Annotated in this window: 58 protein-coding genes (2 of these 58 only partly in view); 29 read left to right on the top strand and 29 right to left on the bottom strand. The window is 44.4% G+C overall.

Features of this window, described 5'->3' with window-relative positions:
- On the bottom strand, window positions 1-1004 hold the 5' portion of the coding sequence (locus L1286_RS04230; RefSeq protein ID WP_235405663.1) for a serine hydrolase domain-containing protein. Its footprint begins 430 nt before the window's first position; the window shows 1004 of its 1434 coding nt (coding positions 1-1004); the start codon lies at window positions 1002-1004; its stop codon lies off the left edge, out of view.
- Between the two features lie 565 nt (window positions 1005-1569).
- Between L1286_RS04230 and L1286_RS04235 the strand changes: the two genes are divergently transcribed.
- The 3 genes from L1286_RS04235 (at window position 1570) to L1286_RS04245 (ending at window position 5590) form a co-directional block, all read left to right on the top strand.
- Window positions 1570-3627: an NHL repeat-containing protein gene (locus L1286_RS04235; RefSeq protein WP_235405664.1), complete on the top strand. Its 2058-nt coding sequence runs from the start codon at window positions 1570-1572 to the stop codon at window positions 3625-3627.
- A gap of 66 nt (window positions 3628-3693) precedes the next feature.
- Window positions 3694-3939 (top strand): hypothetical protein, encoded by a 246-nt coding sequence (locus L1286_RS04240; RefSeq protein WP_235405665.1) that lies wholly within the window; start codon window positions 3694-3696, stop codon window positions 3937-3939.
- A gap of 13 nt (window positions 3940-3952) precedes the next feature.
- Window positions 3953-5590, top strand: a complete 1638-nt coding sequence (locus L1286_RS04245; protein WP_235405666.1) for a methyl-accepting chemotaxis protein — start codon at window positions 3953-3955, stop codon at window positions 5588-5590.
- Between the two features lie 265 nt (window positions 5591-5855).
- On the opposite strand, the gene L1286_RS04250 is transcribed toward L1286_RS04245, so the two are convergent.
- Window positions 5856-6164 carry a hypothetical protein gene (locus L1286_RS04250; protein ID WP_235405667.1) on the bottom strand — a complete coding sequence of 103 codons (309 nt, stop codon included), beginning with the start codon at window positions 6162-6164 and terminating at the stop codon, window positions 5856-5858.
- Between the two features lie 284 nt (window positions 6165-6448).
- On the opposite strand from L1286_RS04250, the gene L1286_RS04255 reads away from it, so the two are divergent.
- Complete coding sequence (locus L1286_RS04255) at window positions 6449-7828, top strand: L-cystine transporter (RefSeq protein WP_235405668.1); 1380 nt, start codon at window positions 6449-6451, stop codon at window positions 7826-7828.
- A gap of 315 nt (window positions 7829-8143) precedes the next feature.
- Window positions 8144-8653 (top strand): DUF3859 domain-containing protein, encoded by a 510-nt coding sequence (locus L1286_RS04260; RefSeq protein WP_235405669.1) that lies wholly within the window; start codon window positions 8144-8146, stop codon window positions 8651-8653.
- Window positions 8654-8724: 71 nt separating this feature from the next.
- Here L1286_RS04260 and L1286_RS04265 read toward each other — a convergent pair whose 3' ends face one another.
- Complete coding sequence (locus L1286_RS04265) at window positions 8725-9267, bottom strand: cytochrome b (protein WP_235405670.1); 543 nt, start codon at window positions 9265-9267, stop codon at window positions 8725-8727.
- Between the two features lie 101 nt (window positions 9268-9368).
- Between L1286_RS04265 and L1286_RS04270 the strand changes: the two genes are divergently transcribed.
- A complete protein-coding gene (locus L1286_RS04270) occupies window positions 9369-10286 on the top strand; it encodes a LysR family transcriptional regulator (RefSeq protein ID WP_235405671.1) in 918 nt (305 codons plus the stop codon).
- A gap of 153 nt (window positions 10287-10439) precedes the next feature.
- Here L1286_RS04270 and L1286_RS04275 read toward each other — a convergent pair whose 3' ends face one another.
- The 4 genes from L1286_RS04275 to L1286_RS04290 all read right to left on the bottom strand — a co-directional run bounded on the left by L1286_RS04275 (window position 10440) and on the right by L1286_RS04290 (window position 13628).
- Entirely contained in the window at window positions 10440-10784 is a 345-nt protein-coding gene (locus L1286_RS04275; RefSeq protein WP_235405672.1) for a low molecular weight protein tyrosine phosphatase family protein, read from the bottom strand.
- A complete protein-coding gene (gene prfH / locus L1286_RS04280; RefSeq protein ID WP_235405673.1) occupies window positions 10777-11430 on the bottom strand; it encodes a peptide chain release factor H in 654 nt (217 codons plus the stop codon). The genes L1286_RS04275 and prfH overlap by 8 nt, the downstream gene beginning before the upstream one ends.
- The gene (locus L1286_RS04285) at window positions 11427-12587 is read right to left on the bottom strand and encodes an RNA ligase RtcB family protein (protein ID WP_235405674.1); all 1161 of its coding nucleotides are present in this window, start codon (window positions 12585-12587) and stop codon (window positions 11427-11429) included. Before L1286_RS04285 ends, prfH begins: the two co-directional genes overlap by 4 nt.
- A gap of 372 nt (window positions 12588-12959) precedes the next feature.
- A complete protein-coding gene (locus L1286_RS04290) occupies window positions 12960-13628 on the bottom strand; it encodes a VC0807 family protein (protein ID WP_235405926.1) in 669 nt (222 codons plus the stop codon).
- 355 nt (window positions 13629-13983) lie between these two features.
- On the opposite strand from L1286_RS04290, the gene argA reads away from it, so the two are divergent.
- The 5 genes from argA to sdhD all read left to right on the top strand — a co-directional run bounded on the left by argA (window position 13984) and on the right by sdhD (window position 18547).
- The gene (gene argA / locus L1286_RS04295; RefSeq protein WP_235405675.1) at window positions 13984-15330 is read left to right on the top strand and encodes an amino-acid N-acetyltransferase; all 1347 of its coding nucleotides are present in this window, start codon (window positions 13984-13986) and stop codon (window positions 15328-15330) included.
- A 366-nt stretch (window positions 15331-15696) separates the two neighbouring features.
- Window positions 15697-15945 (top strand): hypothetical protein, encoded by a 249-nt coding sequence (locus L1286_RS04300; protein ID WP_235405676.1) that lies wholly within the window; start codon window positions 15697-15699, stop codon window positions 15943-15945.
- Between the two features lie 201 nt (window positions 15946-16146).
- Window positions 16147-17703, top strand: coding sequence for an AbgT family transporter (locus L1286_RS04305; RefSeq protein WP_235405677.1), 1557 nt, complete (start codon window positions 16147-16149; stop codon window positions 17701-17703).
- Between the two features lie 134 nt (window positions 17704-17837).
- Window positions 17838-18218, top strand: coding sequence for a succinate dehydrogenase, cytochrome b556 subunit (sdhC, locus tag L1286_RS04310; RefSeq protein ID WP_235405678.1), 381 nt, complete (start codon window positions 17838-17840; stop codon window positions 18216-18218).
- On the top strand, window positions 18209-18547 hold the full coding sequence (gene sdhD / locus L1286_RS04315; RefSeq protein WP_235405679.1) for a succinate dehydrogenase, hydrophobic membrane anchor protein: 339 nt from the start codon (window positions 18209-18211) through the stop codon (window positions 18545-18547). The genes sdhC and sdhD overlap by 10 nt, the downstream gene beginning before the upstream one ends.
- A 4-nt stretch (window positions 18548-18551) precedes the next feature.
- Here sdhD and L1286_RS04320 read toward each other — a convergent pair whose 3' ends face one another.
- Both L1286_RS04320 and chrA read right to left on the bottom strand, forming a co-directional pair.
- On the bottom strand, window positions 18552-18689 hold the full coding sequence (locus tag L1286_RS04320; RefSeq protein WP_235405680.1) for a hypothetical protein: 138 nt from the start codon (window positions 18687-18689) through the stop codon (window positions 18552-18554).
- Between the two features lie 308 nt (window positions 18690-18997).
- Window positions 18998-20143 carry a chromate efflux transporter gene (gene chrA / locus L1286_RS04325; protein WP_235405681.1) on the bottom strand — a complete coding sequence of 382 codons (1146 nt, stop codon included), beginning with the start codon at window positions 20141-20143 and terminating at the stop codon, window positions 18998-19000.
- Window positions 20144-20254: 111 nt separating this feature from the next.
- Between chrA and L1286_RS04330 the strand changes: the two genes are divergently transcribed.
- Window positions 20255-21169, top strand: a complete 915-nt coding sequence (locus L1286_RS04330; protein ID WP_235405682.1) for a LysR family transcriptional regulator — start codon at window positions 20255-20257, stop codon at window positions 21167-21169.
- Between the two features lie 50 nt (window positions 21170-21219).
- Here the strand turns inward: L1286_RS04330 and L1286_RS04335 are convergent, their stop codons facing one another.
- Window positions 21220-21972 carry a spondin domain-containing protein gene (locus L1286_RS04335; RefSeq protein WP_235405683.1) on the bottom strand — a complete coding sequence of 251 codons (753 nt, stop codon included), beginning with the start codon at window positions 21970-21972 and terminating at the stop codon, window positions 21220-21222.
- A 101-nt stretch (window positions 21973-22073) separates the two neighbouring features.
- Window positions 22074-23006, bottom strand: a complete 933-nt coding sequence (locus L1286_RS04340; protein WP_235405684.1) for a LysR family transcriptional regulator — start codon at window positions 23004-23006, stop codon at window positions 22074-22076.
- 112 nt (window positions 23007-23118) lie between these two features.
- Between L1286_RS04340 and L1286_RS04345 the strand changes: the two genes are divergently transcribed.
- From L1286_RS04345 to nth, 3 genes are all read left to right on the top strand, one after another.
- A complete protein-coding gene (locus tag L1286_RS04345) occupies window positions 23119-23322 on the top strand; it encodes a hypothetical protein (protein ID WP_235405685.1) in 204 nt (67 codons plus the stop codon).
- Complete coding sequence (locus tag L1286_RS04350) at window positions 23323-24252, top strand: sodium-dependent bicarbonate transport family permease (protein ID WP_235405686.1); 930 nt, start codon at window positions 23323-23325, stop codon at window positions 24250-24252. It abuts the gene before it with no gap.
- Window positions 24253-24350: 98 nt separating this feature from the next.
- Window positions 24351-25019: an endonuclease III gene (nth, locus tag L1286_RS04355; protein ID WP_235405687.1), complete on the top strand. Its 669-nt coding sequence runs from the start codon at window positions 24351-24353 to the stop codon at window positions 25017-25019.
- A 50-nt stretch (window positions 25020-25069) separates the two neighbouring features.
- On the opposite strand, the gene L1286_RS04360 is transcribed toward nth, so the two are convergent.
- The 3 genes from L1286_RS04360 to L1286_RS04370 form a co-directional block, all read right to left on the bottom strand.
- Window positions 25070-25234, bottom strand: a complete 165-nt coding sequence (locus tag L1286_RS04360; RefSeq protein ID WP_235405688.1) for a hypothetical protein — start codon at window positions 25232-25234, stop codon at window positions 25070-25072.
- A gap of 293 nt (window positions 25235-25527) precedes the next feature.
- Window positions 25528-26220, bottom strand: coding sequence for a tellurite resistance TerB family protein (locus L1286_RS04365; RefSeq protein ID WP_235405689.1), 693 nt, complete (start codon window positions 26218-26220; stop codon window positions 25528-25530).
- A 208-nt stretch (window positions 26221-26428) separates the two neighbouring features.
- Window positions 26429-26866, bottom strand: a complete 438-nt coding sequence (locus L1286_RS04370) for a helix-turn-helix domain-containing protein (protein WP_235405690.1) — start codon at window positions 26864-26866, stop codon at window positions 26429-26431.
- Between the two features lie 59 nt (window positions 26867-26925).
- On the opposite strand from L1286_RS04370, the gene L1286_RS04375 reads away from it, so the two are divergent.
- The gene (locus L1286_RS04375) at window positions 26926-27495 is read left to right on the top strand and encodes a hypothetical protein (protein WP_235405691.1); all 570 of its coding nucleotides are present in this window, start codon (window positions 26926-26928) and stop codon (window positions 27493-27495) included.
- Window positions 27496-27545: 50 nt separating this feature from the next.
- Here the strand turns inward: L1286_RS04375 and L1286_RS04380 are convergent, their stop codons facing one another.
- Window positions 27546-27944, bottom strand: coding sequence for an ExbD/TolR family protein (locus L1286_RS04380; RefSeq protein WP_235405692.1), 399 nt, complete (start codon window positions 27942-27944; stop codon window positions 27546-27548).
- Between the two features lie 316 nt (window positions 27945-28260).
- On the opposite strand from L1286_RS04380, the gene L1286_RS04385 reads away from it, so the two are divergent.
- Window positions 28261-29628: a serine hydrolase domain-containing protein gene (locus L1286_RS04385; protein ID WP_235405693.1), complete on the top strand. Its 1368-nt coding sequence runs from the start codon at window positions 28261-28263 to the stop codon at window positions 29626-29628.
- A 71-nt stretch (window positions 29629-29699) separates the two neighbouring features.
- Here the strand turns inward: L1286_RS04385 and L1286_RS04390 are convergent, their stop codons facing one another.
- Window positions 29700-31886: a DUF6359 domain-containing protein gene (locus L1286_RS04390; protein ID WP_235405694.1), complete on the bottom strand. Its 2187-nt coding sequence runs from the start codon at window positions 31884-31886 to the stop codon at window positions 29700-29702.
- A gap of 124 nt (window positions 31887-32010) precedes the next feature.
- Window positions 32011-34116 (bottom strand): bifunctional 2',3'-cyclic-nucleotide 2'-phosphodiesterase/3'-nucleotidase, encoded by a 2106-nt coding sequence (locus L1286_RS04395; protein ID WP_235405695.1) that lies wholly within the window; start codon window positions 34114-34116, stop codon window positions 32011-32013.
- A 323-nt stretch (window positions 34117-34439) separates the two neighbouring features.
- On the opposite strand from L1286_RS04395, the gene L1286_RS04400 reads away from it, so the two are divergent.
- The gene (locus L1286_RS04400) at window positions 34440-35525 is read left to right on the top strand and encodes a hypothetical protein (protein WP_235405696.1); all 1086 of its coding nucleotides are present in this window, start codon (window positions 34440-34442) and stop codon (window positions 35523-35525) included.
- Window positions 35526-35544: 19 nt separating this feature from the next.
- Here the strand turns inward: L1286_RS04400 and L1286_RS04405 are convergent, their stop codons facing one another.
- Window positions 35545-36624 (bottom strand): helix-turn-helix domain-containing protein, encoded by a 1080-nt coding sequence (locus L1286_RS04405; protein ID WP_235405697.1) that lies wholly within the window; start codon window positions 36622-36624, stop codon window positions 35545-35547.
- Between the two features lie 176 nt (window positions 36625-36800).
- On the opposite strand from L1286_RS04405, the gene L1286_RS04410 reads away from it, so the two are divergent.
- Window positions 36801-37649: a DUF2306 domain-containing protein gene (locus tag L1286_RS04410; protein ID WP_235405698.1), complete on the top strand. Its 849-nt coding sequence runs from the start codon at window positions 36801-36803 to the stop codon at window positions 37647-37649.
- 46 nt (window positions 37650-37695) lie between these two features.
- Here the strand turns inward: L1286_RS04410 and L1286_RS04415 are convergent, their stop codons facing one another.
- Together L1286_RS04415 and L1286_RS04420 are read right to left on the bottom strand one after the other, a co-directional pair.
- Complete coding sequence (locus tag L1286_RS04415; protein ID WP_235405699.1) at window positions 37696-38391, bottom strand: LipL32 family surface lipoprotein; 696 nt, start codon at window positions 38389-38391, stop codon at window positions 37696-37698.
- Window positions 38392-38510: 119 nt separating this feature from the next.
- Window positions 38511-38855 carry a winged helix-turn-helix transcriptional regulator gene (locus L1286_RS04420; protein ID WP_235405700.1) on the bottom strand — a complete coding sequence of 115 codons (345 nt, stop codon included), beginning with the start codon at window positions 38853-38855 and terminating at the stop codon, window positions 38511-38513.
- A gap of 105 nt (window positions 38856-38960) precedes the next feature.
- Between L1286_RS04420 and L1286_RS04425 the strand changes: the two genes are divergently transcribed.
- The 5 genes from L1286_RS04425 to L1286_RS04445 all read left to right on the top strand — a co-directional run bounded on the left by L1286_RS04425 (window position 38961) and on the right by L1286_RS04445 (window position 42974).
- Window positions 38961-39728 carry an SDR family NAD(P)-dependent oxidoreductase gene (locus L1286_RS04425; RefSeq protein WP_235405701.1) on the top strand — a complete coding sequence of 256 codons (768 nt, stop codon included), beginning with the start codon at window positions 38961-38963 and terminating at the stop codon, window positions 39726-39728.
- A 161-nt stretch (window positions 39729-39889) separates the two neighbouring features.
- Window positions 39890-41014 (top strand): saccharopine dehydrogenase family protein, encoded by a 1125-nt coding sequence (locus tag L1286_RS04430; protein WP_235405702.1) that lies wholly within the window; start codon window positions 39890-39892, stop codon window positions 41012-41014.
- The gene (locus L1286_RS04435) at window positions 41008-41484 is read left to right on the top strand and encodes a DUF2269 family protein (RefSeq protein ID WP_235405703.1); all 477 of its coding nucleotides are present in this window, start codon (window positions 41008-41010) and stop codon (window positions 41482-41484) included. Before L1286_RS04430 ends, L1286_RS04435 begins: the two co-directional genes overlap by 7 nt.
- Before the next feature lie 15 nt (window positions 41485-41499).
- Window positions 41500-41874 carry a DoxX-like family protein gene (locus L1286_RS04440; protein WP_235405704.1) on the top strand — a complete coding sequence of 125 codons (375 nt, stop codon included), beginning with the start codon at window positions 41500-41502 and terminating at the stop codon, window positions 41872-41874.
- Window positions 41838-42974, top strand: a complete 1137-nt coding sequence (locus L1286_RS04445) for a tetratricopeptide repeat protein (protein WP_235405705.1) — start codon at window positions 41838-41840, stop codon at window positions 42972-42974. Before L1286_RS04440 ends, L1286_RS04445 begins: the two co-directional genes overlap by 37 nt.
- Window positions 42975-43032: 58 nt before the next feature.
- Here L1286_RS04445 and L1286_RS04450 read toward each other — a convergent pair whose 3' ends face one another.
- Window positions 43033-44631 carry a DKNYY domain-containing protein gene (locus L1286_RS04450; protein WP_235405706.1) on the bottom strand — a complete coding sequence of 533 codons (1599 nt, stop codon included), beginning with the start codon at window positions 44629-44631 and terminating at the stop codon, window positions 43033-43035.
- Between the two features lie 226 nt (window positions 44632-44857).
- Window positions 44858-45061, bottom strand: a complete 204-nt coding sequence (locus L1286_RS04455; protein WP_235405707.1) for a hypothetical protein — start codon at window positions 45059-45061, stop codon at window positions 44858-44860.
- A 365-nt stretch (window positions 45062-45426) separates the two neighbouring features.
- On the opposite strand from L1286_RS04455, the gene L1286_RS04460 reads away from it, so the two are divergent.
- Window positions 45427-47568, top strand: coding sequence for a S9 family peptidase (locus tag L1286_RS04460; protein WP_235405708.1), 2142 nt, complete (start codon window positions 45427-45429; stop codon window positions 47566-47568).
- Between the two features lie 37 nt (window positions 47569-47605).
- On the opposite strand, the gene L1286_RS04465 is transcribed toward L1286_RS04460, so the two are convergent.
- From L1286_RS04465 to L1286_RS04485, 5 genes are all read right to left on the bottom strand, one after another.
- Window positions 47606-48391 (bottom strand): ABC transporter permease, encoded by a 786-nt coding sequence (locus L1286_RS04465; protein ID WP_235405709.1) that lies wholly within the window; start codon window positions 48389-48391, stop codon window positions 47606-47608.
- 161 nt (window positions 48392-48552) lie between these two features.
- Window positions 48553-49242, bottom strand: coding sequence for a hypothetical protein (locus L1286_RS04470; protein ID WP_235405710.1), 690 nt, complete (start codon window positions 49240-49242; stop codon window positions 48553-48555).
- 352 nt (window positions 49243-49594) lie between these two features.
- Complete coding sequence (locus L1286_RS04475) at window positions 49595-50362, bottom strand: lipoate--protein ligase family protein (protein WP_235405711.1); 768 nt, start codon at window positions 50360-50362, stop codon at window positions 49595-49597.
- A gap of 81 nt (window positions 50363-50443) precedes the next feature.
- The gene (locus tag L1286_RS04480) at window positions 50444-51361 is read right to left on the bottom strand and encodes a LysR family transcriptional regulator (RefSeq protein WP_235405712.1); all 918 of its coding nucleotides are present in this window, start codon (window positions 51359-51361) and stop codon (window positions 50444-50446) included.
- A gap of 370 nt (window positions 51362-51731) precedes the next feature.
- Entirely contained in the window at window positions 51732-52691 is a 960-nt protein-coding gene (locus L1286_RS04485; protein ID WP_442961676.1) for an alpha/beta fold hydrolase, read from the bottom strand.
- 220 nt (window positions 52692-52911) lie between these two features.
- Between L1286_RS04485 and L1286_RS04490 the strand changes: the two genes are divergently transcribed.
- Together L1286_RS04490 and L1286_RS04495 are read left to right on the top strand one after the other, a co-directional pair.
- A complete protein-coding gene (locus tag L1286_RS04490) occupies window positions 52912-53088 on the top strand; it encodes an alternative ribosome-rescue factor A (protein WP_235405714.1) in 177 nt (58 codons plus the stop codon).
- 86 nt (window positions 53089-53174) lie between these two features.
- Entirely contained in the window at window positions 53175-53609 is a 435-nt protein-coding gene (locus L1286_RS04495; RefSeq protein ID WP_235405715.1) for a hypothetical protein, read from the top strand.
- 8 nt (window positions 53610-53617) lie between these two features.
- Here the strand turns inward: L1286_RS04495 and L1286_RS04500 are convergent, their stop codons facing one another.
- Window positions 53618-54577 carry a bile acid:sodium symporter family protein gene (locus L1286_RS04500; RefSeq protein ID WP_235405716.1) on the bottom strand — a complete coding sequence of 320 codons (960 nt, stop codon included), beginning with the start codon at window positions 54575-54577 and terminating at the stop codon, window positions 53618-53620.
- A 199-nt stretch (window positions 54578-54776) separates the two neighbouring features.
- Between L1286_RS04500 and L1286_RS04505 the strand changes: the two genes are divergently transcribed.
- A complete protein-coding gene (locus L1286_RS04505; RefSeq protein WP_235405717.1) occupies window positions 54777-56186 on the top strand; it encodes an alanine/glycine:cation symporter family protein in 1410 nt (469 codons plus the stop codon).
- A complete protein-coding gene (locus L1286_RS04510) occupies window positions 56187-56894 on the top strand; it encodes a hypothetical protein (protein ID WP_235405718.1) in 708 nt (235 codons plus the stop codon). It begins immediately after the preceding gene.
- Here the strand turns inward: L1286_RS04510 and L1286_RS04515 are convergent.
- Window positions 56891-57280, bottom strand: the 3' end of a protein-coding gene (locus L1286_RS04515) for a PLP-dependent cysteine synthase family protein (RefSeq protein ID WP_235405719.1). It continues 657 nt past the right edge of the window; the window shows 390 of its 1047 coding nt (coding positions 658-1047); its start codon lies beyond the right edge, outside the window; the stop codon is at window positions 56891-56893. The genes L1286_RS04510 and L1286_RS04515 overlap by 4 nt on opposite strands.

A 57280-nucleotide genomic window follows, 5' to 3' on the forward strand; every position in this document is an offset into this window, starting at 1 on the left:
CTTTTACCAGAGTGATGAAAGACCAATCCTTGTTTTTCATTTTTTAGCATCGGGCCAAGGCCCATGCCTCCCAAGTGTAAAGAGAGCATGTTCTCCACCAACTTGGGGGTAATCGGGCCCGTTGTTGTGCCTTTCTTCGCTTTTTGTACGGCAATGATATATTTAGCTAAATCAAGGGGGGTTGTCCATAATCCAGCGGCCGATTGTTTGGGGTAGTTGCGCCAATCTCCCTGTATTTGATTGCCCTGAGCATCGAATGCGGCGCTAGCCTGTTGCCATAGTGCCTTAGGTAACGGCTGTGCAAAGGTACTCTGATTCATGCTAAGAGGTTCTAAAATCGTTTTATCAACATACTCAGAGAAAGTGCGACCGGTAATATCCTCAATGAGTACGTCAAGAATAGCGTAGCCATCGGTTGAATATCGAAACTGTGATCCGGCTTTAAAATTGGCAGCCACTTTATTGGTATTGCCTTCACCATTTAACGATGCCACATCTGAGGGAATTGGTGCGCCGCGTAGATATCCGGGAGAGGGCTGGTGCGCCAGTCCCGATGAATGGGTGAGTAGATGTCGTAATGTGACAATACCAAATTCACTGCTTGGCATTTTCCATGATTTTAGATAGGTGTTTATGTCAGTGTCTAAGTTAACTTTGCCCTGCTCAGCAAGGTTAAGCACGGCTAATGCCGCAATAGGTTTACTGATTGAGGCGGCCTGAAATAAAGTGTCTGTGGTCACCGGGCGGCCAGTCTTTTTATTGGCTACACCATAGCCTTTAGCCCAGACTACTTCAGCGTTTTTTATCACTGCGACACTTAAACCGGGTAGGTTGAATGTTGCCATCGCAGCGTCAACGGTGTGCGGCTTATACTGCTCTCCGGTGATACGCACTTGGGGTAAAAGCGTCGAGTGTATCTTTTCAATATCATGGGGAAGTGCGAGCACAGCGTTAGAGAAGAAAGCCATTGCGCACAGTGCCGTTGTAGAGAAAAAGTGTGTCATGAGAACATCCAATGTTTTTGATGATACTAAAATGCTAAGGCCAGATTTATTTAATGATTTATTGTAACAATATGTTTTTGATGATGTTTGTAACATGGCGTTTTACGAAAAACAACTTGATTGCACATCACCATGGAGGAGCGATTAAGTTGAAATATGGGGTCTACTACGTCGCGTAATACGCGAGTATGGAGCCTTAAGATAATAACGACACAGTCAAAAAGCGAGAGATGGCCGTCAACCTGAAAAAAGCTAATAATTAAACCTTGCAATGTACCGAACAATCAAACTGTTTCCACGCTGTCATATATCTTAAAAACGCTATGCTAGAGCCCGTTCCAACTGTGTTTACTGATCTCAATTTGAGGTGAGCAAGGTAAATACAAATGTGAATTTTTTAATAAATGCGGGTTTTTCAATATTCCATACTGGCGAGTCATTTTCTTCCTGCTACTTTTTTGTATGAAACCGCATTAATGAAATGATTATTAGTTACATCACCAAGGATCTGTCCGTTGTATCGGCAGAAGCTTGACTAAACGGACTCTTTTACAGGCTAGGTACTATGGGGATCTCATACCACAGTTATATTGGTAAGACAGTTGATCAATTACCAGCATTACCGTGCTCGACAAGTGGGCACTTATCTCTTAACACACCGGTTGGTAGTTGTGTCGACAACTATGGCCGGATTTGGCTCGCTGATACTGCACATAACCGCATTTTGGTATTTGATGCCGCAATGGGTCAGATACTGGCATGTTTTGGCACTGTAGGCGCCTTGCCCGGGCAATTTAACATGCCATTTAGATTACTTGCGCACCCTGAAAAAAACAGGGTCTATGTGACAGACATCGGTAATTGCAGAGTGCATATACTGGAATACACCGAGCAGTTAGATATTCAATCCATTAAAGTGTTTGGTGATGAGCCTGAAGTGGCGCTAAAAGGCCCCAACGGTATCGTGATATACAATGGTAAAGTGTGTGTGGCCGATGAATTTTATGAAGGGCCTAGTAGTCAATCTCGATTGGTCATTTTTAGTGAAGAGGGCAAATTTGAACGAGCCATTGAGGAAATCATCCCAGATAACGAGGGGGATCCTGTACATTTGCTGTGGCCGCAGGGACTGAGCTTAGACAATAGTGGCAATATTTATATCGCAAATACGGGATTTGCGACCGTTGTGCGCTGCGATTGGCAAGGGAGAGGCATCACGTTTAAAGCGTCTGGCAAATGTTACATTGACGGGTTGGCACTTTCTCGCGGTGTGTCTGTTATTCAAAATCGAATATTAATCCCAGGTGGGGAGGCAAATGCGATTGCTGTCTATGATCTACAGGGTCAATTTATGGGGCGTTTAGAGGGTTTTTTTGCCCCAGTTCAAGTGACCGCCGCGAGCGAACCAAACACCTTACTTATTACGGAGCCTTTTTTGGCGTCTTTGCAAAAGCACACGGTGAATTTGTCGACCCTCAAAGGGGGCAAATCACGTGCGACTAAGGTGCTAAAAGCGGTGGGAGATGAACGTGATAACCCTGGGCAACTGCACTTTGTGACATCCGTTGTGGGAGATGTGACGAATACTCAGTCAGGTTATTCAAGCAATGCCCCGATATTCGAACATTGGGTTGATCATCAACTTGCACTACAAGAGCAGCTATTTAAGGTGATGCAACCACCAGGTTTGCCCTCTTGGTTAAGTATTGCGTTGTCAGCGCAAACCGAGTGGGTGCAAAGGTGGCAGCAAACGATGGTGCGTATTTTTTTGAATGATAAATTTGATGATCCTGAAGACTTACTCTGGATGATGGACTCAGGTAATTACCAACTACAGGCCAGTGAAGATGGGAAAAGTGACTCAGCTAGGCCTATAAGCTTACCAATGTTACCAGGATCTTTAGGGATTGCGGCGTTAACGCCTGCAAACTCGCTACCGGGTCAACTGGACCCCCAAGTGCCTCTGTTGGTGGTTAGCAACTACCTCAGTGGCATTGTCACTGTTTTACAGTACAACGATACGCTGGGAGAGATGGTGCCATACACTGTTTTTGGCGGACTGGGGACCAGTGATGAGCAACTCAATAAGCCCCAAGGAATTGCCGTTGACCCCACAAACAACGATATTTTAATTGCTGACTCAGGCAATAATCGAATTTGCCGCTGGCGCCTCTCTGAAGCTGGGAGACCATTTTTAGTCCACACATTTGGCCGATTAGGGTCTGAACATGGCGAGTTTCATACGCCTTCAGATATTACCGTTGATGCACGAGGAACCTGCTTTATTACCGACCAAAATAACAATCGTATAGAGGTCTACGACCAATTAGGCCAGTGGGTGCGAAGTATTGGGCAAGAAGGGTATGGTACCGATAGTAGTAACTTCTTATTGCCAACCAGTATTGACCATGAAAATGGGTATTTATTCGTTTCTGATCTCGTGAATCGTGCCATTAAAGTATTCACCTGTTCAGGCGAGTACCTGGAGTCGTTTAGTGGTTTTGGTGCAGATACAGAGCAAGGTCAACTTTGGCTGCCTTACCTGCTACACGTTAAAAATAGTAAGGTTTATTTACCAGACTGTGCACTAAACAGAGTCAATATTTATCAATTTAATATTTAACAAGGACTGTGCATGGGAGGGCTTTGGAGTTAGCCACAGCGTGCACAGACGACGCCAGGGGGGGTTATGGAAAGTGTATTTAAACGTGCTCAGGGAAAAAAACTGTCGCATCGTAAAACACAGCAAGAGAAGGGGGTTTGCCAAAAATCTGAAGCGGATGCTAAGCAGTTATTGCAGCAATTTCAGACGGTGATCCAACATGTTGAAAATAACACCAAGGATGAAAGCACGTGTCGAGAAGCGTTGCGTGGTCTCTACACCAGCCATGAATCTTGTTTTTCATCTCAAAAAGTGACAGAACCGCACGAGTAGCTAGGAGGCTAATATGAACTATTCATTTCATCATGCGCCAATAAGCGCACGTGCTTGGATGATAGTGGTGCTATTTGCCATCGGGTTGTTTGCCAATTCTTTGCTCGATGCACACAACACCAACAAGCATATGCGAGCCAATTATGAGTATGGTGTACAGCTCATCATTGAGAGTGCGCTCGGCGTTATCAACCATTATTACGCGCAAAGTGCCAGTGGGGCACTCAGTGAAGAAGAAGCTAAACGCCTCGCGTTGGTGTCTATTTCGGCCATGCGTTTTGATAATGGGAATTATATTTTTGTTTCGGATAAGAATGGGATCCAGTTGGCATCGGGGTTAAAGCACCTGCTGGGAACTAACATTCTTCCGCTCAAAGACGGCAACGGTAAGCTATTTGTGGAGGAGCTATATGCGACAGGTAAAAGTGGCGGTGGGTTTGTGGAGTACTTATGGAAGACCTCGCCAGATGCCACAGAGCTTACGCCCAAAACCAGTTACGCTGACTATTTTCATCCGTGGGATTGGATGATTGGGACAGGGATCAACATCACGGCTTTGGAAGAAGATATTGAGCAATCTCAGATGATTTCTCTGATGAACGTGGTGATGGTCTTAGCGGTGTTATCTACCTTGGTGATTTACTTTATTAGAAGCATTACTAAGCCAATCAAAAATACGGTATCAGCGATGCGAGATTTGGCCAGCGGTGAAGGAGATTTAACACAGCGTTTAAAAGAAGAGGGCAGTAAAGAGCTAATTGATTTAGCTCAGTATTTCAACCGCTTTGTGGGCTCGATTCAAGATATTATGCTCAGTGTCAGCGCTGCGGGCACACAGTTGTCCGACTCAGCCAATCGCCTCACTTCTTCTGTGTCAAGTGTGGATATGAACTTAAATCAACAAAGAAATGACACTGAGGAGCTCGCAGGGGCGATGAATGAGATGCTCAGCGCAGTGACCGAAGTGTCAGGGAGAACCGTTGATGCCTCCGAATTTAGTGTAAAAGCCGCCAAGCAAACTGAACAAAGTCTTGAGATTATTGAGTGCAACATTCAAAAGTCACAGCTGTTAGCGCAAGATATTGGTGAGGCAAGCGAAGTCATTGCGCAATTGGCATCGGATAGCCGAAATGTTGATACTGTACTGGAGGTGATCCGAGGCATCGCTGAGCAAACCAACTTGTTGGCACTGAATGCAGCCATTGAGGCCGCTCGGGCTGGAGAGGCAGGTCGAGGCTTTGCTGTGGTTGCTGATGAAGTACGTACTTTATCACTGCGCACGCAAGAATCTACCATTGAAATCCAAACCATCATTGAGAAGCTGCAAGCAGGGGCTGAGCAGGCGGTAGAGGTGATGAGCAAAGGTGCAGAAAAAGCATCTAACACGTCAGAAATATCCTCATCTGCTGGTGAAGCATTGAATGAAATTGCGCAGGAAGTTCACGCTATTCAAGGGATGAATCAGCAGATCTCCGCAGCCACTGAACAGCAAACCATGACGGTGAATGGCATTAATCAAAATGTGGCGAACCTGAATGATGGCTCTTCGTCACTGGCGAATGAGTCAACCTTGATGGCTACGGCCAGTGAGGAGTTAAGTCAGGTCTCTGACAATATGATGAAGATGATCAATCGGTTTAAGTTGGCTTGATTTGCGTTGGCAATGTCTCGCAAAAGTACATTGAGTAACGCACGGTGCTAGCCATACTCAATGTGCTGAATACGATCGAAAAGGCTGTGCAATCACATGCTCATAATTCAGAGGAGAATAGTTCTATCGCTTTGTGTAGCTTGCATGTATTGCTGAGAGGTGACAGCAGAAGCTGAATTCAAACGACACCACTGAAATTGGGGTAACTTGTTAGCGGCTTTGTTGGGGTCACTTCATGATAGTTGAGGTGACCTCGTTACTACATTCAGTCTTCAGGCCCTTTCATGGTGAACACCAAGTGCTTGCGCATATCTTTTAAAATCACCCCTTTTTTGACCATGGCTGCGCTTAAACGTTTTTGCCATTTGAGGAGATCAGGTTTGGCAGCCTCTAATGCTTGCTCGCTTTCAAATTGAAAGCAAAGCAGCAAAGAGCTTGGAAATAAATGAAATTCCATATCAAACCAACATTGCAACATGCCTGGTATTTCTTCGCGCGCTTGGGCTTCGAGTTTATCTGCGACGTCAAGTACAAGTGTTTGTTGTTTTTCTTGTACTTTTGAGAGTTTTTTCATGATGGGCTCCAATTCTCAGGCTTTACATCTAACCTGTTAGGTAGAGTATAACCAAGCCCGCTGCGTGCTAACAACTTGAATGACTTAGTGACAGTGCACTTTTTAATGCGTTGAATTGGTATTTTACTAGCCAATAAATCATCACTTCAATAACTCTAGAATATATCTCATTCCCAATCATTCTTTTCCATTGGGCAATAATTTATTACTGTGCACAGTAGATAAAAATTCGACTTATCTTCGTAGTTAAATTTTCTCCCTTACAATCATTTAAAGGTAAATTTATGTCCTTCATTGCAATGATGAGCCTTGCGGTGTTTGCTGCAATTCTCGTTGTTTTATTTCAATCTCAGAAAAAAGGCGCAACGCTTTCTCGGCTCGTGCTTATTGGCCTTTCTTTGGGAAGTGTATTTGGTTTTGCGTTGCAGTTTTTACTTGGAGAAGGTCATCACGCCATCGCTGAAACCTTAAACTGGACGAATGTGGTCGGCAGTGGTTACGTAAGTTTACTAAAAATGATCATTATGCCGCTGGTCTTGGTTTCTATGGTTGCCGCGGTGGTGAAACTCGATAAGTCGGGGGCTCTTGGCAAAATTAGTGGCGTGACAATCTCAGTGCTGGTGGTGACGACTATGATTGCAGCACTGATTGGCATATTTATCACGCAGTTATTTGGGTTGAGTGCGGAAGGCTTAACGGAAGGTGCGCGTGAAATGTCACGCATTGCGGTACTGGAGTCTCGCAGTGAAACGGTAAGTGACTTGTCTATCCCGCAAATGTTGGTGAGCTTTATTCCGACGAATATCTTCCAAGATTTAGCGTGGGAACGCTCAACGTCCATTATTGCGGTTGTGATATTTGGTATTTTAACGGGGGTTGCTGCGCGCAAAGTAATGAACGAGCGTGAAGAATTAGAAGCGCCCATTCGTACTTTTGTTGAAACGCTTCAAGCCGTGGTCATGCGACTTGTTAAAATGGTGATTTCTCTCACACCGTATGGTGTGGCGGCATTAATGGCAAAAGTGGTCGCAACGTCTAGTTTGGCTGATATCACGAATTTACTTGGATTTATTGTCGCATCATATTTGGCGATATTTTTAATGTTTGTCGTTCATGGTTTATTAGTTGGGCTCGTAGGTGTAAGTCCAAAACAGTTCTTCCAAAAAATTTGGCCAGTACTGACATTTGCGTTTACTTCGCGCAGCAGTGCGGCAACGATTCCATTGAATGTAGATACACAAATTAACAAGCTTAACGTGCCACCTGCCATTGCAAACTTATCTGCATCATTTGGTGCAACTATTGGCCAAAATGGTTGTGCAGGTATTTATCCTGCGATGTTGGCAGTTATGGTGGCACCCAGCGTGGGCATTAATCCGATGGATATCTCTTTCATTATGTCTCTTGTTGCGATTGTGGCTATCAGTTCGTTCGGTATTGCAGGTGTGGGCGGTGGTGCGACATTTGCCGCTTTAATCGTGCTTCCAGCTATGGGCTTACCGGTGACGATCGCGGCACTTTTGATTTCAATTGAGCCTTTGATAGATATGGCGCGTACGGCACTGAATGTATCCGGGTCGATGACCGCAGGCACAATTACTCACCGTCTTTTAGGTGACAAAGCGCAGGCTTCTGCTCCCGCAGAATCTGTTGCTCAATCTTAATTATATAAACAACAGGGGTCTGCATTGACCCCTGAGCCTACCCCTAATAGATCTTTATTCTCCTCCCAACAATCGCGCATTGATAACTGTTTTAACCAATGATAAATGACCAGTGCATTTACTGCTTTGTGACTCAAGATGTGTGCGCAATGAAAAATGGTGTATGCTGCAAAGTTGACATCATCACTCAGCTGAAAGAAAGTGACGTAGTGGACGGGGTAGTGTCACTAAAAAGCGTAGGTTGAGTGCGAACAAGCTTAACGAAAGCACCGCAACCTATGGGTTAAAACGTGAATAAATAATAGAAAGGTAGCGATGATTCGGCATATATATTTTCTAGTAGTCAGCTTATTTTGTACCGTTGCCTATGCTGCACCAGCAGCAAAGAGCGATATTGAGTCCATTGTATTCATGCACTCGTATATTGAAAAAGTGGGTGGTGAGGTTATTCACGAAGCCGCCGCAGTTAACGATGTGATCAGCATAGGTGAGCGTACAAAAACGTTAAAAGAGCGGACCTGGGTGATTCCCAATAAATTGGGAACTGGCTTTGAAATTGGTGTGGCATTTCTTTCAATTCCTCAGCAGATACAACATTTTGATTTGCGGATAACTTATCCAAAGACAACGTTACCCTCAGGGGAAACAAGGTCACAATTAGAACGCAAAATCGATATTTCAGGGCACCAGGGGGAGTACGTTTGGGGGTTTGCATATTACTTTGACTTTCCGTATGAAACGACACCTGGCGATTGGCATATAGAGATACGTGCTAAAGGCAGCTTAATACATCACTCTAAATTTACTGTCGTGGCAGAAAACTAGGCCAAACGGGTTGGGTAATGTAGGTAGGGCTGCCATGCACGCATCACTCAACCAGTGAATTTAAGCAGACATCATGATCTTGGCTTTTTGGTTATAAACCAAGGTCGCATGCTATATAGCACTTTGTCCTTCAGAACAAACTTGTGTCCTAGGGCCGCGATGATGTGACCCACCACGACGATGATCAGCGATTGAATACACACGACGTGAATTGAGCGAAAGGTATCAAAAAGCGCACTGTCGTGATGATTGTTGAGAGCAATTTGACCCAAAACTTGCACGGGCAAGTGATGAAAGTTTGCGGTGATGAAGCCTGTTAGAGGAACCAGTACCATAAGCATGTACATTGTAAGCTGAGTGAGCTTGGCTAAGGTTGTCAGTCCTGAGGGAAGTGCATGTTGTGGCTGTGGGTGCTTCAATACAAATCTTTTGCCTATTCGTATTAATATGAGGACACATAGAAGGGCGCCTATGCTTGAATGCCCTACGAGCATTATGATGCGATCGGCATCGCTCATCTGAGGGTCGAAGCCGATAAATGCAAAACACATGAGTGTAAACAACACGGCAGATAACCAGTGCAGCAATTTATAAGACCAACTATACGAGTTCATGGGTGCCTCCAATTAAAAACAGTAAACGGTTTCAGGTTGAGAGCTTAATTGGTATCTTTAATTAGATAATCACCCAAAATTACAAAAGATTGTTTTTATATATGAACAATGATTTGAATCAGATTCGCATTTTTTGCAAAGTGGCCCAACTGCAGAGTTTTACACAAGCTGCTATTGCACTGGACGTTGAAAAGTCGACGGTGAGCAATAAAGTCAGTCAGTTAGAGTCCCGCTTAGGTGTCAAACTGTTACATCGAACGACTCGCTCGGTAAAGCTAACTGAAGAAGGCGCGCAGTATCTACACTTTTGTGAGCAGGCAATGTCTCAACTTGAGCAAGGGGAAGCCTTGCTGAGTGATATGCGTCAACAGGCCTCTGGCCATTTACGCGTTGCTGTGCCGCAGAATTTTGCTGACTTTATGGCGGCTACGATCGTGATACCATTTTTACAGGCTTATCCGCAGGTCACGTTAGAAGTTCAGCAAGGCACACAAAATGTCGATCTAATCAAGGAAGGGTTTGATGTGGCGATTAGAGCGAGTTTCAATGATATTGAAGATTCTAGCCTAATTTATCGTAAAATATATCAATCGCAACGGGTTTTCGTCGCTTCGTCTAATTACACCGCAAAGTATGGTGTCGCAAGCACCATTGAACAACTCCGTTCGCAGCCTTATATTGCGAGCTTTGCCGGTGAACGCAGTGATGCGTCCTTTAATCAAGTATATGCGCAAGGTAAGTGGCATACTCTCAATGCACGCTTGACTGTCAATTCTACTGCCGCCGTGCTAAGTGCTGTTGAAGCGGGGTTAGGTTTCGCCATTATGCCTATTGGCATGGTACGAGATAAAATTGCAAGCGGTGAATTTGTCAAAGTTGCTGCTGATATCACCTTGACAGACTCCGTCATTTTTTTAGTGTATCCGTGCAGGCTTGGACAACCTGCAAAGCTTAAAGTATTTATCGACACTCTGGTGCGTTGGGGAGAGCGTATGATGCAGTCGAATAAGGCAAGGTAGGCTGTCTTTAATTGCATTTGAGTCAAGCTGACAAAAGGAGGTATGCCAGTGCTAAACATTGTGGCTACATTAAAGGCCCCGCCAGTGATGTCGCGCTGGCGGGGCTTGGTGCTAAATTAAAATGACCTTATTCTATGCTCCGTGTCGTTCAAGTCAGATTCTGAAGTCCCAACTTATGCCTAGATGCATACCGACGACTTCTTTGAAGATTTGAATAAGTGCGTGATCCATAAACTGGTATTCATCGGGTACATCAAGTACTCGAATGTCTTTGTGTGTTGTTACGCGAGTAAATTGACTTTTTAATCGACGCTTGTGCTTTTCTTCCATGACAAAAATAATCTCAGCCCATTGAATATCATGTACTTTCACCGTCTTTTTGGCCTTTTGGCTGGTACCTGCAGAGCGGACATTCAACGCAGGATGATGCTTCCATACTTGCTCACCTGTCGGACTACGCCATTGATTACGGCTGCAAATAAATAAAATATTACGCATAATGTCCCCCTTTAGTGCGTGCTTCCTTGTCGATAAACTTGGGTCCTTTAAAAGTTTTTACTGGATTACCTCGTTCGATTTCCTTATGTTGTTGCCAGCGTGATTTCTCTTGTGCGTTGAGTTGCATTTTCTGCATGTCTGCAAGTTTTTGCAGTACCAAAATACGCGCCTGCTTTTTATTGGCATGTTGACTACGCGCACTTTCTACACGCACCGAAATCCCCGTTTTTGTGTGCGTTGCTCTGACTGCTGAGTCGGTTTTATTAACATGCTGACCGCCAGCTCCCGAAGCTCGACAGGTTTGAAAGGTGATTTCAGAGTCGAATTTATTGTCGTCTAGTTCATAAATATGGCCACTGAAAAACCAGTTTTTACGCCGATGCTTTGGACGAAATTGGCTTTCACATACCCACAACATAGCCCCTTGCCATTGACGCGCAAACTGCCTCGCTGCATTCATATCAGGAGACGATAGTTTCACGATAACCGACTTGTAACAACCTGATATTTCGGCTGGTATCAACTCAATAGGGTCGCACGTAACCCCTTGCGCTTCGCTCTGTTTTTGTAACTGAATCAGCGCGAGACCCACGGCTTTGCAGCATTCAATCGGACCTTGCCCAGAGGATAATTGCAATATCATCATCCAATGCAACCTCCATTGGTTTTAAAGGTTAAGACTGGACGAAGTTTGGCGACGACCTCCACTAAATTGGCGTCCACTAAGTCACTGATGATGGTTTCGCACTTTTTATAGGCCTGTGGCGCTTCATCATAGAGCAGTTCCTTATTACCGCAAATGACTCGGCTCCCCAAAGCGGTGTGATATAAATCAACGCGTTTGTATTTGTGGCTCAATCGCCCCTGACACTCACCGCGTTTCCACTTTCTGCCAGCGCCATGGGCCAGTGAGTATAAACTTGCAGGTGCACTGGTGTTGACCAGGGGTCGCACTAAATAGCTGTAGTCACCGCGAGAACCAGGAATAACAACATAGCCTTTGTCACTTGGGGTCGCGCCTTTGCGGTGCAGCCAGCCACTTGTATTATCAATGCATTTTGGGGATACCAGGTTGTGGTTTATATCAAGGGTGCAGTGCCCTGTAGTACGGATTGCATCTAAAAAGCGCAGTGCAATTACTTCACGATTGAGTTCAGCCCACCTCACTGCTTCATTGTGCGCCGTTATATAGGCATGAAAGTCAGATGTATCGAGGTATAACCCATCATGATTATGTTGTGCGATATGTTTCACTAAAATGGATTGACCAAGGCCCCTCGAGCCTGAGTGAACCAATAGTTGAAGGTGCTTTTTATTGAGTCCGAGCTTGTCCAAGGCACGGTATTCGTATACCTCATCAATGGCTTGAAACTCGGCAAAGTGATTGCCGCCTCCTATGGTGCCCAGTGCGTGATCAAAGTGATGTGTAACAATGTCTTTTTCTGCTTTTCGTGTTTGAATGAAACTGTCCCAGCTCTCATCAAGTGGTTGTTCTACATGCGTAAATTTCTTAGCAAGTTTATCTAGATTGACCTTCGAAATTTTTGCTGAGGTTTGCCATAATGACATGCCGCACCCAATGTCATTCCCCACAAGTGCTGGGTAAATTTTAGATGTTGTAAAAAACGCCGCACCAATAGGGTAACCTCTACCCGGGTGCAGATCTGGCATGCCAGCGACACGGTGCATGCCCGCGAGCTCTGAGGTTTTAATAAGTTGCTGGATAGCAAGCCCTTCAATCCACGTATCTTTAGACGCAATAAGGGTTGTATTTTCTGTTATTTTTTGGACGCAGTTGCCCATAGTACCAATACCTTAAAATAGTATTTAAAACAAAAATGTATTGGCAGGTCGTGTTCACTGAGCGTGACCGGGGTAGCTTTACAAAAAGCTAAAGTGTGATTTTAGCTGATGGCTACTTAACGGGTAAGACCTGCAAAGGGTAATAATGTCTTTGTCATAATTGATACGCCTCCACAGTTAATTGAAAATTAAAAATTCGGGGCAATGTTAGTCCCTTTTTTGTGTCAATGCAAACGCTTAATTGCAAACAGTGTGCTTTTTAGAGGGCGTTTTGGGACAGTGAAGTGCAGGTGTTAACACGTTTTTTTGTAAGATTTTTTAGCCAACATCACTGCTTTAGAGGAAGTCCCCCCTAAGGCAGTGACAAATGCGTTATTCGGGCTCGTGGAACATTTCTTCGACAGTTAATCCTGTCAGCTTTTTAAGTGATGTGAGTAGATAGTACAACGCGATAAAGAAAATAATCATTGTCGGAAGTACGATGACTGGGTAGCTCAGGGCGGTCATGCGACCCAATTCACTATTGTAGGCTTCCGTGCCTGCTGGGCTGACAACGATCATTTTTGCTAGCACGTAGTTGAGCAGGGAAGATAAAAAAAATGAACCAGCCAAAATGTTTGACGCAATGACCTGCACTTTGGGGAGTTTCTCCGTGTTACCTGCTTGTGCGAGAGCGGATTCTATCTTTTTAATATCCATGATTTTTTCATTAAACATCATCGTTTTAAGTAACGGGTACTTGGTATATTGACTCACGATAATAGCGATGCCGATTATGCCCGGAATAAGGGCTTCTTTGATGGCAATATACTTCGCATCGAGCTCTAATAAACTAATCCCGCCGGTTAAGAGCACGGACACGATGCCTAAGCCAGAAATAAAGTTGAATTTTCCTGTCTTGTTGCGTTCCCAAAGACCAAACCCAATTGGGAATGCCAAAGCCACAATAATACCTAGTGTTGGGCCGAGTGCATCTTCACCAGAAAACCGTGTGAGCACAATCACAGGAATAATAATGTTAAAAAGTAACTGGCTAAACATGCCGGATTGTTTTTTGTCAGTTTTAGGCACAAACACCTCTTTGTAATTGAACTGAGATTGATAGGAGTGTACGGCAAATTAGGGTACTGCGGCAATCACCGTTGGTCGCTAATGGGGCAGTTGACCTGTTTTCGGGGATGAGCGATTCCTGCGTCAAACCGTTATTTTTAGTTGATGAATGCTTATTCATTAAAATTAAATGAAAATGATATTTAATGTACTGGTTTTAAAAAATGTACCGAAATATAAAAAAGCATAATTTGCGAATTTTAATTCTTTAATTGTGCATAATAATTCTTTACTATGTTTGTTAACTTGTTGTGTTCAATCATTCTGTGTGAAAAAGGTAAATACTGTGCGTACAACTGAATTGGTAGATGGCTTTCGCCAATCGACTCCCTATGTGAATGCCCACAGAGGGAAAACATTTGTCGTGATGTTGGGTGGGGAAGCTGTCGATCAGCCTGGTTACCGCAGCATTATCAATGATGTCGCTTTATTGACGAGTCTAGGTATTAAAATAGTATTGGTTTTTGGGGCACGTCCTCAATTTGACAGTGCACTTGCGCAAGCCGATATCTATAGCCAGTTTCACAATGAAATTAGGGTGACTGATTGCGCTTCTTTGCAGATCATTAAACAAGTGAGTGGTGCAATGCAATTGGATATAACGGCCATGTTGTCAATGTCCTTGAGCAGCACGCCTATGTCAGGTACTTCGTTGAATGTGGTCAGTGGCAATTTTGTCATTGCACAGCCATTAGGGGTCGACAACGGTGTCGACTATCACCACTCGGGGCGTGTGCGTCGTATAGATGCTGAGGGGATCCGGCATCAACTTGATAACAATAGTATTGTCTTACTGGGTCCCATTTGTGCTTCGGTAACCGGGGAAAGTTTTAACTTAACTGCTGAAGAGATTGCTACTCAGGTCGCGCTGAAACTGGGGGCCGATAAAATGCTGGGCTTTAGCCACGAGGCAGGCATACTGGATGAAAAAGGCGAAGCGGTTGCAGAATTGATGCCCAATGAAGTGGCGCAATGGTTAGCGCAAAATAGCGGAGCTGCTTCGATCTGTAAAAGTACATCCGCGTTTTTGCATGCAGCGATTGAAGCATGCCGAGGAGGAATACATCGTTGCCACTTAGTCAGTTATCGAGAGGATGGCGCGTTACTACAAGAGCTATTTTCACTCGATGGTATTGGCACGCAAATCGCGCCTCAGAGTTCAGAGCAATTGCGCAGCGCAACCATCGGTGACATTAATGGGGTGTTGAATCTCATCCGACCGCTGGAGGAACTGGGGTATTTAGTTCGTCGCTCAAGAGAGCAGTTAGAAATGGAAATTGAGCAGTTTATGGTGATTGAACGTGATGGGTTAATCATTGCGTGTGCTGCGTTATATACCTTCCCCGAAGATGAAGTGGGTGAGTTTGCCAGTCTTGCTGTACATCCTCAGTATCGAGATGCCGACAGGGGAAGCTTTTTACTTAGGTCGGTGATCAATAAAGCCAGAAAACGAGGGTATAAGTCATTATTTGCACTGACAACTCGTAGTATTCATTGGTTTTTAGAGCAAGGGTTTGACTGCGTGAGTGTGGACGACTTACCCGCAAAGAAAAAGTCACTGTATAACTATCAACGCCGCTCCAAAATACTCAGGCTTGATTTGACTCGCCTGCCCAAAAATCGCATGTCGTAATCAAGCTTATTGCTTACACACGTTTGGCGTGCAGACTTTTTTATATTTTAATACCATTAGGTGGGCGCATTTTGATTGCGCTCATCTAGCTTGCTCATTACTTAGTGGCGGGTATTTACATGGATTGGTTTTGATTGAAGCGATGTTAAATTGATAAGGGCAGTGAGTGTGAATACAAAAAGGCGATAACGTCAAACACACGGCTTGATTCACCATGTCGTGGTCGCGGCTTTTACACGCGGTGATCTCCATTCATGGGGGAGTGTTTTTTCAACCGCGTTGCCTGCCTATCTAGCCTGCTTTTATTTATCCCGCATTTTAGAACTGCTATCCTATTGGCTTTGTATATCCGCAGAGCCAGTTAGCATGATTGATGATAAAGAAGAGATACGTACTTTAGATGAATTAGAGTCATTTTTGACCTTAGTCGAAAACGGTGGGATGGGATTAGAAAACGTGGCAGGCATTGCGCTGGCAACGAATAACAGCAATGGCAGACCTTTTGTGGCGGTACTGGACGATAATCACCAATTACTGCTTGGACGTTGGGTGACGCAAGAAGTGTTTGAAAATGGTAAAGAAATAGTAAGAGTTGGACCTAAAAAACGCCATTAAACAAGCTGTGTGTATTGGGTGAGAACTGTCAAAGGTACTTAAAACCAATACACTTACCTCCCTTATTTCATCTTGCCGCTACTTTTACTCACCTCAAATTTTTTCTCATTTGCATAGGCGGGTGTTAAAACTACCCACAGCATACTGTTCTGGCCGATAGGTAGGAATAGTTAAAGTTTAACTCGTCGTAGGAAAAAAATAGTGTCTGCAACAGAAACGGTCAAACAGAGTGAGGGAGGGGTTATCTCATTCATAGAGAAGGCCGGTAAAAAAATCCCTGATCCAATTATCATTTTTATCTGGTTTATCCTTGGAGCGTTTGTTTTAACGGCGCTTATTGGAGGACTGACATTTGAAACACAGGGCGCTGATGGCAACCCGGTGCTCCATACCATCAAAAATATGACAGACGCTGAACATGTTGTTTGGTTTTTTGACAATGCGCTCTTACAAAACTGGTTAGGGTTTGGTAATGGCATATTGGGGGTCATTTTAATTGTCATGCTTGGTGTGGGTATTGCCGAGAGCTCTGGATTATTTAATGCCATAATTAAAAAGCTCGGAACGCGATTGAAGGATAGATACCTTGCACCAGCGTTGATTTTTTTGGGCATTATGAGCTCGATCGCGACGGATGCCGGCTACCTTATTCTGATCCCGTTAGCGGGTTTACTTTACGCTGGGTTGGGCAAAAACCCATTGATTGGTATGGCTGCTGCATTTGCTGGTGTATCAGCCGGTTTCAGCGCCAACTTACTTCCTGCAACTCCAGTCGATGTGGTGATTGGTTTAAATGCTCAGATTTTTGCACAGTCACAGGGAGTGCCATTTACGGACGCGAGTGGGCGTGAGCTTACGCCTGCGACCATGCACTATTATTTTATTTTTGTTTCTACTTTTATGCTGGTAGGGATTGGCGCATGGGTGACAAAAAAGTTTGTGGAACCTCGCTTAGAAAAAATGTCATACAACCTGCCTGAGGGATTGGACCTTGCCGACTTTGCCCTCACCGCGCAAGAGCAAAAAGGGTTAAAAGCGGCATGTTGGGGACTTTTATTGTCACTGGCATTAGTGATTCTACTCGCGATGGGTCCGTTAGCTCCTTATGTGGATGCATCGGGCAAAACTATCACGCCGTATCTTAACAATGTCATTCTGTTGATTACGTTTGTGTTCGCAGCCGTTGGTGCCGCATTTGGCATTGCGACGGGCAAGTTTAAAAGTTTACTAGATATTGTGCAGGCAATGGTCGCACAAATGAATACAATGGGATATGTGCTAGTCCTCACCTTCTTCTGTTATAACTTTTTAGGAATTTTGGGTTATTCGGGGCTTGGTACGTATATCACGTATGTGGGTGCCAGTGGGTTATCGGCACTGGGGCTACAAGAGTTTCCAATTTTATTAATTATTGGGTTTGTAATCACAACGGGGTTGATAAACCTATTCGTTGGGGGGCTGACGTCAAAGTGGATGCTACTTGGGCCTATTTTTGTTCCCATGCTTTATCAAGTCAACCCAGCTATGACCCCAGACCTTGTGGCTGCAGCTTACCGTGTGGCAGATTCATCCACCAATATCATCACGCCAATGATGACTTATGCGGGAGTTATATTGGCATTTATGCGTAAATACAAACCAGATCTCAGCTTTGGCGAGGTAATCGCCATGATGATCCCATATTCAGTGGCTTTTCTGGTTTTTTGGACATCACTGCTCATTGGCTTTTTTACTTTTAACTTGCCCTTTGGTTTTTAACATCGCATTTTGATGTATTTTGAGCCATAAACTAACGCCGTGCATGTCGCGGTGTTATTGTGTGTTAGATTGAATTTGTAAGTGGTAATGATTTGCGTTAGCATTTATCTAAAGTAAACCTCTAGGTAATCAACATGAGAAAAGAGCGGCCAACTAACTTGGCAATTCAAACCATGGCACTACCCATTACCGCTTATGCTTCTATTTTGCACCGTGTGAGTGGTGTCATTGTTTGGGCAGCTGCGGTGGTATTATTGCCATTACTGATCTTTGCGATGCAATCAGCGCAAAACTTCGACACTTTAAACGCAATCGTGAGTGAACACTTTTTTGCTCAATTTGTCGTCTGGGGGCTGTTAACAGCACTTGGGTATTACTGTTTGGGTACCATTAAGCATATCGTTCAGGAATTTGGCTATTTTGAAGAATTAGCCAGTGGATGCATGATTTCTCGCGTTGCAATTGGGTTAGGCGTGGTACTTAGTCTCGTAATAGGAGTATTGATATGGCGATAGTAAACATTGCGCGTTCCGGTACCAAGCAGTGGGTTCTTCAGCGTATTAGCAATACCTTTATTGTCGGATATAGTATGATCGTTGCTGCCTTGTTGCTGTTAGAACCGGTGACAACCCATCAAGCATTAGTCGATTTTTTCTCGCCAACTTGGTTTAAAGTGTTAACGACCATCTGTGTCTGCGTGTTTTCATTTAATGGCATGATTGCAGGCTGGCAAATCGCGGGTGACTATGTGCAGGGGGCTGCGATTAACAAAGTCTTTAACCTTGTTTGCGTGTTGCTCAGCTTATCGATGATTTTGACTATGTTAAAACTGATTTGGTTATAGTGTGCTAGTCATACAGCTCTTCCTCTAGTGGGAAGAGCAAATCAAATACAGGTTCGATAACACTGACGGCGATTAACGCGGCTGATAAAGCCCACACATAGTTAAGCTCGGTGTTTGCTTCTATGACCCAAGATACACTCATGCTCAACCAAAAAACATTAAACAGCATAATATAAAAATTTGGCTTTAATGGTTTGGCACAATGTTTACAACGGACGCTCTCTCGATTAAGCAATGGTAGTCGCTCGCTAAGCGTCAGCGGCTTTTTGCAGCAAGGACATGGCCGGGTAACGAAATCTCTCAACATAAGTATATTTGAATGATAATTGTTATCATTCAAATATACTGCTTTTAAGCACGAATGAAAAGCAGTTGTGTTGATAAAATTAAATTCAGTGAACTTTACTGAGTAGGGGGCACAGACATCCTTGCCTGTGAGGTGTCTGTGGGCTAGATAAAGCCCATTCCCAAGCCTGCCAACATAAATGTCAACACTAACCAAATAATAGGCAGTTTGAGTTGCTTCATAAGGAAAAAGCCAGCCAAGACAAGGGCAATGTCCATTGGCTGTATGACGGCACTGATAAAGACCGGTTGATACAAAGCCGCGACGAGTAGACCCACCACTGCGGCATTGACGCCACTTAGAGCTCCTGCAATGCGAGGCTTTTGTGCTAGCGCTTGCCAATTCTTCAATACTGCCAAAAGCAGTAAAAACCCCGGCATAAATACGGCAATGGTCGCAATCACTGCGCCGACCAATGGCGTTGCAGGCATCAGTTCATAGCCAATGTAGGTCGCAAAAGTAAACATGGGCCCTGGCACAGCTTGTGCAGCGGCGTATCCGGTTAAAAAGGCATCTTCACTGAGATTATCACCCACGATATTTTGTAACAGTGGCAGTACCACATGACCCCCCCCAAATACCAAGCTACCAGCCTGATAGAAGTCATTGAATAAACGCAATGACGGTGACATATAGGCGATAATGGGTAATCCGATCAGCAAGACCACAAACACAATAAGTGGCATATAGTTCGGCTTGAAAGCGGGCAAATCGACAGGTGTGGATTGTGGTTTGAGGTGATGGGCACCCACGATGGCCGCGAATGTCAGTACGCCAATTTGCATCCAGATACTTGGCAAGAGCAGCAAAGCAATGGCCGTGGTGAAGCATAACCCAACGGTGAGCGTGCTTTTACAGAAATTCTTATACATGCCCCACGCAGCATCCGCTACTACGACCACGGCAAGGAGTTTCAGCCCATGGACGACACTTTGAAAAGCCGTGGTGTCAGTGGCTTGACTGGCAAGCAGTGCCAGTCCAATCATGATCAGCACAGAGGGTAAGGTAAACCCTAAAAATGCCGCACACGCACCTGCTAATCCTCCACGTTTGTAGCCAAGTGCGAAGCCCACTTGGCTTGATCCAGGGCCTGGTAAAAACTGACTGAGCGCGACAATTTGTCCATACTCGTGGTCATCTAACCATTTGAGTTTTTCTACAAACGTTTGTCTGAAGTACCCAATATGCGCCGCAGGCCCACCGAAGCTGAGCCAACCAAGGATAAAAAATAGTTTAAATATTGCAAACATAATGAACGTTTTTTGAGATTCGTTTTTAAGCATGTGTATAGGTTAAAAAATGAATTATAATTACTCAAATTAATAGTATTGATTGTAACTATGAATAAAATAGGATTGTGAATGAGCTTTGCGGACGTGCAGTGGAGAAACATAGATTTAAATTTGCTGGTTGCTTTCGCGTATTTATATCGCTATGAAAGTGTCAGTATCGCCGCAGAAAAAAACTGCGTCAGTCAATCGGCAATGAGTCATAGTTTAGCGCGCCTACGTATTTTATTTGACGATCCGCTGTTTGAGCGACAAGGTCATAAAATGGTGCCAACGGAGCGTGCACAAGCACTCTCACCTTCCGTCACGCAAATTTTAGAGTTGGTCACTCACGATCTTTTGACTACCGCCACTTTTGAACCAAGCCAGTATCAAGGGGTGTGTCGTATTGGGTTAACGGATTATGCCGAGTTTATCTTTGCACCACTCATTTACGATGCGATTCGCCAACAAGCATCCCATGCGCAAATCAGTTTTATCAATGTCAATCGCAGCAATTACATGGTGTTGGCGGAGCAAGAGAAATTAGATGTTGTGATTGGCAGTGTCCCTGTACCCGATAAGGCCTTTGAGTGCGAGCACCTCTATACAGAGCGCCATGTTTGTCTTGCCGATCTCGAGATGGTAGATATTAACAATGGACTCACGCCGTCTCAGTTTGCAGAGGTTGATCATGCTTTGGTGAGCCCAGACGGACAACTATCTACCCCGATAGATAAAACGTTACAAAATGAGGGGTTAACACGCCAAGTCACGGTGGCGACCCGTAACTTTTTAACAGTACAAAGCTTGTTGAAGCAGCGACGCTTGGTGGCTATTGTGCCTCAAAAAATGGCTGATATTGCCAGTCAAAGCAATGGGCTTGGTTGCTTTCAACCACCCATACCCGTGGCGGATTTTGATATTTCAATGCTGTGGTTTAGTCGCAAACAACGAGATGATAAGAATCGGTGGTTACGCCAATTATTAAAAACGGTAATAACTTAGCGCTTTAAAACGACGTAGGCCGTTAAAAAGCGCATTCACCTTCGCGACAACTATTGCATTAGTTTAATGGTGATCACACCAATGTTTGCCTCACTTTGAAAATGTACACCTTGCGCAAAATCTGTATCGCTGCGGGTACTATCTAAAAGTGTGATGGTGCTTTGAGGATCTGTCACAAGGTTTGCGGAATCAAAAGTGACGCCGCTGTCACTACCTGCATCATAAACCTTTAACTGAATTGTCTGTTGAGTGAGCCATTGTTCGTCGTTGAACAGTGCGAGGCTATCAATGCCAATAAACCAGTCTGGGCTTGGGGCGACCATAGATACTACGCTCAAAAGCGGAAAGTCTTGACTCGCTTCAAAAGTCATGCTGACACTTTGGCTATTCCCAGATATACCAGATTCATCAATGAGGTAGTTAGAGTGGCCGAGATTTTGAATGTTGCTGATTTCAGTTTTCAGTGCCGCCTTAGAGCCCGTTTCCGCCATGCTAACAATGCCCGCAGACGCCATTTCTCCGCGCTGGAAAATACGCCCTTGCGCATTGTGTGTCAGCCCAATCACAGGAGAGAAGTGGGTTCCACTTGGATAATTGGTCGGAAATGTTTGTGCATCCCAAGTGCGTGTGAATGTCAGTTCATAAGTTGCAGTGGCGGAGGCGGCAGGCGGTGTGTTTGGCGTTGTTGGGGGGGTGGTGTCTTCAGACGGTGTCGGGGTTGGGGTATCACTGCTACTGCTGCCTCCACAGGCTGTTAAAGAAAGCACTGCACTGAGCGTCACTAATTTGAATATACCATTCATATCTAACCTCTAAACGTAAATAAAGGGGGCTTGTCAAACACAGACCTCGGTGACGTCAATTATCTTTCAAAAAAAGTGTGTTTTTTAGCCTGTATTGTCACCTACAGCTCAATGGCGTTTTTCATAATCTCTCTGCCTTCTGTTTCAACGTAATCAAGAAATACAGTGGCGATGGGAGATAGCACCTTTTTTTTAGTCCATGAGAATGACCACTTTGAGCGAATAGGTAATGACTCAACATTGATCACCTTCACGTCGTGAATTTCGCCAAATGCGAGGGTGTGAGATGAGAGGATCGATACACCTAACTTCGACAGCACCGAATGAATAATGGCTTCATTACTCGCAATGGTCATTCTGATATTGGGTTTAACGTTTTGACTATTAAAAAAGGCTTCGGTGGCGTAGCGTGTACCTGAGCCTGATTCTCGAATTAAAAAGTCTTCTTGGCAAAATGCCTCAAGGGACACTTGTTGTTGGTGACTGAAAGGGTGTGATGCGGGCGCAATGGCAACCAAGTCGTTTGACATAAATTCAATCACTTCTAGGTCTAGCCCTTCAGGTAAGTGACTAAAAACATAGAAATCATCAAGCCCTTGCTCTAAACGTTCGATGACCTGTTGACGGTTTGCGACTGTGAATTGAATATCGATCCCTGGGTAGCGTTCGCAAAATGGACCAAGTAAATGCGGTATAAAGTATTTGGCAGTGGTGACGCTCGACAGCCTTAAGGTCCCAGATTTTAGGCCCCGTAAGTTGGATAAATGCATATCCAACGCTTCGCAACTTTGCAATATTTGCTTTGCTGTGGCGACGGTGGCAAGCCCCGCATCAGTGAATTTAAGCTGTTTGCCTACTTGTTGATATAAGGGAAAATCGATGGCTTCGGCCAGTTTTTTTAGTTGCATAGAAACGGTTGGTTGAGTCAAAAACAGCTTTTCTGCTGCAGCTTTAACGCTGCCTCCTTCATACAGCGCCAGTAAAATTTCGAGCTGTCTAAATGTCCCAATGTGTGCATGTAATCTGGACGCCATAATGCCTCTTTTTTATTTGGTTAGATTTTTATCTATGTATTTATTAGTTACTATCTATTTTTATCTATATTTGTTTTTTTGTAAAATTCTTAAAAATACAGAGGAGCAGTTTATGATGACGTGTAAGAGTTTGGCCCTGCCTTTAATAACCAGTTTGTGTCTATTCGCCTTTTCGTATTTCAGCGTCGTTATTGGGGCAAGCGCAGTTGGGTTCGTCGTTTTGGCATTATCTTTATTTGGTGGCGCAGTGCTATTTGGCTACAAATCGTCGCTGAGTAAACACACGGCAACATACACTTCAGAGGCTAAATCATAGATGGTCGACGCGGTTGTTGCTTTTTTTGTACTTGGCATCATTGCTCAACTACTCGGTGCGAAAATTCCGTTTACCGATGGCTTATATAAATCCCTAAGCATGTTTTTGATGATTGCCATTGGTCTAAAAGGCGGAATGGCATTGCAACAGCATGTTGATCCCGCGTTATTGTTGATGTCTGTGGCGGTGATAGGGTTTGGTCTTTTGCTTCCGTTGATTGCCTATCCACTGCTGCGCTATTTTGGTCAACTAGATAAAATAAATGCCGGTGCCATTGCGGCACATTATGGCTCAGTGAGTGTGGCAACCTATGCGGTAGCCGTTGCTTTACTTGAGGCAAACAGCATCGCATATGAAGCGTATTTCCCGCTGTTTGTTGTATTGCTCGAAATGCCAGCAATTGTGGTGGGTCTTGTATTAGCCAAAGGTAATTTCAAAATCATTAACAGAGAATTTATCAAAAAAGAGCTCGTGGCAAACCAGAGCATTCTGTTAATGGTTGGTAGTTTGATCATTGGCTTTATCGGGGGCGAGAGCGTCCAAAAGTTAACGCCATTCTTCGTGGATCTGTTCCCTGGTATACTGGCGTTGTTCCTCTTAAAAATGGGCTTAGTTGCGGGTGAGCAGCTAGGCACGTTGAAAAAGAACAGTGTTTTTTTAATCAGCTTTGCTGTCTTGATGCCCATGTTAGGCGGTTTGGCTGGCACAGGTTTGGCCCTGTTATTAGGGTTGAGTGCTGGCGGCATTGCATTAATGGCAGTACTGGGTGCCAGCGCATCTTACATCGCCGTGCCGGCTGCGATGAAAGAAAGTTTACCAGAGGCCAATGCGGGTATGTCCATTACCGCGTCATTGGGGATCACATTTCCATTTAATGTGTTAATCAATGTGCCTTTTTTCATTGCACTTGGGCAATTCCTAGGCGTGTAATCCGTGCCTTAGCTGACAAATTAAATGCTGACGTCCTGAGGGCGTCAGTGTACATTAAACGGCATTGCCCAAAGATATTCAGATATAGGTAAACATTCGTGCCGGAAAAGAATTTATTAAAAGCAGAGCGAGTCGCATATATTCTTGACTCATTGCAAGCGCGCTATCCAAACCCACCTATCCCGCTTGACCATAAAGATCCGTACACGTTATTGGTCGCGGTATTATTGTCAGCGCAATGTACTGATGAGCGCGTCAACAAGGTGACACCTTCACTGTGGCAATTGGCAGACAACCCATTTGATATGGCATTGCAATCAGTCGAGGACATTCAAGAAATTATTCGTCCGTGTGGTTTGTCTCCGCAAAAATCAAAAGCGATTAAAAAACTTTCTGAGATTTTGGTGGCTGATTATGATGGGATTGTGCCTGAAGATATCGAAGCGCTTGAGACATTACCCGGAGTTGGCCATAAAACCGCTGGCGTTGTGATGGCACAAGCGTTTGGGGTGCCTGCATTTCCGGTGGATACCCATATTCATCGATTGGCGCAGCGTTGGGGGTTAACCAATGGCAAAAATGTCGCGCAGACGGAAAAAGATTTAAAGCGCTTGTTTCCTGAAGAGTGCTGGAATGACTTGCACTTACAGATTATTTATTACGGTCGGGACTTTTGCACCGCGCGAGGCTGTGATGGCACGGTATGTCCAATTTGTACGACGTGCTACCCAAATCGAAAAAAACCAAAGTTGGTTAAAAAGCCATAGCAAATTGATTAAATGTACTTTGGGCGTGAAGCCCAAAGTACATTATAAGATTACGTACATGGCATGGAAGTACACACGATAGGCCCTTTTGAGTAACACTCCATGTAGGTACATTGCCCAGTAAGTCGTCCACCACCGATTTGTTTGGTTTGTTTAACACTTACGGTATTCAATCCTAAAACTTTAACGTGCTTTTTATTTAGTTTCATTTTCATAGCTATTTCCTTGGTGAGATCAATAATTGACCTGTGGTGTTACTCGTTCTAGGGAAGTTATCTATTGAGTTTTTTAATGGCACGTTGTGACATGGCACATAATGATGCTTTTGACGCAATTGTTGCGCGTTTTACCTGCGTAATACATTGTATATGTTAATAGAGTAAGCATGTGAGCCAACCACATCCAGGCGTGATTTCCAGATTATGTTGTTAAGCAAAGATAATTCGTGGGGAACACGCCTTTTTCACTGTTTATGGATTCAATACTCAAGTCGTTCTGCACAAGCGAGCTAATACGCGGCCAGCTCTTTATGAATGGATTGCACGAGTTCTCTTGGCAGACAAAGTTGATTTGCGAGTGTCTGCAGGTATTGCTGTGACACGCCTTGTTGCAAATCAATGGCACTGGCACTGGCGGCATAGACTTCTATGCCTGTTTGTGCATCAGGCACCGCTTGAACAAGCTCAACCAAACTCATTGGCTTCCTTAACTCGTCAAATAGCATCGCTTTTTCAGGAACTGACAGCGCCATTGTTTCGACTTGCGCGAATATCTTTTGTCGTTCAGTTTCATCGATATGCCCATCGGCATAGGCTGCAGCGATCATGGCACGCATCAATATGAGTTGGCCAGATCCGCCATCCACTTCAGCAATTTCCTCGAAACTTTGCTGGGGCATGTGTGCCGGTGTAAAATCAAATGTTTTACTGTGTTTATTACGACCAGCCATCGCTTGATCATAGGCCGCACCGTCTCTTTGTTGGTTGGTCGCCTGATTGTGCTCTGAATACTGTTTATATGCTTTCCAAGCGAGTCCGCCAACTGCTGCTAATGCGCCATACTTGACGGCCTTTTTGCCGGTTTTCTTTCCCTTTTTACCACTCAGCAAAGAGGTTAACCCACCGCCGGCAACCCCACCTAAAAAGCCATTTAATGCACCCGATTTATTCAGGTTTCCTACGAGTTTCTGTAATTCTTTCATTGCTGTCTCCTTGGGTTGCTGTCAGTCCAGAGTAGGGAAAAAGAAAGAGTTTGAAAACCACTATTTTGTTACAAATAGATTCAATTTATAGAGGCTAAAATGGGTGTATGAGCTGAGATACGTTCTGAGTTGGAAAAACCTAAGTTGATAAGCCATCATACCAAAGAATGGACTGCCCCATTGTCACATTACTTGGCTATGAGTGGATTCAATGAGTCTGCTCACTGAGCAACTCTTTAATTGGGATTTGATAAAACATTGCAAGCTGCCTTGCTGTGCGGTGGTATACACGACATCCGCACTCTGCACGCTTTAAAGTCGCAATCGAAACACACAAGGCTCGCTCCTGACATGCGCATGCTAACTTCTCCTGACTGAGCCCCAAGTCTCGGCGTAGTTGTTTCAGTCTTCTGCTATTTAGTTGTACACGGCCATCCATTTTGGTCACTCCTTTTGTGGGGGTAACTAAGCCTAGCAATGACTCTAAATCTTCGCCAATTGCGAAAAGGAATGTGGTGTTTTTGATTGTATACGGTGGTGTCACAAATGTTGCACAGTGCCCCGTACGGAAACACTCCGGGTGATACCAAACTGATACCAAACTGATACCGACAAGGACTGAGAGGATGTCTACACTTGGAACCAAATTCAAGGCACGACGATGGTCGGCGTGCTGTTCACTTAAAGAGATAAAAGGAAAACGTTATGTCTCAAGCAAATCGCATGTTAGGTGGGTATGGTCCAGTCATTTTAGCTCAGGATTTTGATAAAGAATATATCAGTGCCTTTGAGCATATTAATCAACGCACAGGGGTTGATATCAAGCCATTGGCGGGCCAGTCTCAAGTCGTAAATGGCACAAACTATGCGTTTTACTGCTTTGTTTCACCAGTGGTTGCAGCGGGTATTCCTAAGGTAAATCGCTTAGAGCTGATTGTTATCAATCAACAAGGTGATCAATACACTGAACTGAAAGATCGCGTATTCAGTGAACCTGTATTAGTACCGCCCATCGGTTCTTTTGACTCTGTTGCTTTACGCAATGAATTCAGTGACGTAGAGCGCCAAACGGCAGAGAAAATCGAGTCAATGATAGGGGTTAAATATGACATTTTGGCGGCGCAGCAGCAAGTCGTGGCGGGTTTGAACCTTGCATATTATACGATAGTTGAACCTGTGACTCCAAACGCCCAAGCATTTTTCGCGCGCCTAGATGTGTATGTCAATTTACGTGGCGAAATTGAAAACGAAGATCTGGTGCATATTCACCCATAATATATACGCCACGGTTTAGCATTTGCTAAACCGTGGCAATGTTAAGCTCCTTACAGGCTTGCCAGTGAAACGGGTGCACTGGTTTGAGACTTGATGGCATCAAGTACTTGAACTAATGTGTCATGTTCACTTAATGCATGCGCTTTTAATCCGATAGCCGTAATCTCTCCTTTAGCGGCAACTTTGGCGACATTAATTGCAATGGTGTCGACATCAATTTTCCTGCCATCCAAATAAACCTGATTCTTGTCGTCAATGCTAAATTGCGGTGTAAGCGCTGGCGTGAGCGAGTGTGCAGCTTGGTTTTGCTTGTTGACGTCTAGTACCGACTCTTTAGAAAAGCTGGCTGTTACGATAAAAAAGATAAGCAGAATAAAGACGATATCAAGCATCGGATTCATATCCACATTGGCATTTGATTGCATCGCAAGTTGATTTTTTTTGCTCATATAGGTACTCCCTAGAGATTGCTGCGCCATTTTTTGTTTTTGTATAGGTATAACGGCGCATAATTGAAAAAGGGGTGATGAACGGGATCGAATGTTTGCGAGGGGGCGTTGTCGAGTTATTGCCTTTACACACTCAATATGCAACTTAGGGATAAATTGAATACGCAAGGCTATGTTTTTATAAGGATATAGCGTGTTGCTACACAACCTCACAATAAGCAAGAATTTGTAACAGGGTTGTACACTTTTTGACTGGGCAATGTGAAGGAAGCGTGATGGAATAATCTTAGTGTTAATCAAAGCAAGGATAGAAAAAATGAAAACATCTCTTATCGCAGGGGCAGTTTCTGCCATATTGTTGTTTGGCGCTTCTAACGTTTTTGCCAGCGACTCTAATGCCCATAAAGCTCAGTACCGAATGGTACTTAAAAATGTATTATCTAAAAATGAGCCCGGCGCGGTTGCGCTAATTAGCAAAAAGGGAGAAGTGATTTTCAAAAAAGCGATAGGCAGTGCAAACCTTGAACTTAAAGTTCCGCTTAAAGCCAAAAATGTTTTTAAAATAGGTTCGATTTCAAAGCAATTTACCGCTGCTGCGATCATGATATTGCAGGAGCGAGGTAAACTCTCAGTTCAAGACGACATCCACAAATACGTACCAGATTTCCCAACTGAAGGACACGTCATCACCATCGAGCAGCTTCTGACCCATACTTCGGGGCTGGCCAATTACACGGAAGACCACGAATTGATGCTAAGAGAAGTTCAGGCACCAGCAACACTGGATGAGATTTTAGCAAGGTTTGCGGTTCATCCGATGAAGTTTCAGCCTGGTGACGCGATGGCGTATTCAAATACTGGTTATGTGTTGTTAGGCAAGATCATAGAAGTGGTCAGTGGCCAAACTTACGCAGACTTTATTGATGAGCATATATTTGACAAGTTGGATATGAAACATAGCCATTATGCTGGTCGTCAAATCATCAAGCATCATGTCTCAGGATACGAACTGAGCCCAGAAGGCTATGTCAATGCTGGCTACATTGACATGATTTGGCCTCACGCGGCAGGTGCATTGTCGTCCAATGTATTTGACTTGAATATCTGGTATACGGCGCTGGCCAATGGTGCTCTGATCAGTGAGCAAAGCTATCAGCAAATGATAGCCCCCGTAATATTGAATGATGGCAGTGTTTCTAATTATGGCTACGGGTTGGTGTCGACCACCATTGGGGAATATCAGGCAATTGGGCATGCCGGGGGTATTCACGGTTTTGTATCGGATGCAGTGTATGTGCCGGAAGAAGCGCTTTATATTACTGTACTAACCAACTCTACGAATCGTAATCCACAGGCATTAACGCAGCGCCTAGCGGCAAAGGCTCTTGGTCTGAAAAGTCCAAGTTATAAAGAAATCAATTTAACATCACAGCAGTTGCAAGCCTTCGAAGGGGAATATCAGTTTGAAAGTGGTGCAGTGCGTCGTATTGTATATTATGAAGGAGATTTATATACGCAAGAAGGAGAAGGGTATATTGCGCAGCTTTCTCCGTCTTCACCAGATACATTGTTTTTTGACCAAAGCACGACATACATGAAGTTTGTCACCAACGAACAAGGTCATTTGGTTATGAAGTTATTTGAGAATTTCTCCGAAGTGCCCCGTAGAGCGGTCAGAAAGTAGTGCATGTTCGCAAGGTAAAAATAACAGTCAAAAGGCAATGGATGCCTTTTGACTTTTAACCGTACGGTAGATTAATTTAACAGCGTTAAATTGCTCACACTACGTACACCTGGATGACTCATGTAGTCATTTTTTATACCTTGAACACGCAGGCGTTTACCTATTAGCTCAGGGTTAAGCAGTGGGCTAAAAGCATCACGTTGAGATGACTCGAGCTTAATATACAGTGTGTTACCCGAATTATTTGGATCGGTCAGCTCGAGTGCATACTTGTTGTTAATCGCCGCAGTAATGGTGCCTGTGACCACAACTGGCTGGCCGTTATTCATCGCCAATACGTCAGAGACAGACAAATCACTCCCTTGATCAGGATTGCCGCTACCACTGTCAGATGCGAGGGTAATGCTGGATACTTGGCGAACGCCAGGCTGACTCATATAGCTATCACGAACGCCTTTAATTACCAATGTGGCATTTAAAATATCAGGATTCAGCGCAGGGCTAAATTGCGTGCGTTGGCTACTTTCAAGCTTGATATTGATGGTGAAGCTAGTGTTGTTCAAATCTTCCAGTATCAATGCATAGATATTGTTTAAGCCAGACTTTACACGACCTGTTAGCTCGATTGACTCACCTTGAGCGGTCGCAAGAGCTTGTTCAACAGACATGTAAGATGGCGCTATTTGTAGATCTGTGACGTAGCGGATCCCTGGCGCGCCCATATAGCTATTGCGTTTGCCTGTAACAATAATATGTTGGTTTAGAATGGCTGGATTTAATTGCGGGTTGAAGTCCGCTCTTTGATTGCTTTCAAGCTTCACGTAAATATGAGTAGCAGGGTGATTGAGATCGCTCAGTTCTAGCCCATATATACCATTGATGGCAGCCGTAACTTTGCCTATAACCACAAATGGCGTGTTTTGTGCTGCGGCGAGTGCATCGGTGACTGAAATGGCATTACCCGGCGTTGGCGTTGGGTCTGGATCCGGATCGGGGTTGGTGTGTCCATCGCCATAAGGCGCATTAAACGCATTATTTTTATAAGTGTCCGTATCCCAAGGGTTAAAACCAGACGCAGGCGTGCCCCATGGTTGACCATTGTTCGGATCCGACATCTCCTGCGAAGCCATTGGCGTCGGTGTTACATACCCGCTGTAATGCCCATTTTGACCGTCAAAGTACTGATAGCTTTCTGGGGTCGCTAACCAGTTAATGATATTCACTGCGAGGACAGAAGCATGGCCCGGATCAGTCCAACCTGGATACGTTTTTTTGGTGTTGCCATTGTCTTGACGACGATACTTGGGCGTTGCATCCTCAATGGGTGAAGAGTCACCAATAAATGCGGCCTTGCCAGCCCCTGATTTTGCTATTGCGGCATATGGACCTTCGGCTTTTCCTCCAAAGTACAACCCTTGGTCTTTGGCATGGCGCCACTTTACAGGGGTGTCTGTTTCAGAGAAATAAACTAGGCCTTTGGCCTTTTGCGGATCAACGATTGCGAGTGTCGCGCCGGCGGCCATCAGAATTGGGTCTACACCTTGGGTGATGCCTTCTGTTTTTGAACTGGGTTCAACCCCACTGACGCCTTGTTTGTAATCAACACCGTTAAAACGAAAGCGAATACCGAAATTTTCAACTAGCCAGCCAGCGTTGGCCGATTTTGGGTTACGCCAATCGCCATAGGCGCCACCCATGTTGTATTTACTTAGATCAGAGCGGTTATAGCCATTAAAAACTTCAGTGGCATCCCATGTGTTTAAATTACGGTCCGCATCATAGTGATCCGCAATGAAGAAAATGCCTTTACCGTTGGCGATATATTGCTCAAGAGCCGCTTGCTCCGCGATTGTAAAAGGACGGTTGGTTTCAGCCAGAACAAATACGTCTGCATCTTTTATCGCATCATAGGTGATGATGGCTTCATTGGTATTGCTACCATTTGTGCGATCATCATAAAAACGAATGCGACCATCATTGTTTAAATCAACACCGCGATATTCTTTTACGGTATAGCCTTCTTGAACGAGCGCATCTGCAAAATCAGAAAATGCACCGTCGATTACCCAGTCAGCATTTCCTTCAACACCGCCATGTGAGACATCAAAGTAAATGGTTTTGCCATTATTGTTTGCTGCGGTTGGCACCTTTACAGGCGCGGTATTATTCCAATCATATGCTGCGGCGAGAGCAAAGCTACTTTGGGCAAGCAGGCCTGCACCGAGCAATACTGATAAGGTCAGTTTGTTCACAGTCATTTTTTCAATTCCCGTTGTAATGGTTTATTTTTGGCAGCCTATTTCCTAACGCACTGCCATTGGGTGGAATTGGTGTGCAAATGGGTATTTACACACCAAAATTGGGTAGAAGTATGTTGTCTTGTTAGTTTTGTGGTTGCATCAGCTTAAGCTTGTAAAGCGCAAACCCAGCCTCATTGGTTTCACCCAAAGGCGCGATGTGTTCAAATTGCTCACTGTACGCTTTGGCTTCATCGCTATTGGAGCTAGTAAATTGAATTTGTGCTGTGTCGATAGGGGCAAATGTCCAGTTCATATCAGCGGATGGATCTAGGCCTTTTCCATCGTTTTGCTCGCTTTGATAAGTAATGTAGTTTGCAACGACTTGGCGATTTTCATCAGGTGAGTCGACGACAATTTTATCTGCGCCAATACCTGGGAAGTTACCTCCCCCAGAAGCACGATAGTTATTCGTTACGACTAAAAACGACTGTTCATCAGTGACTGGTTTCCCCTGATACTGTAGCGCTAAGATGCGTTGTCCATCTGACATCTTCTCCCCTTTGCTGTTGTAGCGAGCGGGTTGGGTCACATCTATTTGATAGGTAACACCATCGATGACATCAAAGTTATATGAAGGGAAGTCGGGGTTTATCAGCGATTGCATATCGATACTATGTGGGTCAATTTGATTAAATTGCCCTGCTGACATCTCCAGCCATTCCTTCACTTGTGCACCGTTTAATTTCAGCACTTTTAAAACGTTGGGGTAAATGTATAAGTCTGCAACGTTGCGATAGGCGATATCGCCCTGTGCGATGTAAGTGTAGTCGTCAGCGCCCCCACGACCTGCTCTGAATGGTGCGCCAGCCGATAAAATGGGTAAATCAGCGAGTTCAGTACCTTGCACTATTTTTTGGGTATACCAAGTTTGCGCATCGGTGACAATTTGAATCGAAGGATCATCATTAACAAGTGCAAAAAAACTATTCACCTGACTGGTCACTTTGGCGAATGGTTTGTTGACCCACGTACGTGTTTCTTCATGGTCATGATGTGTGGCCGCTTCAATTGCTGCGTCGTTTTCGACTAATGAAATCACATTTCTGTCTTCATCTTGCTCGAAAATCGGTTTTAATGTTGATAGAGAGTCCGTCACTTGCCAGCCATTTTCTTGATAAGTGAGGGTAAGGTCGATGATACCTAAGTGATTGCCCCAAAACCCCGGCATCACCGCAGCGACACCATTAATGGTGCCTTTTTCCAAGTCGATGCCCTTGTCCTCTAAACCTGCGTAGCGTGAGCTTGGGAAATTCGCGTGTGCATGGCCGAACATGATGGCATCAATCCCTTCGACTTTTGAAAGGTGATAGCTGGCGTTTTCTTTTTTGTCTGTGTGCTCAGCAGTATCTAAGCCCGAATGTGGAATCGCGATAATGACATCGGCACCTGCTTCTTTCATTTTTGGCACGTACTTATTGGCCATGGCGATGATGTCTTTCGCAATGACCTTATTTTCAAGGTTTGCTTTGTCCCATTGCATGATTTGTGGCGGCACGAACCCGATATAACCTACTTTAATGATGTGGGCATTGCCTTCAATATCTTTAAACGTTTTTTCTTGTACTAGGTAAGGCGTAAACAACGGCACATCATTGCTTTCATCGTCGTCACCATCATATTTGAAGACATTGGCTGAAATATACGGGAAGTTTGCATCATTAATGGCTTCATGCAAAAACTCTAAACCAAAATTAAACTCGTGATTACCAATGTTCGCAACATCATAATTGAGCGTATTCATTGCTTTATACACGGGGTGCACTTCTCCATCAGCCAAGTTCTTGATTTTGGCAATGTAGTCACCCAACGGGCTACCTTGAATTAGGTCGCCATTATCAACCAATACCGAGTTAGTGGCTTCTGCACGGGCTGCATGGATCAGGGCGGCAGTCTTTACTAGGCCAACTTTGTCATCTTGCTTATCAGAGAAATAGTTAAAATTAAGTACATTGGCATGAAGATCAGTCGTTTCTAGCAAACGTAGCTGCAGTGTAGTCCCTACCGCAGGAGCCGGATCTGGGTCCGGTTCTGGTGTGGGTTCCGGTTCCGGTGTTGGAGTGGGCTTGTCAGTCCCTTGCGTGGGTGCTGGTGGCACAATGTTGACCTTATTGTCGTCGGAATCAAAACATCCTGAAAGTAAGGCTGAGGTGCCACATAAAATGGCCAGCGGTAGTAATTTTGTTTTCATAGTCCCTTCACTTTTATTGATTTTAGAGCGGCCACTATAGAAGGGAAAAAAGACAAATAAGCTAAGAAAAAGTGGCAAGTTAGTTCCAAAAATATGACACTTTCTTGAGCGCTTATCTACGCTGGTATTGGTATAAATATTCCGAGTAAATTTATTTTTTATCAGTCTATATATATGAATTTATTAATTTTGCACAGCTTCTGTGACATGAAATTATTTATCATTTTTAGCGAGTTGTTCGCTTAGCAACTAAAACTAATTGCATTTAATTTAAACTTACGTACATTTGGTTGCGTTTGAAAGTATGTCATGTGAGTAGAAATATGTCTTCGCTCGAAGAAAAGAGAATACAAGTTGAAAATAGGCTCGATAAACAAGAGTTGCTCGGTGCGACCTTCGGCAGTGTGATAGGGGCCACGATTGCCATTGCGATTTGGTTCCAAGTGTATGTATTCAACCCCAAATTGGGGGCGCTGATGCTGCCAGTCAGTGGTACCGTGATCGGCCTTTTCGTCAGGTTTTTCGGGCGAGGGTACCATGAGTGGTTTTCTGCGATCGCCTGCATGGTGTTTGCTGCACTTTCGGTGGTTGCTTGGCAGGTGGAGATCGTCGTGGGTGGTCATATTCCACTGATTGTACTGGCAGGATTGTTTTTTGCAGGTCTCTGGAGTGCCAATTATTTAGCCAAACTCAAAATGCCGATTGTGCTAGAAGAAGCGTTTGAACACCTTCAAGCTGCAGAGACATATCCGGGAAAAAGGACCTCATTAAAGGGGGGCGTGGCCGTCGTTTGTGCCACAATTTTTACGGCAGGAGCGACCTATGGTACGGCGTTCATGATGATGGTATTAAACTATCAACTTCAAGCTGATAACGCAGCTGTATCACAGCAGGTTGAGCAACAAAAAGTACGAAATAAAGAGATTGCTGTTACCGCAGAAGCTTTATCACAATATACGACCAATGAGGCGTTACTATATGCGCATGCTTACTTTAGCGGCTACAAGTTTAACCAATTAGGGAGTTATACTCGTGGATTTCCTCGTTCAATACACAAATCACAAATGATTTTAGAGTTCTTGATGAAGGAGCGGCAAGATCCAAGAGCCCAGTTCATTTTGGGGGTATTGATACAAGGCAATCGTGGTGAGCGTTTGATAAATTTGGCTGCCGCGCAAGGCGATCATTATGCTGCTCTCTATCAAGCGTTTTATGCGGGCTGCAATCAAGATACCGAGACCGGAGATGGCATATTAGACACTATCTACCCGTTAGTGGAAGAGTCCGCGATTAAATCCGAAATAGAAAGTGTCCGCTCATATGGCTATGAGCCAGTGTGCAGCGAAATATCAGAAGCCCATTTCCCACATAGCTTTGTACGTGGTTATATTGAACTTATACGGGAGTAAAAGGGGCACGCCCCTTAAATTATGCACAGTGCTGCTGGGGTAGAGCGCGTTGCCGATATTGGTTTGGTGTTGTGCCTGTATAGGTTTTGAACGCGCGTGTAAATGGGCCGACAGAAGCAAATCCACATTCTAGGCCAATAACAAGAACAGACCAATGTTGCTTATCGGGATCCGAAAGGATCTCTTTGGCGTAGTTGACCCGCAGCGTGTTGATGAACTGATTAAAGTTTTTGGCTTGTAATTGATGACGCAACACTTTACTTATCTTGTACTCGGGCACCGTCAGTTCACGGGCGATGTCAGCGACTTTGAGATTCGCTTGTAAAAAATAGTTTTGTTCAACCAGTAATGCGTGTACTTGCTTCGCAAGGTGCATGTCATCATCACGTACTGTCAGTTCATCTGGCGCACTTTTTTGAGGCTGGTGCGGTGACCTTGTGTTGGTATCCACTGCACGGTGAAAGCGCCAGTAAAGTAGGTATTGTAAGCTTGCTAAAACGCCCAGCGTGATAACAGATAGAGTGACTGTTAACATGTCGGGGTTATCTACAAAAATGCCCTTAGCACTTTTACTGGCTAACACAGCGCTGCCAAAGGTAACCATAAACAAAATACGCTGCTGTTTGTCCTGCTTTTGCACTTGCCCAAAACCTCGCATGGCTTCCCAAAACGACAGCACCAAGATGCAGGAAGAAAGCAATATGGTTGCTTCGCGCAGCATGTGACTAAAGAGAGACAACCAAGGGGCATGTAAGGCCCATTGATGCGTGGCGAATAGGTAGCCTTGTTGGATCATGATGAGCACTGCGATGGCGACTGCAACGGCAAAATGGATCAGGCTAATGGGGTTTTTTTCACGAAATAAGGTGCGGGATAAGAGCCAAATACAATTGCACGTGGCACAAGCGCCCATACCAATCAGGTATTGATATGGACCTAAGCTATTGCTCGATAGCTTTTGTAGGGCAACCATGGAAACCGAGGCGCAAAAAATTGCAAATAAGATATGTGCACTGTGTTTGTGTCGTACCGTTAACTGTGCCATCAACATCGTGATACTGACAGCCAGTAGCGTGAAATGAAGGTATGCTGGTTGCATAAAAATCCGCCCCAATGAGTTCCATCTTATAGTAGTGAAAACCCCTCGATGACTCAATTTTGCTTTGTAAGAAATCTTTACCAAAAAGTATGTGCCGAATTTCAAATTCGGTGCGACGAATTGAATTTTTAGTGGCACCTTAGCAATTAAATCAATAAATTACGAAAGGGGCTAGAATGATTTCTTTAACGGTAAATAAGCTTAGAGGATTGTCTTTTAATGCTGATAGTACCCTCAGAGGTGCAATTAAAACTTGGATGGTTGTGGCATTAGCTGGGCAGTGGGCCTTCGCAATGTATATTTTAAGCTTATATGCATTGCCACTGCTCTTAGGTGCTGTAGATAAAGCAGAGGCGGTGTCGCCCTCACAAGGTCTGAACAGTAACATCGATTTAAACTCGGCGATGTTTTTCGCGCATGTCTTACCCGCGATTTTAATGGCGATAAGTGGGTTATTTCAGTTGATCCCTAATGTGAGAACACGATATCCAAAATTCCACCGTTACAATGGACGTATGTTTTTTACTCTGGGTTTAGCAGGGGCGTTAACTGGACTTTATCTAACTTGGGTTACTGGGCATCGACTCAGTGATATAGGGTCTTTAGGGGTGACAGTGAACGGTATTTTGATCCCGATTGCGATTTATTTTGCATGGCAAGCCGCGGTGAAAAAGCGGTTTGCGCAGCACCAACGATTCGCCGTGCATAGCTTTTTACTGGTCAATGGCGTTTGGACTTTCAGACTGTATCTAATGGGGTGGTACATTGTGAATCAGGGGATGAATGGTAACACGCTTACTTTGGATGGCCCTGCAGATATCGCGCTTTCGTTCGCTTCCTTCTTATTGCCAATGGCAATCTACGAGGTTATTTTATGGGGTAAAAAGCAGCGTAAAGAAAGCATCAAGTGGGTAATTTCAGCGGTGGCTTGTTTTGGCGCACTCATTACCATCATTGGTGTAATTGCTGCTGGCATGATGATGTGGCTACCGAAAATAAGCCGCATTCTCAGCGTGTTGGTTTAAGCTTTAGTGTAAAAGGTGGCAATGTTTGGTTGCCACCAAAGTACTATTAAAGGTTACCCTTGTTTACCAGTTTATGTAACTCTTCAAGTGATGCTGCGATTTTGACACCTGGAATGTTGGTGCCAATTGTCGCTTCGAAAGACCCTTCAACTTGTGAGCGAAAAGAGGTAAATGAGATGCGGTAAACGCCTCTGACCAACGATTCAGTAGGGTTGTTGAGGTTGGTGGTTTGTCTTAGCAATGAATTGTAGTAAGCGCCACTGGGGTTAGCGGGGAGTTCGCGGGTATCATCATTGTAACCAAGCGGCTGAAGGACTTTGCCTCCTTGTGCAATCTTGTTGCTATCAATGATATTCAATCGATCAAAGACGATATAGGTGTCGAAAAACTTGGCTTGGTCTTTCTCCATTCCTTGAGCAAAGTTGGTGTGAACAAAATCTTTATCTGTCGGTTTTGACTCAACAGGTGATTGCATTGAAATGCCAATTTCGTCCACGGCAGCGGGTACCCAGGCATATAGGTAATAGGTATCTTTACCCTTATATTTACCTTCGGGTTTCACACTTGCATCGACATAGCCATAGTAGTTTACGTAGTTTGCATAAGGTGCACGTACTTCAAGTGGGCCAATACCTTCAGAAATAGAACTTTTTAAATATGGGCCTGAAGAGGTGCTCATGCATGCGGTCAGCGTTGAGAGAGAAAGAACAGCTAAAACCTTTCCCGTAGTTTTAAGCGTCATAAAATGACTCCTTGTCCTGATTAAAATCAAGGCAAGTCTAGTCGCAAACGAAACGATTGCAATGTGCACAAGCGTGATTTTTTCTAATTTTTAAACACACGATACTGACAACATGGTTGTCAGTCGGTTTGGCTGTCAATGTGCTTTTGTAATGTATCGAGTTGCGCCAATATCGCTAAAAACTGTCTGCCGAGCTCGGTGACTCGGTATTCAACTCGAGGTGGTAGTTCATTAAATACTTCTTTTTCTAAAATGCCAAATTCCACATTGCGCTTAAGACACTGGTTGAGCACTTTGGTGGTGAGGCCATCCACACAACGAACCATTTCTCCGGGGCGGTTTATGCCATCTTTGAGCAGTTGGTATATCGTCAATGACCATTTGCATCCGTAGATGGTCTCAACCATTTTCGCACTTTTGCTCGGCGCTATTTTCCGTGAAACTTTTTTTTCGTTTGAATTCATAAATATGTACCAAAAAGTACTTAGTTAACCAATTTGTACTTACTATTCAGTGAGTTCGCATAGGCCTAATATTATCACGAAACAACCAACACACTAGGTGAACATATGAACTTTACAAAATCAGGCCGTGCGTTAATCGTTGGAGGCTCCAGCGGAATGGGCCTTGAAACAGCGAAAATTTTACTCAGCCACAATGTGCCCGTGACACTACTCGCAAATAACCAAGATAAACTACACAGTGCCGTGCAAGCCTTGTCGTCACTCGGCGACGTAACAGGCGTACAGTTGGATCTATACAACCGCAAAGCCGTGCTGGACTATATCACGCAGTTGTCGCAATCAGACACACCATTTAGTTATCTGGTTAATGCCGCGGGTTACTTTTCGCCACTGCCGTTTTTAGAGCACCATGGTGAAGACTTTGACCGCTATCATGAATTGAATCGCGCTTTGTTCTTGATAACACAAGCTGTTGCACACCACATGACGGCGCTCGGTGGAGGCAGTATCGTCAATATTGGTTCTATGTGGGCTAAACAAGCGATAGGCGCCACCCCATCTTCGGCATACTCTATGGCCAAAGCCGGCTTACATGCTTTAACCCAACATTTGGCGCTGGAATTGGCTGGGCATGGTATACGCGTTAATGCCGTGTCGCCAGCTGTCGTCAAAACGCCAATTTATGGTGCTTTCATTGATCCTCAAGAGATTGATGAGACATTGAAAAGCTTTGATTGCTTTCACCCGATAGGGCGTATTGGTGAGGCAAAGGAAGTGGCCCAAACAATAGCCTATTTATTAAGTGATAGTACGCAATGGGTCACAGGAGCAAACTGGGATATCGATGGTGGTGTGATGGCGGGAAGGAACTAGTAAGTAGTGGTTTGATTAATTGTATCGAGGCGCGCCTAATGAGTTAGTCGTGGCGGCAATTAAGCAATTGTTCACTAAGCTAAAAAACACTGGAAATCGCCTTGTATTTGAAGGATATTTATCTATAAGCAAAGCCTTTTTGAAGTCAGGGAGTCAAGGCGATGAAAACAGTGGTCGTGCTCGGGGGATATGGCAATTTTGGTAAAAGGGTGGTCACAGCTTTGGCCGAAGAGGCTGGCATTCACCTTATTATTGCGGGAAGATGCATATCAAAGGCTCACGCCCTTGTGGGTAGCTTAAGGGAGAGCGCAAAAGCCACATTGGCAGTGTGGCAGGTAGACATATTCTCCCCCGAGTTTGAAAGGCAGCTACAGCAGCACATGCCATTTTTAGTGATTCATACCGGTGGACCATTTCAAGGGCAGGACTATCGTGTTCCCCAAGCCTGTATTGATGTCCAGGCGCATTACATCGACCTTGCAGACGATAGGCAATTTGTATGTGATATCAGTGCGCTAAACGCACGAGCACAAACCAATGGTGTGTTAGTGGTGAGCGGGGCGAGTTCGGTGCCCGGGCTTTCCTCTGCGGTGATTGAACATTTTCAATCGATGTTTGAGCGTATTAATACGATAGACATCGCGATTGCACCGGGTAATAAGGCGGAACGAGGACTCGCAACGATTGCTGCCATTTTGTCTTATACTGGGCATCCTTTCCAAGTGTTCAAAGGGGGACATTGGCAACCTGCATACGGTTGGATGGATGCGAAAGTGAACGACTTTGGTGATATCGCTAAAAAACGTAGTCTAGCAAATGTGGACGTGCCAGATCTGCTGATTTTCCCAGAACGTTACAAAGTGAGTGACAGGGTGTCGTTTCAAGCTGGTCTTGAATTGCCACTACTTCATTGGGGGATGGTCGCAATGGCCTACCTGACAAAACATGGCTTGGTAAGGAATTGGGCACCCTACGCAAAAAGCATCCGTACTTTAAGTGAGTATTTACTGCCTTTTGGCACAGATATAGGTGCTATGGAGGTGCGCATTGTTGGCACCTGTCACGATAATTCAGAAAAAAGTGCCGTGTGGCGTTTATATGCGCCTAGCGGGCAAGGCCCCTATATACCGACTTTATCAGCAATCATAATTGCTAAAAAGTTACTCGCAGAAGAATGCAGTGAGCGCGGTGCCATGCCATGTGTTGGGCTGTTCAAACTGAGCGATTTTGACACTTATTTTAATACTTTTGGTATTTATGCGAAGGAGGAGGTAATACCATGTTAGAGCCTTATTTTGTCGCCAAATTGATTCATATTTTAGCGGCTGTCGTCGTAACTGGTACAGGTGTTGGCATTGCCTTTTTTATGTTTATGGCGAATCGCTCGAACAACCCGCAGGCAATATATATAACAACTCAACTCGTTGTTTTAGGGGATTGGCTCTTTACAACCCCTGCGGTCATTGTTCAAGTTGCCAGCGGTTTGTATTTAATGCATATCCTTGGTTATTCATTCAGTTCTGATTGGTTTTATGCCGTCGCCGGGCTATTTACGCTGATCGGATTGTGTTGGTTACCCGTGCTTAAAATTCAATATCGCTTACGTGTATTAGCGGCAGAGTCTGCAAAAAGAAATCAAATTTCGGGGGAGTTTAAATCGCTTATGCGAGTTTGGACGCTCCTTGGTCTGCCTGCATTTGCAGCCATATTGGTGATTTTTTGGTTGATGGTTTTTAAACCTCTGCCTGTCGTTTAGGTGGAGCGTAATGAATTGAAGCCTATATATTATTTAGCGTGTTTTTCTTTGGCGTTTGTGTGGCTGTTTACCGGTCTAACGTCGATATTTTTTGCGCCAGAGGTTGGTTTTGAAATACTGGCCAAGGCACAAATCACAGGTATATATGCCGACATTGCAGTATTTGGTGGGGGACTCTGGGATATTTTTCTCGGTATTTGGCTTATCGTGCAGCGAAAACTTAGGAGCTGCTGTATAGCACAAATAGTGACTGTGCTTATCTACAGCATGTTATTGACAATCATTGATGTGTCATTTTGGTTACACCCCTTTGGCCCCGTTACTAAAAATTTACCGATCCTTGTATTAATTGTGTGGCTTTATCAAGAAAAAAGTGCGTCGTCAGTGTAGAAAGTAGAATAACGACGCTGAAGGAGACTTTTGAATATTATGCATTTGCTATCTATAGTTTAGACAGAGTCATTGGTTGGAGAGGCGGTGTGCGGTTAGCTGGGTTTATTGTGTTACTTGGGCTAATTTGTCACAGTACGTCGGCGGTGACCATTGATGAAAAAATCAAAGAGGCGGAAGATTACTTACGGATCGACCCATCCCGCTCACTCTCTATTTTACAGGCCGTTCCTCACACGCGTTCATTAACGGATACTCAGCAAGTGCGCTGGCACATTGCTGCTATGCGGGCAGCGGTGCCTACCGGCGACATGAAACTACTCATAGACTCACTTGAGGTAGTTTTTCATCATCAATCCCATCCTTATTTCATGGACAAACTGGTATCCATTGCCAGTGGTACCGGTATTTGGTTGCGCAAGCATGACTACCTGTATGATGCGCAATTGAGTTTTGAATGCTCTTATAAATACGCCATTAACGATCGACAAAGGCTCACCTTAACTAACAGCTTGGCCCTGCTCGCTCGACAATTGAATGATTTAGAAAAAGCCAAGTCCCTGTATATTAAAGCGAAGAAAATGGCGCGCCTAGCTGATAGAAAAAACCTATTGGCTATCATAGAAAATAATCAGGGGATGATTGCGCTTGAAGAAGGCAACATTACATTAGCAGAGCAGCACTTTAGAGCTGCCTTAGCGGGATATCAAAATATTGATAAGCGCTCAGGGCAAATATCTGCGGGTGTTAATTTGTTATTTGTTTTTGTGATTCAGCAGCAGTGGATTAACTTTCAGCGCTTATATCAACCCACTGAAACGTTAGCGCAAGCATTTCAAAATGTGGCTAAGCAGTCTTTGCTATTGTGGCTCAATACACGTTTCAAACACATGCAGGGGGATCCACTTAATGCAACAGAAAAAGCACAGCTCTTATCAGCTTACCAACAGCTAGACGATGACAGAATCAGGGCGTTAGTGTCACTACACTTAGCTGCCTTCATGGACCTTGACTTACCACCGCCTTCCCCGCCTAAACGAGTCCGGTTTAATCGACCTTGGTTTGAAAAGGTGAAGCAGTGTAATTGGGAAGGTGAATAAGCGCGCGTTACTGGGTGAGTAACCCCTTCAGTAACGCGCCAAGATAAGCCTACGCTTGCTATCCTTTGACCTTTCGGAACCAGAGCGTGTGCAACTTGTCTTCAAGGAATGTGGCATGGATAACAGGCATACCAAATTCATCGAATAAGAATATGTCTTTTTTGTCGCCTTCCTTAAGCGATCTGGTCCATAAGCCATCTTGATAAGAAATATTAAATTGGCTGACTTTTTGCTCCGTGGATTCACCGTCGATTTCAGCTAATGTATGACTACATATACCAAGTTGCGTGGTACATTCAAATGGCAAGTATTTGAATGTAATAAAGCTTTTTCCAATTGGTTGATTAGTGACAATTGGCTGACCAGATAGGGTGCGCTTCTCCAGCATGACCCCTTTTGTTGAACGATTAAAAATAGCGAAAATAGCTTGTTCAGATTCGATACCTTTAAAGTGGTAGCTAAGGGTTCGGCTGCCTGGGCCCGGTTTGAAAATATCAAAATGGTAATCTTGTGGCAGTTTACTGAGGTCTATTTTATCCGCATTTTCAGGTGTTAAATAAGCGTGGTTAAGCTCAGACTTTTTCGTCTCAACTAACGATGCAAAACCTTTTTGCCACTTTTCTTTGCTTGCTTTATTTTCTTTGGCGATATTTTTGAATATTTGACTGAATGCGTTAGCTTTACCCTCTTGCGTCGTCATATCGTCTAAATCAACATCTTTGGTGTACGAGAGAAGCGATAAGAGCGGGCTAGTTGGCTTTGTATCGCAACTTACCGGCTCATGTTTACTATAACAGCCGTTTTTATCGCGACCAAAATATAAGCCGGATCTGCCTTTAAATGTTTCAGGGTCCGCACCTTGTACTATTTGACCATCAAAATAGACATGGTTTTTATCATTGAAGTAGCTACCATTTTTTTGGAAGGTGGATATATCTGCATCGAGTTTTTTATCTTTGTAGTATACCGAATTTTGGTCTTTCACAATATGTAGCGACATCCTCTTCAGCTTTGCAGCGTTCAGATCGGGCAATACATGATGCTTAAAATATACATTGTTTTTATCAACGCCATGACTGTCATATTTTACCTTGAAAGTGCGCGGGTCCGCGCCGTCAATGACTTTACCTTCATAGTATACACATTGGCTGTCTTTTGCATGGTAACTTGTGTTGCGTGTAATGACTTTGAAAGTATCGATATCACAAGGAGTAAACGGTTGAAATTGAGCAATGCCATTGAACCAAATTTGACTATTCGATCTCAGGTAGGTCGCGCCAAATGGCTCATCGTTGACCTCAAGCAGTGTCAAATTTGTTGGTGATAGCCCAGGCACAATATCACCAAACCTAAAAACGTGTTGTTTATCATAGGCAAAAGGCCCTGTAACAATCGTAAATGAGGCGGGATCGGCAAATGGAATGGCGGCGCCCCAATGGTATACATAATTTTTATCTTTCGCGTAATTATCATTCAGATACGTAAATGTCGAAAAGTCGACATTTTTCATTTCTACATAGTTTGCTGGTTGGTAATGTGAATAGCTGACATTGTAGCTTACTTTCTGAATGTCAGGATTGAGACGGAAATTTCCAACAACTGAGGCACACCCGTTTAAGAGTAAAAGGTAGCCGAGGGCCATAATCGCTTTTTTCATAAATATTGACGTATCAAGTTTTGAGAGTAAAAGATTATACCATATTTACTCAAAAGGCTCGGTGTAGATTTAACCTGGTTTGGGTACGTTAGTGTGTTGATATTGACGAGCTCTAGGTCGTTATTCGACTGAGGCTAAGGGGAATTACCTGGCTGTCGCAGCGTCAGTTGACGTAAATGCCGCACTACGTTTATCGGCATCGGTGTTTGCAATGGCTCAAGGTCGATTATTGGCACCATCCTCTGTGACTATTGCATCCTTTATATGGCGTTGTGATACAAGGTCCATTTGTCCAGCAAGGCATTTGACCTGAGTGGCACCAATAGTCTTTTGATGCAATTGCACCACCAGCAACTTGATTGGTTACATCTTTATTGAGTTGCTTATTGCTCAGTTGTTTGATGCCTTTTTTATTGAGTTTCAATTTCACAGCTATATCCTTTTTGGTTGTTTTTTGCCCGCCTTAGCCTTGCAACATATGATAGCGTTGTCAATTGCAGTTTTGTGATCCCTTAACAATGTGCAGATTGATAAGCCACACGCAGTGTTCAGCTCGAATCGCACATGGATTTTGGCATCTGGTGTCGCGTTGTACTCTATGGCATAAATTGTGCTGTTTTACGCTGACACTGGCATAACGCTTGAGAGCTGAAGCGTCGTTTCCAAAGCGGCGTGACCCTGTTGGTATTAAAATGGGTCATTTATAACGCTTAAAATATATTAGATTCAGGTGGTTGGTCGCAATATGCTTTCAATAGGCCTTGCCTTTGAGGCATCTTTACATGGTGTATAGGAGTGGCGTGCGAACAGTACGTCTTAGATGATGCGTTGGACATTTATCCCGCTGACGATGACAATACCACGAGTATGGATATGAACAAAAACAGAAAATTGAAAGTAGCGGCTTGTTTAGCTCACTTGCTAGTAGCTATGCCATTGATGGCACAGGGTAGCCAAAGTTCAGAAGATGACATATGGCAGTACCAAGATGTATTTAATATAGAGTATGCGGCGTCCCCTGAGGTGCACCCTGATGGGTATAAAGTGATCTATGAGCGAAGAGCGATGGACATAATGTCTGACAGCGTGCGCTCAAACCTTTGGGAAATCGACCTCAAAACGAAGGCGCATAGCCCATTACTGTCTGATAGCAAACAATATCGTAGTGCCCGTTACTCACCTGATGGAACGCGTGTGGCGTATTTGACTAATGCCGAAGGCGACAATCAACTTTATGTCCGGTGGTTGGACAGTGGCAATACAGCGCGTGTCACGAATGTGACGCAAGGTGTGAGCAACATCAGTTGGTCGCCGGATGGTAAATGGATTGCATTTACCATGTTTAAGCCCAAAGCGCACAGCGGCATTTTTAAAGACATGCCGAAAAAACCCAAAGGGGCTAAATGGGCGGGCGAGGCGACTTATATTGATACTATGCTGTATCGCCGTGATGGAGGAGGCTTTATTAAGCATGGCTATGAACATATTTATATCGTACCTGCAGAAGGCGGCACACCGCGCCAATTGACTCATGGGGACTTCCATCACCGCTCGCACCTTGCTTGGAGTGAAGATGGGAAATTGATTTACTTTAGTGCTGATCGTCATGACGATTGGCAAAACAGGCCTCGAGAGTCAGATATTTATCGCCTTGATGTACAAGCTGGTGGGGTGACACAAGTAACCAATGAGGTAGGCCCAGAGCATCGCCCGAAGATAAATTACCAAAGAAATAAAATCGCTTATCTGGGATTTAAAGATCAAAAGCGTTCGAACCAAAACTTTGATATCTACATGATGGGCTTAGACGGTCAAGAGGTGGTCAACTTGACTGAATCATTAGATAGGCCCATCAAAGCACACCAATGGGATAAAAAAGGCCGAGGGCTCTACTTTAGCTACGATGACCATGGTCAGCAATATGTTGGTCATGTCACGCTAAAAGGAAAAGTCACTGAAAAATTAGCCTCATTAGGAGGTCAATCTCTGGGCAGGCCTTATACTTCTGGCGAGTTCGCGGTAGTGGGCAATGGCCGACTGGTTGTTACCGCCGCCAATACAGAACGTCCTGCTGACTTAGCACTGGTTGACAAACGCCGCAGTGTAACTCCTTTGACAGCGCTCAACGAAGATTTCTTAGGGCACAAGAAGAGTGCTGAAGTACACCCTCTAACAGTTAAGTCTTCCGTGGATGGTCGAGACATCGAAGCGTGGTATGCGTTGCCACCTAACTTTGACAGTCGTCAAAAGTACCCATTAATTTTAGAAATTCACGGTGGGCCTCATACCGCTTATGGACCAAATTTTAGCACCGAAGTACAACTTATGGCCGCTAAGGGGTATGTTGTAGTTTGGTCAAACCCAAGAGGCAGTACTTCCTATGGCGAAGCGTTTGCGAACTTGATCCACCATGATTACCCATCGAAAGATTATAACGACCTCATGGATGTTGTCGATGGCATGGTGACTAAAGAGTTTGTCGATAAAGACAACCTGTTTGTAACGGGCGGCTCTGGTGGTGGCGTATTAACGGCTTGGATCATTGGGAATACCGACAGATTCAAAGCGGCAGTCGTTGCCAAGCCTGTTATTAACTGGATTAGCTTTGTGCTCACAGCGGATGCCTACAATTATTATGCAAAATATTGGATGCCTGGTATGCCTTGGGAGAAAACAGAGCACCTTTGGAAACGTTCACCTTTGTCACTGGTCGGCAATGTTAAAACGCCAACCATGCTGCTCACGGGAGAGCTAGACTATCGTACACCAATGAGTGAGACTGAGCAGTATTATCAAGCGTTACAACTGCGCAATATCGATACTGCGATGGTGCGTATACCTAAAGCGGGCCATGGCATCGCTGCCAAGCCAAGCAACTTAGTACAGAAAGTGGGTAATATTTTGGCATGGTTTGAAAAGTATAAAGACCAAAAGTAAACCGCGTTAGCTGCGCATGGATTTTTGCTAATCGACATTAGGCCACAGCAAGCTGTGGCCTTCCTTCATGATTTAACGCCCGTCTGATCACTAAAAACAAGCACAATGTCGTACAAATGCTCATCATCACGAAGATGGCAATCATGATCATTAATTGATATTTAATGGCAACCATCGGTGTTGCCCCACCTAAGATCTGACCCGTCATCATACCAGGGATAGTGACTAAACCGGTTGTGGCCATGGTTGCTAACATCGGGGCTAATGCGTGTTGTAGTGCATGTTGTACGAAAGGGCGTGTTGCCTCAATTGGTGAAGCCCCCAAAGACAAGGCGGCTTGATACTCTGGCCACCGCTCTTTTAAGGAAGAGAAAAAACTCTGTAAGCACACAATGTTACTGGTCAAACTATTACCAAGCAGCATGCCCGCCAGAGGAATGGCATACTGTGCGTGGTAATATGGCTGGGGCTTTATCACTGCCAGAGTGAGAATCGCAAGCAGAGGAAATAGCCCCGCAGCAAGGCTCATTGCAACAGGTGAAAACAAGACTTTAAGCGGGAGCTTGGTTTTACTGACAATGGCAGATGTGCCTATTAAAACCATGATACTCAGCCAACTGATGTTAATCCAAAAATTATTTAATTGAAATAGAAACTCCAAGTAAAGACCAATCATAATGAGTTGTAGCGTCATCCGGCCCAAACCGACTATGGTGTCTTTGGCCATGCCTAACTGATAGTGAAAGTTAAGATAAAAAGGAATAATCAGTGTGAGGCTAAAAGCGGCCAATTGCCACCATTGAATGTCTATGACGCTGTGCATAATCAAATCTATTTTAATCTGTTTAATATGGGTTTGTTTACTATTATGAAGCGGTCATTAAGCTAGCACCTCTGCATGACACTTTTATTGACAAAAACAGTATGAAGCAATGCGTCATTGCTCGAGAAGGTCGCGGCGATAAACGCCATCCTCTCACGAACTTACTTTTGAGTACCTAAAAACTGATAATCTGAAAAGGTTGTTTTAGAGGTCTCTTCAATATCTATAAAAAAAGAAAACGTGCCATTCATTTCCATATAGCTGCTTTTGGGCAACACATGATTTTTGAGAGTTTGAAATCGCATGTTTAATTTAAAGTGGCTGATATTGGCAAGCGCAACAGGACTAAATTTGTCCGTATTAATGATGTTGATTTCTTCAATACTGGCGGTGACTTTATTTATGGTCACAGAGCCTGTTAGTTTCCCAATTGCATCTTTACCTAGATCAGCAAGTTGGACAGGATAAGTATATGTGATGCCGTGTGCGGTTTCGCTTTCTACAGACAGTGAGCGTGGGTTAATGAGTTCGCTCAGTGGTACACGGTACCCTTCATTTTCACGGCTAGAAGCAAACTCTGCTACTTGCTTTGGGGTTGGCGGCGTGCCGTTGAGTTTCAGTAAATGCCAACGTTTTCCGCGCGGTTTTTGGGGGTGATATTGGGCATAAACATCCGTTTTTTCACCTTCTTCAACTTCACTATGGTGGTAGGCGAAAGTCCAATTACCTCGTTCAGTTGCCTGAAATTTCGCAATTGCCTTTTCTACAAACTGTTGGTGTGTATGCTCTGTCGCCAATGATGGGAAAGCGGTGATTAAACAGCTGTATAAAGCGTATTTTACGGTGTTCATAAGCGCTCCTTTTTTAATGATTATGGGCGCTTTGATGTGAAATAGACGTGAAAATACGTGTGTGTAAAAATGCCTGTCAATAATTACACAACAGACTTTTTCGAGCGGTGTCTATATACAGATATCATAGCCACAAAGGTCACTGCCACAGGTTGAAATTGTGACAGGGGATTTCCCTCGGAAATCGGTTCAGATAACTGAATTGGCAGGCGTTTTTGATCTGCACTTACTGTTTTTAGTGCTTTTTCTTTTTAACTTCATGATAATTTTCGTTGTTTAACGGACGGGTGTTACTCACGTTGATATCCGCACAACATATCAATCAGGCATCCGTTTTATCATCCATTAAACGTTATTTGGCGCTAAAACTATCAACACTCAGTAATAACTCCTGTCTTAATATTTCGGTTAGTGTTCCCGGGGGGTAGGTACCCGTTAAGTGCTTGTCGACGCTCGTAGACGCTGCGGGGTCATAAAGGTTGTCAGCACCAGCCAACTTATAGAATTGATTAACGATACCGGTTGTATAATGAGGATCTGCTTCGACCATAATCATGGCTTGGGCAAGCACGCCTCGGTGCAAACCGTAAGGGTTTGAGCCTGATAATGTGATACGCTGGGCTGTGCCTGTCACTTTGAGCGCATCGATATTTAGGTTAAACCGTCCATCGCAATAGGCACCTGGCGTTTCACCATACTCGCTTTGTATCCCCAAATTACTCAGCGCACTTCTAATTGGCTCACACAGAGCAATGTAAATGGTATCGACATTAAGCGTGGCCTCTTTGGTTTGAGCTAAAATGAGCGAAAAATTCAAGATACCTGGCCCGTGAGGCACGGCGGTGCCGCCACTGTCCCTAACTGCAACTGGCCAATCAAGTTGTGCTAGGGTGTGACTTGCGAGTTCAAAGTGAGGGAGTTTGGCTTCCTTACGACTGACTATGAGTGACTGTGGGCACTCCCAAAGTCTAATCGTTGCTGGCAGTTCACCGGTGGCAACCTGTTTTAGCAACAGACTATCTTGTTCTAGTGCTTGTTTCGTATCTTGAGCAAGCGGCTCATTCAGTACGCGCCAATGATGTGCTTGGTAAAAGCGTTTCGCGAGTTCTTTTTCTGTCATGAGCCCATACTTCCTTTAATGTCGCGTTATTATTATGTTGAATACTCTGATGTAGTGTAGACGTAAATAGAGAATGTGTATTTACGTGATATTATCTAAAGCAAGTTGAGAAGTCGGCATCATCATACTTTGGTATCTGAGCTCACCTAGAAAAGCACGGGCAGCGGGCCCTAAACTATCCCCGTCGACAAAAGTAAGATGGAGCTGTGCCTTACGAGTACGTCCGGTTTGTAAATTGAGTGGCACCAGTTCACCAGAGTTGAGTTCTTGCTCGATTAAGGGGACTGGCAGCCATGCAAAGCCAAAACCTTTCTTTATCATATCGATGGATGTGCGCATATGGCTGACCGTCCAACGCTGCGAGGCTTGTAGCCATCCGGAGTCATGACTTTTTGCCACCGCCGAGTCTCGCACAACAATTTGACGATGTGACTTGAGATCTTCGAGTGTGAGTGCCCTTGTTGTTTGATGCAGAGCGTGATCTGGGCTGGCGGTGGCGATGAAATCTATCTGGCACAGCTCTTCGCTAAATAAGCCCTCTAGTGTAAACGCTGAGACTGCAATATCGACAAGGGCATTTTCAAGTTGTTCATTGGCCCCATTAAGCACCGATTCAACCAGTTCTATACGCAAAAAAGGGAACTCATTGGATACTTTGTCGAGGACTTGGTAGAGCATGGGGGCAGGGAAAATTTCATCAATGGCAATTCGCAATTTGGTTTCTATCCCCTCGGCAAGATTGACACCGATGGTTTCAACTTTGGCGGCTTCTTCGAGTAGATATTCAACCCTCCGCAACATGAGTTCACCGGCTTCTGTAAGTACCGTTTTCCTGCCTTCTATTCGAAATAACTTTACGCCAAGGACGGTTTCGATTTTATTTACGGCATTGTGAATACTGGACTGGCTTTTATGGATTTGCTGAGAAGCTTGGTTGAAGCCCCCAAAATCTACAACGGCCTTAAACATGCGCCATTGTTCTAGCGTGACTTTAAGCATGGTCGTTTTACTCCTCACATCTGAATGTAACATTATTAAATGACGTTCAATCGAATGATACAGTATACATAGCCAAGTTTTTATTCGGTATAGCCGAATTTCATGGTATGAGGACTAAGCCTGGTCGATGTAATATCATGTATTAAATACCGAGTTACCATGGTTTGAACACGGGCCGCGTTGCTTTTTCTTAACTGCAGAGTATAAGTGGTTTTATTTACGTCGGTTTGTAACGTACACATGCAGTTATGGTCAATTTGTTATTGTTATTGTTATTGTTATTGTTTTGACTCCCAAGCCATAAAGCCCATTCAATACCGGTGGGCTTATTCTGAGCCTGTTTAGGTGTATCTCACTGGGTTGACTGAGCTTAAGTAGAAGGCTTTTTGCCCCAATCTGGTTTTTGGGCTTTTTTTGCCAGCTTTTTTGCACGCTTGGCCTCACTTTTACGCACATGTTTGACAATCCATTTTATAAGTTTTGGGGTCAGTTCAGGTGGAAAATTATGGCCCATGCCCGGGACAATTTTGAGCTTGGATTTACGGATCTGTTGCGCGGTTCTTTCTCCCTCTTGGCTAGGAATGATAGGATCTGCTGCACCATGAATGACTAAAGTGGGTGCTTTGACTTTGGACATCAAGTTGTGCCTTGAACCGCTGGCTGCCATGGCGGCAAGTTGTCTTTGAAAGCCGTGCGGATTATAGGCCCTATCTACGGTTTCAATGGCTTGGCGTTTGAGTGTACGCTCATCTTGTGGGTAGCCAGGGCTACCAATTAATTGATTGAGGCGAATGTTGTAGTTGATTGCCGCATCTCGATTAGCTTTATCGGGTCGCATTCCCGCGAGTTTAACAAACACCTTCAAATTGGTGTGGGTCAGCTTCAGCGCGGAGGAGGAAGACATTATTGAGGTTAAGCTGACGACTTTTTTTTTCTGTTTGGCTGCAATTAGCTGCGCTATCATGCCCCCCATGGATGCCCCAACTAAATGTGCCCGTTTAATCTTTAGGGCTTTCATAAGTGCAAGCGTATCTTGCGCCATTTCTTCCAATGTGTACGGCACCTGTGTGCGAATGGGCAGTCGAGCACTGAGCCAGGTTTTGAGCACACTAGGCTTACCATGGTGCTCCAATTGGGTTGAAAGCCCGGCATCTCGGTTGTCAAAGCGCACCACGCGAAACCCTGCATCTACTAGGCCAAAAAATAATTCATCGGGCCACAAGGTCATCTGCGCCCCCAGCCCCATAATTAAGACAATCGTAGGTGCGTTTTTGTCGCCGCTCTCCTGATAGTTAATTGAAATACCTTTGTGAATAGAGACTGATGCCATAGATATATTTGAGGTCATTCAACTTACTGTTATGCATTCTAGTCATAAAAGTGAGCGAATGCCTACCTTCTCGATTCAGTGTACCTTATACATAATATGTTTCATAAAGTGAGGATAAACACCTATGCAGCAGCGGATTTGACACAATAGCACTTGCGGTGGTGCGACTGAACATGAATAATGATGCGGCAATGACTATTTAAATAAATCTGGAAATACGATGAGTAAAAAAATAAAACACGCCCACCAGCGTGGAGAAATCAAAGAGAATGCCTTAAAAGCATTGGTGACGAGCCCATTATTCAAAAGCAAAGTTGAAAAAGCGAAAAAAGGCAAAGGAAGTTTTCGCAGAAAAGCAAAGCATCAGGGCCAAGAGCCTTATTTTATGGCAGCGTAACCCCCATTGCGGCGAGCTATAAAATAAGCCTTTTGAACCCATGTATTTATTTGGTAAGACAACTGACGAACAAGAAGGATTTTATTATGCGTTATAAGGCTGTGCTTACTTTAGTGATTGCGCCCTTATGTCTTTGTGCATGCCAAACAACCACGTTTACCTATAACCCGCAAAACCGTGAACATAGTCAATTAGCACTGGTGCATTTAGAGCAGGGCCCACGCAGCTACGCGAACGATTATTTAGCCGAAATTGAATACATTTGGAACGAGCAAGGCAAAGAGTTAAGTGGGCGATTACCTTATGTCAGCGCCACCTTTTCGACGATGAAAATGCACCCGGGTGTTTACCGTATTCAAGCTAAATGTGCCAATGCAAAATATGCAGGCAGTGTTGAAGGGATTTTTAATTTTCAGTCTGGCGGCCAATATCGCGTTTATTGTGAACAAAAAAAAGACCGCAATACGTTGGGGTTTGCGGTCTCTACTCATGTGTCTTTAAAACTTGAAACACTCAAGTAAGTTGCTGCTTAGCGCCGCAACTGCACACTGTTTACTTGCGTTTCAGTGGTGTCATCAGAAATTGAGCGTCTGCACCAAAAACTTGCCAGCATAGAACCACTGATATTATGCCAAATTGAGAATACTGTGCCGACCAGCGCTGCAGAGTACGGGGCAAAGAACTTCATCGCTAATGCGACGGCGAGCCCTGAATTTTGCATGCCAACTTCAAAAGCAATGGTGCGGCAAACTCGCTCTTGTAATCCGCACCAGCGCGCAACCCAATAGCCCGACAGTAACCCGGCACCATTGTGGAGCATTACGGCAGCTAAAATTAATGGACCAAGGTTCATAATTTGGGATTTATTGAGCGCGACAATTACCGCAATGATGAAGATAATGGCGAGCATCGAAATGAGAGGTAATACAGGCTGGATTGTCTTTATTGTGCTTTTGAACCGCATATTAAGTGCTAATCCAAGTAAAACTGGGGCGAGTACAATCTTAATCAGATCTAGCATCATTGCGAGCATCGGAATGTCCACCAATTGCCCTACATAAACTGAAATAAGCAAGGGCGTTAAAATAACCCCAATTAAGGTACTAATTGCGGTCATAGAAATGGATAAGGCCACATCACCTTTTGCTAAAAAACACATGACATTGCTTGCTGTACCGCCGGCAACGCACCCTACTAAGATCATACCAATGCTCAGGGTTGTTCCCAGTTGCAATAAGTAAATCAGTAACATAGCAACCAGAGGCATCACCAGAAATTGCAATGACACACCCAGTACAACAGCTTTCAATGATTTTCCTACGCGGCTAAAATCAGCCAGAGTCAGGGTCAAGCCCATGCTGAGCATTATGAGACTAAGCAGGGGGATAATCGCGGATTTAAATTGCGTAAAGCGCTCTGGCGAAATAAAAGCGATGGCGCTAATTAACAATGCCCACAATGGAAATAACTGAATAATACGATTTAACATGAGATGTCCACTCGGTTGATATGACCCCCATTAAATACTCACAATGTGTAGTGATTATGGTTATCTTGGGTAAAGGGTGAGTTTGTACAATGTTTAAACTGTTGTTATGTTAACAATCAGTTACTTCAAGTCAAGATTGCCAGCTTCTTCAAGCATAGAGTCTTATGACATAATCGATTCGCAGATCAGGGTAGGCATTATGAGTGAGTTTTTAATTGGGCCAATGAACAGTTTACTGTGGGGAGATGGGCAACTCCTCATTTATGTCCTGCTGTTTGCCGGAGTCTGGTTTAGTGTTCGGTTACGTTTAATTCAGCTGCGTGAATTTACGCATATGTTTAAATTGCTTAAAAAGGATGGAAAATCTGATCCGCGCGGGATCAGTTCATTTCAGGCATTATGTACGGGGTTAAGTGCCCGGGTGGGTACCGGTAATTTGGCTGGTGTCGCCATGGCCATTTCTTTAGGAGGCAGTGGCGCCGTATTTTGGATGTGGGTTATTGCACTGCTAGGGATGGCGACGGGGTTTGCTGAAAGTGTACTTGGACAGCTATACAAAGTACGCGATAGTCACAAAGAGTTCCGCGGCGGGCCCGCTTATTACATTCGTTTAGGGCTTAATAACAAGGGCTTAGCGGTGTTATTTTCACTGTGCTTATTTTTGGGCTACGGTGCAAGTTTTAGTGCCATGCAAGCAAATACCATTGCTGAGGCCTTGCACAATACCTTTGCGATTTCGACTAGCACCAGTGGCATGGTTATCGCGGTTGTCGCGGGTGTTATTGTGATGGGGGGATTTAAGCGTATTGCTCGGTTTGCGGAATTAGTCGTGCCCTGGATGGGATTGGCTTTTGTGGCCACCGCCGTGATCATTGCCGCAATGAATTTTACGCAGTTACCGTCGCTTGTCGCGGATATTGTGCTGTCTGCATTTGGTTTGACGGAAGCTTCTGCTGGGGCATTGGGCGCTGCCATCAAAAGTGGTATTCAACGTGGGATGTATTCCAATGAAGCTGGGGCGGGGAGTGTACCTCACGCGGCCGCCGGTGCCGCACCTAAACCTAACCACCCTGTGGCGCAGGGTTATATTCAAATGCTCGGTGTATTCCTCGATACCATAGTTTTATGCAGTTGTACCGCGGTTGTGGTGCTGTTGGCGGGGGTTGGGTCAACAGGGCAAATCGCAGGGATTGGAGTCACCCAATACGCCATGTCGGTTCATTTCGGCGAGTATGGCGATGATTTTATTGCTGCCGCAATCACGTTATTCGCGTTTACGTCGGTGGTGGCTAATTATGCCTATGCGGAAAGTAACTTACACTTTTTTCGCTTAGATAATAAGTGGGGCAAAGGGGGGTATACCGCCATATACCTATGTATGGTCGTTTGGGGCGCAAATGCCAGTCTACGAGAAGCTTGGAACCTGGCGGATATGTCTCTTGGCTTGATGACGCTCGTGAATATCTACGCCATCGTGCAATTGACGCCAACAATCGTCAATTTGACGAAAGACTATGCTGACAAAAGGCGTACTGGCGGTGATATGGCTTTTCGCCGTAGCGACGTTACAGTGCAGGGTCGGATTGCGGAAGATGTTTGGAAAAATTAAATGAAATCATGGCTTAAGTATTTTTATCCTCAACCAAGCAAGTGTGCGAGTTTAACACCTATCTCAGCCATAGCTGCGAAGCAGGTTGGTCAAAGTAAAGAAGCGCTCATCAAGGCAATACTGAGAGACTCTCTGGCTGATCCTTTTATAACGGTGCGTTATCATTTGGGTAGGCGAGCAACCGATCCGTTGACCGATGTGTTTGAGAGCGTTGCCTTAGTTAACATGGATAAATTTTTAACATCGAACCGGTGGGAGATTCGCGCGGAGGCACAGTGGCAACAGGGGGTGTATACCTTGGTGTTTGGCAGCAACAAACTGCTGGATGTTTTGAACACACGGTCGATTTTTTATGCTGATGCAGCACAAGGAGAGACGCTGTCGTATTTACGCTTAAAAAGCCAAAGCGACTTATATCGACCGGTTTACCGGCACATCATTCCTCACATGCTAAAAAGCTATCAACGTCAGTTTACAAACCAGCAATCTTCAGAGCAAACCTTTTTGGAGGTTAAACTGTTAAAGGAGTTGATAGCGTCGTATTGTCAGACAATGCACAATGCTGACCAGCACAGTCAGTGGCATACGCAAACCCGAGCTGCAGTTGAGGCACATTTCATAGCATGTATAGCAGCCAACCATGTTGGCGACTATAACGATGAACAGGTTGCTAAGGCCTGCGAAATATTACAGGTATTTGAGAGTTAAGCGCTAAACCATGCATTGAGTTGAGCTTGGTAAGGGGTTATGTCACCGATGTGCTCTTTGACCCATTCGGGGTTGTAATAGGTATCTAAGTAGCGGTTACCGCTGTCACAAATCAAGGTGACAATGGCACCTCCCTTATTGTTATGCTTCATCTTTTCCGCTGCGCATAAAGCCCCCCATAAATTGGTGCCTGTGGATGGTCCAGCTTTTCTACCCGTAAACTCCTCTAACCACAACATGGCTGCGATACTGGCAGCATCGGGTACTTGCATCATGTGGTCAATCACATCAGGTTGAAATGATTTTTCAACTTTAGGACGTCCAATTCCTTCAATGCGACTGGAACGGCCCGTACAAATACAGTCATTTTTTTGTGAGTACCCTTC

Origin of the sequence: Pseudoalteromonas sp. SMS1, assembly GCF_021530565.1 — a bacterium.
In the GTDB taxonomy this organism is placed as follows: domain Bacteria; phylum Pseudomonadota; class Gammaproteobacteria; order Enterobacterales; family Alteromonadaceae; genus Pseudoalteromonas.

What these genes read in the sequence shown, in the direction of transcription:
- L1286_RS04410 (WP_235405698.1), top strand. Translation starts at nt 36,801, where the DNA reads ATGATTTCTTTAACGGTAAATAAGCTTAGAGGATTGTCTTTTAATGCT.
- L1286_RS04275 (WP_235405672.1), bottom strand. Translation starts at nt 10,784, where the DNA reads ATGCGTAATATTTTATTTATTTGCAGCCGTAATCAATGGCGTAGTCCG.
- L1286_RS04450 (WP_235405706.1), bottom strand. Translation starts at nt 44,631, where the DNA reads ATGAAAAAAGCGATTATGGCCCTCGGCTACCTTTTACTCTTAAACGGG.
- L1286_RS04330 (WP_235405682.1), top strand. Translation starts at nt 20,255, where the DNA reads ATGAGCTTTGCGGACGTGCAGTGGAGAAACATAGATTTAAATTTGCTG.
- L1286_RS04365 (WP_235405689.1), bottom strand. Translation starts at nt 26,220, where the DNA reads ATGAAAGAATTACAGAAACTCGTAGGAAACCTGAATAAATCGGGTGCA.
- L1286_RS04465 (WP_235405709.1), bottom strand. Translation starts at nt 48,391, where the DNA reads ATGCACAGCGTCATAGACATTCAATGGTGGCAATTGGCCGCTTTTAGC.
- L1286_RS04320 (WP_235405680.1), bottom strand. Translation starts at nt 18,689, where the DNA reads ATGAGTGTATCTTGGGTCATAGAAGCAAACACCGAGCTTAACTATGTG.
- L1286_RS04510 (WP_235405718.1), top strand. Translation starts at nt 56,187, where the DNA reads ATGAAATCATGGCTTAAGTATTTTTATCCTCAACCAAGCAAGTGTGCG.
- L1286_RS04490 (WP_235405714.1), top strand. Translation starts at nt 52,912, where the DNA reads ATGAGTAAAAAAATAAAACACGCCCACCAGCGTGGAGAAATCAAAGAG.
- L1286_RS04470 (WP_235405710.1), bottom strand. Translation starts at nt 49,242, where the DNA reads ATGAACACCGTAAAATACGCTTTATACAGCTGTTTAATCACCGCTTTC.
- L1286_RS04435 (WP_235405703.1), top strand. Translation starts at nt 41,008, where the DNA reads ATGTTAGAGCCTTATTTTGTCGCCAAATTGATTCATATTTTAGCGGCT.
- L1286_RS04235 (WP_235405664.1), top strand. Translation starts at nt 1,570, where the DNA reads ATGGGGATCTCATACCACAGTTATATTGGTAAGACAGTTGATCAATTA.
- L1286_RS04505 (WP_235405717.1), top strand. Translation starts at nt 54,777, where the DNA reads ATGAGTGAGTTTTTAATTGGGCCAATGAACAGTTTACTGTGGGGAGAT.
- L1286_RS04475 (WP_235405711.1), bottom strand. Translation starts at nt 50,362, where the DNA reads ATGACAGAAAAAGAACTCGCGAAACGCTTTTACCAAGCACATCATTGG.
- L1286_RS04480 (WP_235405712.1), bottom strand. Translation starts at nt 51,361, where the DNA reads ATGCTTAAAGTCACGCTAGAACAATGGCGCATGTTTAAGGCCGTTGTA.
- sdhD (WP_235405679.1), top strand. Translation starts at nt 18,209, where the DNA reads ATGGCGATAGTAAACATTGCGCGTTCCGGTACCAAGCAGTGGGTTCTT.
- chrA (WP_235405681.1), bottom strand. Translation starts at nt 20,143, where the DNA reads ATGTTTGCAATATTTAAACTATTTTTTATCCTTGGTTGGCTCAGCTTC.
- L1286_RS04360 (WP_235405688.1), bottom strand. Translation starts at nt 25,234, where the DNA reads ATGAAAATGAAACTAAATAAAAAGCACGTTAAAGTTTTAGGATTGAAT.
- L1286_RS04345 (WP_235405685.1), top strand. Translation starts at nt 23,119, where the DNA reads ATGATGACGTGTAAGAGTTTGGCCCTGCCTTTAATAACCAGTTTGTGT.
- L1286_RS04380 (WP_235405692.1), bottom strand. Translation starts at nt 27,944, where the DNA reads ATGAGCAAAAAAAATCAACTTGCGATGCAATCAAATGCCAATGTGGAT.
- L1286_RS04285 (WP_235405674.1), bottom strand. Translation starts at nt 12,587, where the DNA reads ATGGGCAACTGCGTCCAAAAAATAACAGAAAATACAACCCTTATTGCG.
- L1286_RS04400 (WP_235405696.1), top strand. Translation starts at nt 34,440, where the DNA reads ATGTCTTCGCTCGAAGAAAAGAGAATACAAGTTGAAAATAGGCTCGAT.
- L1286_RS04420 (WP_235405700.1), bottom strand. Translation starts at nt 38,855, where the DNA reads ATGAATTCAAACGAAAAAAAAGTTTCACGGAAAATAGCGCCGAGCAAA.
- prfH (WP_235405673.1), bottom strand. Translation starts at nt 11,430, where the DNA reads ATGATGATATTGCAATTATCCTCTGGGCAAGGTCCGATTGAATGCTGC.
- L1286_RS04255 (WP_235405668.1), top strand. Translation starts at nt 6,449, where the DNA reads ATGTCCTTCATTGCAATGATGAGCCTTGCGGTGTTTGCTGCAATTCTC.
- L1286_RS04500 (WP_235405716.1), bottom strand. Translation starts at nt 54,577, where the DNA reads ATGTTAAATCGTATTATTCAGTTATTTCCATTGTGGGCATTGTTAATT.
- L1286_RS04250 (WP_235405667.1), bottom strand. Translation starts at nt 6,164, where the DNA reads ATGAAAAAACTCTCAAAAGTACAAGAAAAACAACAAACACTTGTACTT.
- L1286_RS04300 (WP_235405676.1), top strand. Translation starts at nt 15,697, where the DNA reads ATGATTGATGATAAAGAAGAGATACGTACTTTAGATGAATTAGAGTCA.
- L1286_RS04340 (WP_235405684.1), bottom strand. Translation starts at nt 23,006, where the DNA reads ATGGCGTCCAGATTACATGCACACATTGGGACATTTAGACAGCTCGAA.
- L1286_RS04425 (WP_235405701.1), top strand. Translation starts at nt 38,961, where the DNA reads ATGAACTTTACAAAATCAGGCCGTGCGTTAATCGTTGGAGGCTCCAGC.
- L1286_RS04335 (WP_235405683.1), bottom strand. Translation starts at nt 21,972, where the DNA reads ATGAATGGTATATTCAAATTAGTGACGCTCAGTGCAGTGCTTTCTTTA.
- L1286_RS04270 (WP_235405671.1), top strand. Translation starts at nt 9,369, where the DNA reads ATGAACAATGATTTGAATCAGATTCGCATTTTTTGCAAAGTGGCCCAA.
- L1286_RS04395 (WP_235405695.1), bottom strand. Translation starts at nt 34,116, where the DNA reads ATGAAAACAAAATTACTACCGCTGGCCATTTTATGTGGCACCTCAGCC.
- L1286_RS04405 (WP_235405697.1), bottom strand. Translation starts at nt 36,624, where the DNA reads ATGCAACCAGCATACCTTCATTTCACGCTACTGGCTGTCAGTATCACG.
- L1286_RS04350 (WP_235405686.1), top strand. Translation starts at nt 23,323, where the DNA reads ATGGTCGACGCGGTTGTTGCTTTTTTTGTACTTGGCATCATTGCTCAA.
- L1286_RS04430 (WP_235405702.1), top strand. Translation starts at nt 39,890, where the DNA reads ATGAAAACAGTGGTCGTGCTCGGGGGATATGGCAATTTTGGTAAAAGG.
- L1286_RS04260 (WP_235405669.1), top strand. Translation starts at nt 8,144, where the DNA reads ATGATTCGGCATATATATTTTCTAGTAGTCAGCTTATTTTGTACCGTT.
- L1286_RS04265 (WP_235405670.1), bottom strand. Translation starts at nt 9,267, where the DNA reads ATGAACTCGTATAGTTGGTCTTATAAATTGCTGCACTGGTTATCTGCC.
- L1286_RS04385 (WP_235405693.1), top strand. Translation starts at nt 28,261, where the DNA reads ATGAAAACATCTCTTATCGCAGGGGCAGTTTCTGCCATATTGTTGTTT.
- L1286_RS04495 (WP_235405715.1), top strand. Translation starts at nt 53,175, where the DNA reads ATGCGTTATAAGGCTGTGCTTACTTTAGTGATTGCGCCCTTATGTCTT.
- sdhC (WP_235405678.1), top strand. Translation starts at nt 17,838, where the DNA reads ATGAGAAAAGAGCGGCCAACTAACTTGGCAATTCAAACCATGGCACTA.
- L1286_RS04290 (WP_235405926.1), bottom strand. Translation starts at nt 13,628, where the DNA reads ATGTTTAGCCAGTTACTTTTTAACATTATTATTCCTGTGATTGTGCTC.
- L1286_RS04240 (WP_235405665.1), top strand. Translation starts at nt 3,694, where the DNA reads ATGGAAAGTGTATTTAAACGTGCTCAGGGAAAAAAACTGTCGCATCGT.
- L1286_RS04245 (WP_235405666.1), top strand. Translation starts at nt 3,953, where the DNA reads ATGAACTATTCATTTCATCATGCGCCAATAAGCGCACGTGCTTGGATG.
- L1286_RS04485 (WP_442961676.1), bottom strand. Translation starts at nt 52,691, where the DNA reads ATGGCATCAGTCTCTATTCACAAAGGTATTTCAATTAACTATCAGGAG.
- L1286_RS04375 (WP_235405691.1), top strand. Translation starts at nt 26,926, where the DNA reads ATGTCTCAAGCAAATCGCATGTTAGGTGGGTATGGTCCAGTCATTTTA.
- L1286_RS04390 (WP_235405694.1), bottom strand. Translation starts at nt 31,886, where the DNA reads ATGACTGTGAACAAACTGACCTTATCAGTATTGCTCGGTGCAGGCCTG.
- L1286_RS04415 (WP_235405699.1), bottom strand. Translation starts at nt 38,391, where the DNA reads ATGACGCTTAAAACTACGGGAAAGGTTTTAGCTGTTCTTTCTCTCTCA.